At 69.4% G+C, this 55,807-nt stretch carries 60 protein-coding genes (1 of these 60 cut by a window edge); 9 read left to right on the forward strand and 51 right to left on the reverse strand.

The window, feature by feature from the left end; all coding sequences use genetic code 11:
• The 22 genes from secY to rpsJ form a co-directional block, all read right to left on the reverse strand.
• A protein-coding gene (gene secY, locus AC3DE3_RS14570; RefSeq protein WP_260488436.1) for a preprotein translocase subunit SecY crosses the window boundary here: on the reverse strand, positions 1 to 101 show its 5' portion. It extends 1,222 nt beyond the left edge of the window; only the first 101 of its 1,323 coding nucleotides appear in the window; it begins with the start codon at positions 99 to 101; its stop codon lies beyond the left edge, outside the window.
• Positions 102 to 306: 205 nt separating this feature from the next.
• On the reverse strand, positions 307 to 756 hold the full coding sequence (rplO, locus tag AC3DE3_RS14575; protein ID WP_260488437.1) for a 50S ribosomal protein L15: 450 nt from the start codon (positions 754 to 756) through the stop codon (positions 307 to 309).
• A gap of 2 nt (positions 757 to 758) precedes the next feature.
• On the reverse strand, positions 759 to 941 hold the full coding sequence (rpmD, locus tag AC3DE3_RS14580; RefSeq protein WP_182631354.1) for a 50S ribosomal protein L30: 183 nt from the start codon (positions 939 to 941) through the stop codon (positions 759 to 761).
• Between the two features lie 3 nt (positions 942 to 944).
• A complete protein-coding gene (gene rpsE, locus AC3DE3_RS14585) occupies positions 945 to 1,601 on the reverse strand; it encodes a 30S ribosomal protein S5 (RefSeq protein ID WP_067716652.1) in 657 nt (218 codons plus the stop codon).
• Between the two features lie 43 nt (positions 1,602 to 1,644).
• On the reverse strand, positions 1,645 to 2,040 hold the full coding sequence (rplR, locus tag AC3DE3_RS14590) for a 50S ribosomal protein L18 (RefSeq protein ID WP_260488438.1): 396 nt from the start codon (positions 2,038 to 2,040) through the stop codon (positions 1,645 to 1,647).
• 2 nt (positions 2,041 to 2,042) lie between these two features.
• On the reverse strand, positions 2,043 to 2,579 hold the full coding sequence (gene rplF / locus AC3DE3_RS14595) for a 50S ribosomal protein L6 (RefSeq protein ID WP_260488439.1): 537 nt from the start codon (positions 2,577 to 2,579) through the stop codon (positions 2,043 to 2,045).
• 12 nt (positions 2,580 to 2,591) lie between these two features.
• Positions 2,592 to 2,990 (reverse strand): 30S ribosomal protein S8, encoded by a 399-nt coding sequence (rpsH, locus tag AC3DE3_RS14600; RefSeq protein ID WP_260488440.1) that lies wholly within the window; start codon positions 2,988 to 2,990, stop codon positions 2,592 to 2,594.
• Between the two features lie 273 nt (positions 2,991 to 3,263).
• Entirely contained in the window at positions 3,264 to 3,836 is a 573-nt protein-coding gene (gene rplE / locus AC3DE3_RS14605; RefSeq protein ID WP_260488441.1) for a 50S ribosomal protein L5, read from the reverse strand.
• Positions 3,837 to 3,838: 2 nt separating this feature from the next.
• Positions 3,839 to 4,153 (reverse strand): 50S ribosomal protein L24, encoded by a 315-nt coding sequence (rplX, locus tag AC3DE3_RS14610; protein WP_007628110.1) that lies wholly within the window; start codon positions 4,151 to 4,153, stop codon positions 3,839 to 3,841.
• A 1-nt stretch (position 4,154) separates the two neighbouring features.
• Positions 4,155 to 4,523, reverse strand: coding sequence for a 50S ribosomal protein L14 (gene rplN, locus AC3DE3_RS14615; protein ID WP_007628112.1), 369 nt, complete (start codon positions 4,521 to 4,523; stop codon positions 4,155 to 4,157).
• Positions 4,524 to 4,666: 143 nt separating this feature from the next.
• Positions 4,667 to 5,905: an alpha/beta hydrolase gene (locus AC3DE3_RS14620; RefSeq protein WP_488370458.1), complete on the reverse strand. Its 1,239-nt coding sequence runs from the start codon at positions 5,903 to 5,905 to the stop codon at positions 4,667 to 4,669.
• Positions 5,906 to 6,309: 404 nt separating this feature from the next.
• Positions 6,310 to 6,585, reverse strand: a complete 276-nt coding sequence (gene rpsQ, locus AC3DE3_RS14625; RefSeq protein ID WP_396119478.1) for a 30S ribosomal protein S17 — start codon at positions 6,583 to 6,585, stop codon at positions 6,310 to 6,312.
• A 17-nt stretch (positions 6,586 to 6,602) separates the two neighbouring features.
• Positions 6,603 to 6,833, reverse strand: coding sequence for a 50S ribosomal protein L29 (rpmC, locus tag AC3DE3_RS14630; RefSeq protein ID WP_488370459.1), 231 nt, complete (start codon positions 6,831 to 6,833; stop codon positions 6,603 to 6,605).
• Complete coding sequence (gene rplP, locus AC3DE3_RS14635; protein WP_010541175.1) at positions 6,833 to 7,249, reverse strand: 50S ribosomal protein L16; 417 nt, start codon at positions 7,247 to 7,249, stop codon at positions 6,833 to 6,835. Before rplP ends, rpmC begins: the two co-directional genes overlap by 1 nt.
• Positions 7,250 to 7,251: 2 nt before the next feature.
• Positions 7,252 to 8,085 (reverse strand): 30S ribosomal protein S3, encoded by an 834-nt coding sequence (gene rpsC / locus AC3DE3_RS14640; RefSeq protein ID WP_488370460.1) that lies wholly within the window; start codon positions 8,083 to 8,085, stop codon positions 7,252 to 7,254.
• Positions 8,086 to 8,523 carry a 50S ribosomal protein L22 gene (gene rplV, locus AC3DE3_RS14645; RefSeq protein WP_260488445.1) on the reverse strand — a complete coding sequence of 146 codons (438 nt, stop codon included), beginning with the start codon at positions 8,521 to 8,523 and terminating at the stop codon, positions 8,086 to 8,088.
• A complete protein-coding gene (gene rpsS / locus AC3DE3_RS14650; RefSeq protein ID WP_007628126.1) occupies positions 8,520 to 8,801 on the reverse strand; it encodes a 30S ribosomal protein S19 in 282 nt (93 codons plus the stop codon). The genes rplV and rpsS overlap by 4 nt, the downstream gene beginning before the upstream one ends.
• Positions 8,802 to 8,815: 14 nt before the next feature.
• Positions 8,816 to 9,652 carry a 50S ribosomal protein L2 gene (gene rplB, locus AC3DE3_RS14655; protein WP_067716676.1) on the reverse strand — a complete coding sequence of 279 codons (837 nt, stop codon included), beginning with the start codon at positions 9,650 to 9,652 and terminating at the stop codon, positions 8,816 to 8,818.
• Positions 9,653 to 9,683: 31 nt separating this feature from the next.
• Positions 9,684 to 9,986, reverse strand: coding sequence for a 50S ribosomal protein L23 (gene rplW / locus AC3DE3_RS14660; protein WP_260488446.1), 303 nt, complete (start codon positions 9,984 to 9,986; stop codon positions 9,684 to 9,686).
• Positions 9,983 to 10,672 carry a 50S ribosomal protein L4 gene (gene rplD / locus AC3DE3_RS14665; protein WP_260488447.1) on the reverse strand — a complete coding sequence of 230 codons (690 nt, stop codon included), beginning with the start codon at positions 10,670 to 10,672 and terminating at the stop codon, positions 9,983 to 9,985. The genes rplW and rplD overlap by 4 nt, the downstream gene beginning before the upstream one ends.
• Positions 10,669 to 11,334: a 50S ribosomal protein L3 gene (gene rplC / locus AC3DE3_RS14670; RefSeq protein WP_260488448.1), complete on the reverse strand. Its 666-nt coding sequence runs from the start codon at positions 11,332 to 11,334 to the stop codon at positions 10,669 to 10,671. Before rplC ends, rplD begins: the two co-directional genes overlap by 4 nt.
• A gap of 52 nt (positions 11,335 to 11,386) precedes the next feature.
• Positions 11,387 to 11,692, reverse strand: a complete 306-nt coding sequence (rpsJ, locus tag AC3DE3_RS14675; protein ID WP_003938093.1) for a 30S ribosomal protein S10 — start codon at positions 11,690 to 11,692, stop codon at positions 11,387 to 11,389.
• A 555-nt stretch (positions 11,693 to 12,247) separates the two neighbouring features.
• On the opposite strand from rpsJ, the gene AC3DE3_RS14680 reads away from it, so the two are divergent.
• Positions 12,248 to 12,517 (forward strand): phosphoheptose isomerase family protein, encoded by a 270-nt coding sequence (locus AC3DE3_RS14680; protein WP_260488449.1) that lies wholly within the window; start codon positions 12,248 to 12,250, stop codon positions 12,515 to 12,517.
• Between the two features lie 123 nt (positions 12,518 to 12,640).
• Here the strand turns inward: AC3DE3_RS14680 and tuf are convergent, their stop codons facing one another.
• The 13 genes from tuf to AC3DE3_RS14745 all read right to left on the reverse strand — a co-directional run bounded on the left by tuf (position 12,641) and on the right by AC3DE3_RS14745 (position 28,662).
• Positions 12,641 to 13,831, reverse strand: a complete 1,191-nt coding sequence (tuf, locus tag AC3DE3_RS14685) for an elongation factor Tu (protein ID WP_260488450.1) — start codon at positions 13,829 to 13,831, stop codon at positions 12,641 to 12,643.
• A gap of 175 nt (positions 13,832 to 14,006) precedes the next feature.
• Entirely contained in the window at positions 14,007 to 16,118 is a 2,112-nt protein-coding gene (fusA, locus tag AC3DE3_RS14690) for an elongation factor G (RefSeq protein ID WP_260488451.1), read from the reverse strand.
• Between the two features lie 195 nt (positions 16,119 to 16,313).
• Positions 16,314 to 16,784: a 30S ribosomal protein S7 gene (gene rpsG / locus AC3DE3_RS14695; protein WP_067716696.1), complete on the reverse strand. Its 471-nt coding sequence runs from the start codon at positions 16,782 to 16,784 to the stop codon at positions 16,314 to 16,316.
• Positions 16,784 to 17,155 carry a 30S ribosomal protein S12 gene (gene rpsL / locus AC3DE3_RS14700; RefSeq protein ID WP_010541164.1) on the reverse strand — a complete coding sequence of 124 codons (372 nt, stop codon included), beginning with the start codon at positions 17,153 to 17,155 and terminating at the stop codon, positions 16,784 to 16,786. Before rpsL ends, rpsG begins: the two co-directional genes overlap by 1 nt.
• Before the next feature lie 200 nt (positions 17,156 to 17,355).
• A complete protein-coding gene (locus tag AC3DE3_RS14705; protein ID WP_488370461.1) occupies positions 17,356 to 18,006 on the reverse strand; it encodes a TetR family transcriptional regulator in 651 nt (216 codons plus the stop codon).
• Positions 18,007 to 18,017: 11 nt separating this feature from the next.
• A complete protein-coding gene (locus AC3DE3_RS14710; protein WP_260488453.1) occupies positions 18,018 to 19,151 on the reverse strand; it encodes an NDMA-dependent alcohol dehydrogenase in 1,134 nt (377 codons plus the stop codon).
• Positions 19,152 to 19,216: 65 nt separating this feature from the next.
• Complete coding sequence (locus AC3DE3_RS14715) at positions 19,217 to 20,005, reverse strand: enoyl-CoA hydratase family protein (RefSeq protein ID WP_488370462.1); 789 nt, start codon at positions 20,003 to 20,005, stop codon at positions 19,217 to 19,219.
• A gap of 10 nt (positions 20,006 to 20,015) precedes the next feature.
• Positions 20,016 to 21,197, reverse strand: a complete 1,182-nt coding sequence (locus AC3DE3_RS14720) for an acyl-CoA dehydrogenase family protein (protein ID WP_260488455.1) — start codon at positions 21,195 to 21,197, stop codon at positions 20,016 to 20,018.
• Positions 21,198 to 21,202: 5 nt separating this feature from the next.
• Positions 21,203 to 23,260 carry an ATP-binding protein gene (locus AC3DE3_RS14725; protein WP_488370463.1) on the reverse strand — a complete coding sequence of 686 codons (2,058 nt, stop codon included), beginning with the start codon at positions 23,258 to 23,260 and terminating at the stop codon, positions 21,203 to 21,205.
• Positions 23,261 to 23,271: 11 nt separating this feature from the next.
• A complete protein-coding gene (locus AC3DE3_RS14730; protein ID WP_260488457.1) occupies positions 23,272 to 24,870 on the reverse strand; it encodes an acyl-CoA carboxylase subunit beta in 1,599 nt (532 codons plus the stop codon).
• The gene (locus tag AC3DE3_RS14735; protein ID WP_260488458.1) at positions 24,867 to 26,045 is read right to left on the reverse strand and encodes an acyl-CoA dehydrogenase family protein; all 1,179 of its coding nucleotides are present in this window, start codon (positions 26,043 to 26,045) and stop codon (positions 24,867 to 24,869) included. The genes AC3DE3_RS14730 and AC3DE3_RS14735 overlap by 4 nt, the downstream gene beginning before the upstream one ends.
• Entirely contained in the window at positions 26,042 to 27,847 is a 1,806-nt protein-coding gene (locus tag AC3DE3_RS14740) for an acyclic terpene utilization AtuA family protein (RefSeq protein WP_488370464.1), read from the reverse strand. Before AC3DE3_RS14740 ends, AC3DE3_RS14735 begins: the two co-directional genes overlap by 4 nt.
• Positions 27,844 to 28,662 (reverse strand): TIGR03084 family metal-binding protein, encoded by an 819-nt coding sequence (locus AC3DE3_RS14745; RefSeq protein ID WP_488370465.1) that lies wholly within the window; start codon positions 28,660 to 28,662, stop codon positions 27,844 to 27,846. The genes AC3DE3_RS14740 and AC3DE3_RS14745 overlap by 4 nt, the downstream gene beginning before the upstream one ends.
• A 135-nt stretch (positions 28,663 to 28,797) precedes the next feature.
• Here AC3DE3_RS14745 and AC3DE3_RS14750 point away from each other — a divergent pair, with 135 nt between their 5' ends.
• Entirely contained in the window at positions 28,798 to 30,405 is a 1,608-nt protein-coding gene (locus tag AC3DE3_RS14750; RefSeq protein ID WP_488370466.1) for a class I adenylate-forming enzyme family protein, read from the forward strand.
• A gap of 66 nt (positions 30,406 to 30,471) precedes the next feature.
• On the opposite strand, the gene AC3DE3_RS14755 is transcribed toward AC3DE3_RS14750, so the two are convergent.
• On the reverse strand, positions 30,472 to 31,881 hold the full coding sequence (locus AC3DE3_RS14755) for a DUF1446 domain-containing protein (protein ID WP_260488462.1): 1,410 nt from the start codon (positions 31,879 to 31,881) through the stop codon (positions 30,472 to 30,474).
• 36 nt (positions 31,882 to 31,917) lie between these two features.
• Positions 31,918 to 33,468, reverse strand: a complete 1,551-nt coding sequence (scpC, locus tag AC3DE3_RS14760) for a succinyl-CoA:acetate CoA-transferase ScpC (protein ID WP_163375604.1) — start codon at positions 33,466 to 33,468, stop codon at positions 31,918 to 31,920.
• A gap of 158 nt (positions 33,469 to 33,626) precedes the next feature.
• Between scpC and AC3DE3_RS14765 the strand changes: the two genes are divergently transcribed.
• Positions 33,627 to 34,133, forward strand: a complete 507-nt coding sequence (locus AC3DE3_RS14765; protein ID WP_163375603.1) for a MarR family winged helix-turn-helix transcriptional regulator — start codon at positions 33,627 to 33,629, stop codon at positions 34,131 to 34,133.
• Between the two features lie 148 nt (positions 34,134 to 34,281).
• Here the strand turns inward: AC3DE3_RS14765 and AC3DE3_RS14770 are convergent, their stop codons facing one another.
• The 5 genes from AC3DE3_RS14770 to AC3DE3_RS14790 all read right to left on the reverse strand — a co-directional run bounded on the left by AC3DE3_RS14770 (position 34,282) and on the right by AC3DE3_RS14790 (position 40,523).
• Entirely contained in the window at positions 34,282 to 35,715 is a 1,434-nt protein-coding gene (locus AC3DE3_RS14770; protein ID WP_488370467.1) for an MFS transporter, read from the reverse strand.
• Between the two features lie 302 nt (positions 35,716 to 36,017).
• A complete protein-coding gene (locus AC3DE3_RS14775) occupies positions 36,018 to 36,881 on the reverse strand; it encodes a LuxR C-terminal-related transcriptional regulator (RefSeq protein ID WP_488370468.1) in 864 nt (287 codons plus the stop codon).
• Between the two features lie 25 nt (positions 36,882 to 36,906).
• Positions 36,907 to 37,803 (reverse strand): 3-hydroxyisobutyrate dehydrogenase, encoded by an 897-nt coding sequence (gene mmsB, locus AC3DE3_RS14780; protein WP_260488465.1) that lies wholly within the window; start codon positions 37,801 to 37,803, stop codon positions 36,907 to 36,909.
• Positions 37,804 to 37,805: 2 nt separating this feature from the next.
• On the reverse strand, positions 37,806 to 38,969 hold the full coding sequence (locus AC3DE3_RS14785; protein ID WP_260488466.1) for an acyl-CoA dehydrogenase family protein: 1,164 nt from the start codon (positions 38,967 to 38,969) through the stop codon (positions 37,806 to 37,808).
• A gap of 27 nt (positions 38,970 to 38,996) precedes the next feature.
• Entirely contained in the window at positions 38,997 to 40,523 is a 1,527-nt protein-coding gene (locus tag AC3DE3_RS14790; RefSeq protein ID WP_260488467.1) for a CoA-acylating methylmalonate-semialdehyde dehydrogenase, read from the reverse strand.
• Positions 40,524 to 40,731: 208 nt separating this feature from the next.
• On the opposite strand from AC3DE3_RS14790, the gene AC3DE3_RS14795 reads away from it, so the two are divergent.
• Positions 40,732 to 42,468: an AMP-binding protein gene (locus AC3DE3_RS14795; protein WP_260488468.1), complete on the forward strand. Its 1,737-nt coding sequence runs from the start codon at positions 40,732 to 40,734 to the stop codon at positions 42,466 to 42,468.
• Between the two features lie 111 nt (positions 42,469 to 42,579).
• Here the strand turns inward: AC3DE3_RS14795 and AC3DE3_RS14800 are convergent, their stop codons facing one another.
• The 9 genes from AC3DE3_RS14800 to AC3DE3_RS14840 form a co-directional block, all read right to left on the reverse strand.
• Complete coding sequence (locus AC3DE3_RS14800; RefSeq protein ID WP_260488469.1) at positions 42,580 to 43,455, reverse strand: SDR family NAD(P)-dependent oxidoreductase; 876 nt, start codon at positions 43,453 to 43,455, stop codon at positions 42,580 to 42,582.
• On the reverse strand, positions 43,452 to 45,092 hold the full coding sequence (locus AC3DE3_RS14805) for an AMP-binding protein (RefSeq protein ID WP_488370469.1): 1,641 nt from the start codon (positions 45,090 to 45,092) through the stop codon (positions 43,452 to 43,454). Before AC3DE3_RS14805 ends, AC3DE3_RS14800 begins: the two co-directional genes overlap by 4 nt.
• 75 nt (positions 45,093 to 45,167) lie before the next feature.
• Positions 45,168 to 46,442: a hypothetical protein gene (locus AC3DE3_RS14810; protein WP_488370470.1), complete on the reverse strand. Its 1,275-nt coding sequence runs from the start codon at positions 46,440 to 46,442 to the stop codon at positions 45,168 to 45,170.
• A gap of 5 nt (positions 46,443 to 46,447) precedes the next feature.
• A complete protein-coding gene (locus AC3DE3_RS14815; protein ID WP_488370471.1) occupies positions 46,448 to 47,023 on the reverse strand; it encodes a nuclear transport factor 2 family protein in 576 nt (191 codons plus the stop codon).
• 1 nt (position 47,024) lies between these two features.
• The gene (locus tag AC3DE3_RS14820) at positions 47,025 to 47,276 is read right to left on the reverse strand and encodes a ferredoxin (protein ID WP_488370472.1); all 252 of its coding nucleotides are present in this window, start codon (positions 47,274 to 47,276) and stop codon (positions 47,025 to 47,027) included.
• Positions 47,276 to 48,574, reverse strand: a complete 1,299-nt coding sequence (locus AC3DE3_RS14825; RefSeq protein WP_260489169.1) for a cytochrome P450 — start codon at positions 48,572 to 48,574, stop codon at positions 47,276 to 47,278. Before AC3DE3_RS14825 ends, AC3DE3_RS14820 begins: the two co-directional genes overlap by 1 nt.
• A gap of 92 nt (positions 48,575 to 48,666) precedes the next feature.
• Positions 48,667 to 49,461, reverse strand: coding sequence for an SDR family oxidoreductase (locus AC3DE3_RS14830; protein ID WP_488370473.1), 795 nt, complete (start codon positions 49,459 to 49,461; stop codon positions 48,667 to 48,669).
• Positions 49,458 to 50,675 (reverse strand): cytochrome P450, encoded by a 1,218-nt coding sequence (locus tag AC3DE3_RS14835; protein ID WP_488370474.1) that lies wholly within the window; start codon positions 50,673 to 50,675, stop codon positions 49,458 to 49,460. The genes AC3DE3_RS14830 and AC3DE3_RS14835 overlap by 4 nt, the downstream gene beginning before the upstream one ends.
• Before the next feature lie 8 nt (positions 50,676 to 50,683).
• Positions 50,684 to 51,256, reverse strand: a complete 573-nt coding sequence (locus tag AC3DE3_RS14840) for a TetR/AcrR family transcriptional regulator (RefSeq protein ID WP_260488475.1) — start codon at positions 51,254 to 51,256, stop codon at positions 50,684 to 50,686.
• 88 nt (positions 51,257 to 51,344) lie between these two features.
• Between AC3DE3_RS14840 and AC3DE3_RS14845 the strand changes: the two genes are divergently transcribed.
• The 5 genes from AC3DE3_RS14845 to AC3DE3_RS14865 all read left to right on the forward strand — a co-directional run bounded on the left by AC3DE3_RS14845 (position 51,345) and on the right by AC3DE3_RS14865 (position 55,750).
• The gene (locus AC3DE3_RS14845; RefSeq protein ID WP_260488476.1) at positions 51,345 to 52,820 is read left to right on the forward strand and encodes an aldehyde dehydrogenase; all 1,476 of its coding nucleotides are present in this window, start codon (positions 51,345 to 51,347) and stop codon (positions 52,818 to 52,820) included.
• A gap of 109 nt (positions 52,821 to 52,929) precedes the next feature.
• Positions 52,930 to 53,682, forward strand: a complete 753-nt coding sequence (locus tag AC3DE3_RS14850) for an SDR family oxidoreductase (RefSeq protein ID WP_260488477.1) — start codon at positions 52,930 to 52,932, stop codon at positions 53,680 to 53,682.
• A 29-nt stretch (positions 53,683 to 53,711) separates the two neighbouring features.
• Positions 53,712 to 54,671 carry an NAD(P)-dependent oxidoreductase gene (locus tag AC3DE3_RS14855; RefSeq protein ID WP_488370559.1) on the forward strand — a complete coding sequence of 320 codons (960 nt, stop codon included), beginning with the start codon at positions 53,712 to 53,714 and terminating at the stop codon, positions 54,669 to 54,671.
• On the forward strand, positions 54,668 to 55,066 hold the full coding sequence (locus AC3DE3_RS14860) for a carboxymuconolactone decarboxylase family protein (RefSeq protein ID WP_396119495.1): 399 nt from the start codon (positions 54,668 to 54,670) through the stop codon (positions 55,064 to 55,066). Before AC3DE3_RS14855 ends, AC3DE3_RS14860 begins: the two co-directional genes overlap by 4 nt.
• 24 nt (positions 55,067 to 55,090) lie before the next feature.
• The gene (locus AC3DE3_RS14865; RefSeq protein ID WP_488370475.1) at positions 55,091 to 55,750 is read left to right on the forward strand and encodes a class I SAM-dependent methyltransferase; all 660 of its coding nucleotides are present in this window, start codon (positions 55,091 to 55,093) and stop codon (positions 55,748 to 55,750) included.
• The last annotated feature ends 57 nt before the right edge of the window (positions 55,751 to 55,807 follow it).

The following is a 55,807-nucleotide window of genomic DNA, read 5'->3' on the forward strand; positions in this document are numbered from 1 at the left end:
ATCTGCGCGCCGATCCGGTAGAGGATGATGATCCCGAGGGTGAAGAAGATCTTCTTCCTCAGATCGCGGTCCTTGATCGCGGACGCGAGTGCGGAGAGCACATGTCCTCCTGGTCATGGTCGGCCACTGGCCGCCGGTCGTCGAAAGCAGATGCGCCGGGGGACGTCGGGCCAGCCTTCCGGCAGACACCGATCCCGATACGCACAACGGGAAAACTCTATCAAGACGAGTGCAGGGGCCGGGTCCGAGACTCTCGGACCCGACCCCTGCACCCTTCATCGGTCCGCGGACGGACCGAGCGGGGAATCAGGCCCCGGCCTCCGACACGCTTCCGCCGGCAGCCTCGATCTTGCTCTTGGCCGAGGCGGAAACCTTGTCGACGGTCAGGGTGACGGCAACGGAGATGTCCCCGTCGCCCAGAACCTTGACCGGCTGGTTCTTACGGACGGCTCCCGCGGCCACGAGCTCGGCCACGCCGACCTCCCCGCCGTTCGGGAACAGCCGCTGGATGTCGGCCACGTTGACGACCTGGAAGACGACCTTGTTGCGGTTCTTGAAGCCCTTGAGCTTCGGGAGCCGCATGTGGATCGGCATCTGGCCGCCCTCGAACGCCGCGGGGACGTTCTTACGCGCCTTCGTACCCTTGGTGCCGCGGCCGGCGGTCTTGCCCCGCTTGCCGCCTTCGCCGCGACCCACACGGATCTTCTCGGCGTGCGACCCGGGAGCCGGGCGCAGGTGATGCAACTTGATGGTCATGCTCACTCCGTCTCTTCGACCACGACGAGGTGGTTCACGACGTTGATGAGACCCCGGGTCTGCGCGTTGTCCTCACGCACGACCGTCTTCCGGATGCCCTTGAGGCCGAGCGTACGCAGGGAGTCCCGCTGGTTCTTCTTGGTCCCCACGGTCCCACGGACCTGGGTGATCTTGAGGTTAGCCATGATCTAGGCCCCCTGTCCGGCACGCGCACGGAGCATGCCCGCGGGCGCGACGTCCTCGATCGGCAGGCCACGACGAGCCGCGACCTCCTCGGGACGGTGCAGACCCTTGAGCGCCGCCACGGTCGCGTGGACCACGTTGATGGCGTTGTCCGACCCCAGCGACTTGCACAGGATGTCGTTCACGCCCGCGCACTCGAGCACGGCGCGAGCGGCACCTCCGGCGATCACACCGGTACCCGGAGAGGCGGGACGGAGCATGACGACACCGGCCGCGGCCTCACCCTGGATCGGGTGGGGAATGGTCGAGGCGATGAGCGGAACGCGGAAGAAGTTCTTGCGAGCCTCCTCCGATCCCTTCTGGATCGCCGCCGGCACCTCCTTGGCCTTGCCGTAGCCGACGCCGACCATGCCGTTGCCGTCACCGAGGATCACGAGAGCGGTGAAGCTGAAACGCCGACCACCCTTGACGACCTTGGAGACGCGGTTGATGGTGACGACGCGCTCGATGTACTGCGACTTCTCCTCGTCGCGTCCGCGACGATCGTCGCGGCCCCGACCACGACCGCGGTCTCCGCCGCGGCCCTGGGCGTTGTCGGTGGTGGTCTTGTTGTCTGCGGCGGGGCCGTTGCTTCCGCCGTCACGACGCTGACGTCCCGGCATCAGACGGTCCTTCCGTTAGCGAACAGTGCAGTGGTGTTGGTCATCAGAACTCCAGCCCACCCTCGCGGGCGGCGTCGGCGAGCGACGCGATCCGGCCGTGGTACTTGTTGCCACCACGGTCGAACACGACGGCGTCGATGCCGGCGGCCTTGGCGCGCTCGGCCAGGAGCTGGCCGACCTTGGCGCTGCGGGCCTTCTTGTCGCCCTCGAGGGAGCGCACATCCGCCTCGATGGTGGAGGCCGCGGCCAGCGTGTGGCCGGCCAGATCGTCGACGATCTGGGCGTGGATGTGGCGGGAGGACCTGTTGACGACCAACCGCGGACGCTCCGGCGTGCCGGAGACCTTCTTGCGGAGGCGGTAGTGGCGCCGGGCGCGACCCTCTCGACGTGCGGTCGAGGCATCGGTTCCCAGCGGGGAACGCTTCTTGGTGCTGCTCATGATCACTTACCCGTCTTTCCGACCTTGCGACGGACCTGCTCGCCGGCGTAGCGGATGCCCTTGCCCTTGTACGGGTCGTGCTTCCGCAGTCGCTTGATGTTGGCGGCGATCTGGCCCACCTGCTGCTTGTCGATTCCGGAGATCGAGAACTTCGTCGCGCCGTCGACGGCGAAGGTGATGCCGTCGGGGGCGGTGACCGGAACCGGATGCGAGTAGCCCAGTGCGAACTCGAGATCCCGGCCCTTGGCCACGACGCGGTAACCGACGCCGAAGATCTCCATGTCCTGCTTGTACCCCTCGGTGACGCCCACGACCATGTTGTTGACCAGCGAGCGGGAGAGGCCGTGCAGGGAGCGGTTGTCCCGGTGATCGTCGGGACGGTTCACCGTGATGGTGCCCTCCTCGATCGAGACCGAGATGTCACCGGGCAGGACCTGGGTGAGTTCACCCTTGGGGCCCTTGACGGTGATGGTCTGGCCGTCGACCTTGATGTCGACACCGGACGGGACGGTGATCGGAGCCTTGCCGATACGTGACATTTCTCGCCCCCCTTACCAGACGTGGGCGAGGACTTCCCCGCCCACCTTCTTGTTGTTCGCCTGGCGGTCCGTGAGCAGACCCTGGGACGTCGAGATGATCGCGACGCCCAGGCCTCCGAGGACCTTGGGCAGTTCGGTGGACTTGGCGTACACGCGCAGGCCCGGCTTCGAGATGCGCTTGATGCCCTGGATGCTGCGCTGGCGCGAGGGTCCGTACTTGAGGTCGATGGTGAGCTTCTTGCCCACCTCGGCGTCCTCGACGGTGTAGCCCGCGATGTAACCCTCCTGCTGGAGGATCGCAGCGATGTTGCCCTTGAGCTTCGAATGCGGCATCGACACGGTGTCGTGGAACGCCGAATTGGCGTTACGCACACGCGTCAGCATGTCCGCGATGGGATCGGTCATCGACATGGATGGACCATGTTCCTTTCTCGTAACGGTTCCCATGCAACACGTCCCGTGCGGCGACCTGTGGGCCGCGCACGTCCGTCGTGGGCCTATCACGAAGAGTGCGAATGTTCTCTTGTATGGGATCCGGAGCCCCTCGGGGCGTTCCGGTGTTCCCGCCGCGTCCGGTGCTCTTCTCACCGGGTCGCGACCAGACGACTGGGCCGTCTGCCCGCCGCCGGGGACCCGCGATGCGGTGCCCCGGCGAGGACGGCCGGTCCGGCCGGGAGGAGAAGGTCAGTTCTCCTTGAAGGGGAACCCGAGCTGCTTGAGCAGCTCGCGGCCCTCTTCGTCGTTCGTCGCCGTGGTGACGACCGTGATGTCCATACCGCGGGGACGGTCGACCTTGTCGACGTCGATCTCGTAGAACATCGTCTGCTCGTTGAGGCCGAACGTGTAGTTGCCGTGGCCGTCGAACTGCTTGCCGGAGAGGCCGCGGAAGTCACGGATACGCGGCAGCGCGACGGTCGTGAGGCGGTCCAGGAACTCCCACATACGGTCACCGCGCAGGGTGACCCGCGCGCCGATCGGCATGCCCTCACGCAGCTTGAACTGCGCGATGGACTTGCGGGCCCGACGGACCTCCGGCTTCTGACCGGTGATCAGGGTGAGATCGTTGAGAGCTCCGTTGATGAGCTTGGCGTCGCGGGCGGCGTCACCGACACCCATGTTGACGACGACCTTCACGACACCCGGGATCTGCATGACGTTCGCGTACTCGAACGTCTCGTTGAGCGCCGGACGGATCTCGCTGCGGTACCTGGCCTTGAGGCGAGGGGTGTAACCGGTGGGAAGAGCGGTCTCGGTCATGGTCACAGGTCCTTCCCGGTCTTGCGCGAGACACGGACGCGCTTGCCGTTCTCGTCGGTGCGGATTCCGACCCGGGTCGGGGTGCCGTCGGCGTCCACGACCATCACGTTGGACACGTGGATCGGGGCCTCCTGCGTGACGATGCCGCCCGAGGAGGCGCCGCGCTCGGCAGCCGAGTTGGAGGTGTGCTTCTTGATGCGGTTGACGCCCTCGACGAGGACCTTCTCCTGCGCCGGGAAGGCCTGGATGACCTTGCCCTTGGCGCCCTTGTCCTTGCCGGAGATGACCAGCACCGTGTCGCCCTTGTGAACCTTCATGTCAGAGCACCTCCGGAGCCAGCGAGACGATCCGCATGAACTTCTTGTCGCGCAGTTCGCGGCCGACCGGCCCGAAGATGCGCGTTCCACGCGGGTCGTTGTCGTTCTTGATGATGACGGCGGCGTTCTCGTCGAACTTGATGTACGAGCCGTCCGGGCGACGGCGCTCCTTGGCGGTGCGCACGATGACGGCCTTGACGACCTCACCCTTCTTGACGTTGCCACCGGGGATGGCGTCCTTGACGGTGGCGACGATGATGTCGCCCACGCCTGCGTAGCGGCGCTTCGAACCGCCGAGAACGCGGATGCAGAGAATCTCCTTGGCACCCGTGTTGTCGGCGACCTTCAGCCGCGACTCCTGCTGGATCATGGTTCTCCTGACCAGGTCTGTTCAATGTGTGCCGGATACCGACCCGACACACGCGGTCATGCCACCCGCCGCCGCGTGACAACGCGACAGGTCGGGCAACTGCTCCAGTGTAGGGGTCGGGCGGACTCTGACCCAAATCCCGGTCAGCTGCCGCTCGACCCGGCCGACCCTGATCCCCCGAGCGATCCAGTGGATCCGGTCGAGCCGGATGACCCCGCCGAGCCCGGCGCGTCGCCCCCCACTCCCCTGGCCGCGCTGAGCCCGTTGGGTACGGCCTCCGGCAGACCGGAGAGCACGTGGTCCATCCCCGGCAGCATCTCGGTGACGAACACCGGCCAATTGTGGATCCCGGTCGGCATGTAGTTCATCCGCAGGTCGACACCGGGGACCAAGGCGAGCGCCGCCTCCAGATCCCGGGTGCTCTCGTACGAGCCCTTCTCCAGGATGTGTCCGTCGATGAGGACGACCTCGTTGCTGCCGAAGCGACCGAGCTCGCTGGATCCCACGAGGCCGGTGGCCGCGCTGAGGTAGACCGCCTTGTCCGCCAGCCCGGAGGGATCGGCGACCGTGTCGTGTTCCACCCACGCCTGCGAACCGCGGGGTCCCCACATGTTGGTGACGTCACCGTTTCGCGCGGCCACCGTGAGCCGCGCATACTGGTAACCCAGTTCGTCCTGGGTCGAATACGCGCCGCTCACGCCTGCCACCGCGTCGAACATCTCGTTCCGGTTGGCCAGATGTAGCGCCGCCGACGCACCCATCGACAGTCCCATGACTCCCCAGCCCCCGTTGTGGGCCAGCGGCTCCGCGGTACCCGGCAGCCCTGCCTCGAGCAGGGGTGGCAACTCCTCGGTGAGGAACGTCTCCCAGTTGTTGGGCCCCAGGACGGGGTCGTCGTGAAGCCAGTCCGACCACATCGACGCGGGACCTCCCGTAGGGACGATCACGTTCACGGCCCGGTCGCGCAGAGCCGGGTCCCCCCAACCCATCCCCGTACTCCACCCCGAGGGCACCTCGCTGCCGACGCCGTCGAGGAAGTACACGTTGGGGGCGTCGAGCCCTGCCGGGGCGCGGTACACCTCGAGACGGATCGGACGCTGCATGGACTCCGACGTCACGGTCCACACCTCGGCCCTGCGGTCGACCTCGCTCGTCGATCCCGGGAAGAGAGGCTCGACCCGCAGGACGGCCGACGACGTGATGGACGAGTCGCGAGTCGCTCGCGGGCCGGCCGGGGGCTGCGAACTACCGGGGCGTGGGAAGTCGCTGGAGCCGATCGCACCGACGGAGCCGAGGACGGACGTCAGCGGGATCGGAGCGCCGAGCTGTGTCAGCGCGGCGACACTGAGCGACGGCACACCGAACAGACTCCCCGGCGTCACGCTGGGAACCAGCGAACCCGGGTCCACGGAGCCCGGGCCGACAGAGCCTTGGCCGACGGAGCCGGGACCGGCGGAGCCCGGCCCCGGACTCTGGGCTCCCGCCGGAGGCACTCCCGCGGCCGCCATCGCTACCACCGCCGTGCCGACGGCCAGTCTGCGCAGGTCGACACGCCGCCCACCGGGCCCACTCCCCTGTCGACCTGTACGCGGTCCGATTCCCATGTGGCGATCCTGTCTCTCCGGCAGCGTCCGAATGTTGACACACTACATTGGTGTCGTTACACAACGGTGATCCGTTACCGGCACCGTCCGGGTACACAGGTGGCGACGAACGCAGAACGGCCCGGCCCCGGGAATCCGGGGCCGGGCCGTTCTCGTGATGCTGTGTGATGCTGGGAGGGGACTTACTTGGCCCGCTCCAGCACCTCGACCAGGCGGTACCGCTTGGACGCGGACAGCGGGCGGGTCTCCATGATCCGCACGCGGTCCCCGACACCGGCGGTGTTGGTCTCGTCGTGGGCCTTGACGCGCTCGGTACGACGCATGATCTTGCCGTACAGCGGGTGCTTCACGCGATCCTCGAGCTCGACGACGATGGTCTTCTCCATCTTGTCGGACACGACGTACCCGATGCGCACCTTGCGGCTGTTGCGCTCGGCGTTCTCGTTGGACTCAGTCACAACTGTTTCCTTGTCACTCACTTGGCATCACCCGGCGCCGCCGACAGACCGAGCTCGCGCTCGCGAATGACGGTGTAGATGCGAGCGATGTCGTGGCGAACGACACGCAGGCGACGGTTGTTGGTCAGCTGCCCGGTGGCCATCTGGAAGCGCAGGTTGAACAGCTCCTCCTTGGCCTCGCGCAGGCGCGCGGTCAGCGCGTCCGCATCGAGCTCACGCAGCTCGGGGGCGGTGGTTCCATTAGCCATCAGAACTGCTCCTCCCGGGTCACGATGCGGGTCTTGCACGGGAGCTTGTGCTGCGCGCGGCGCAGGGCCTCGCGAGCGGTCTCCTCGTTCGGGTACGACATCTCGAACAGGATGCGGCCCGGCTTGACGTTGGCCACCCACCACTCGACGGAACCCTTACCGGAACCCATCCGAACCTCGGCGGGCTTCTTGGTCAGGGGGCGGTCCGGGTAGATGTTGATCCACACCTTGCCGCCACGCTTGATGTGGCGGTTGATGGCGATACGAGCGGACTCGATCTGACGGTTGGTGACGTAGGCCGGCTCGAGGGCCTGGATGCCGTAGTCACCGAAGGTCACCTTGGTGCCACCCTTTGCCCCGCCCTTACGGCCGGGGTGGTGCTGCTTGCGGTGCTTGACGCGCTTGGGGATAAGCACTGTCACGCCTCCCTGGTCTGGTTCTGCGGTGCCTCGGCAGGAGCCTCGGCGGCCGAGCCGGAACCGGCGCGGCCGGTCTCGGTGCTGGTCGCAGTGGTGCCCTGGGCCCCGGAGCGACGCGGGCGGCCTGCGCCACGCTCGCGGCGGGGACCGCGGTCGGCACCGCCACGGTTGTTGGACTGGGCGTACTGATCGGACTCGCGACGACCGCCGACCACGTCACCCTTGTAGATCCACACCTTGACGCCGATACGACCGAAGGTCGTCTTGGCCTCGTAGGTGCCGTAGTCGATCTCGGCACGCAGGGTGTGCAGGGGGACCCGGCCCTCGTGGTACCGCTCCGAACGGGACATCTCGGCGCCGCCGAGACGGCCCGAGCAGACCACCTTGATGCCCTTGACCTGGGGCTGGCGCATGGCCGACTGGATGCCCTTGCGCATCGCACGGCGGAACGCCACGCGATTCGAGAGCTGCTCGGCGATGCCCTGGGCGACGAGCTGGGCGTCGGCCTCGGTGTTCTTGATCTCGAGGATGTTGAGGTGGACCTGCTTGGCGGTGAGCTTCTCGAGCTCCCCGCGCAGGCGGTCCGCCTCGGCGCCACGACGACCGATCACAATGCCCGGGCGGGCCGTGTGGATGTCCACGTGGACCCGGTCACGGGTACGGGAGATGTCGACTCCCGAGATGCCGGCCCGCTCCATGCCCTTGGAGAGCAGTTCGCGGATCTTGATGTCCTCGGCGACGTAGTCGGCGTACTGCTTGTCGGCGAACCACTTGGACGTCCAGTCCGAGGTGATGCCGAGACGGAAGCCGTGCGGCTGGATCTTCTGTCCCATTTAGCGGGCACCTCCCTGGTTGCGACGTGCCCGGCCGGAGCCGGCCTTCTCGGGCACGCTGGTCACCTCGATGGTGATGTGGCTCGTGCGCTTACGCACGCGGAACGCACGACCCTGGGCACGCGGACGGAAACGCTTGAGGGTCGGCCCCTCATCGGCGTAGGCGGCCGAGACCACGAGGGTCCGGGGGTCCAGGTCGAGGTTGTTCTCGGCATTGGCCATCGCGGACGCGAGGACCTTGGCGACCGGCTCGCTGGCAGCCTGCGGGGCGAACCGCAGGGTGTTCAGCGCGTCGGCGGCGTCCTTGCCGCGGATCAGATCGATCACACGACGCGCCTTCATGGGCGTGACGCGGACGAACTTGGCGGTGGCACGAGCGGAGAGCTGCTGCTCGGCCGTCGCCGTGCCGTCGGCGGTCTTCTTCGTATCAGTGCTCATCGACGCTTACTCTTCCGATCGTCCTTGATGTGCCCCTTGAACGTGCGCGTCGGCGCGAACTCGCCGAGCTTGTGACCCACCATCGAGTCGGACACGAACACGGGCACATGCTTACGGCCGTCATGGACGGCGAACGTGTGGCCGATGAAATCGGGCAGGATCGTCGAGCGACGCGACCAGGTCTTGATGACCTGATGAGTGCCCTTGTCGTTCTGCACGTCCACCTTCGCGAGGAGGTGTTCGTCGACGAACGGACCCTTCTTGAGACTACGAGGCATCCTAGTTTCCCTCCTTAACGCTTCTTACCGGTGCGACGGCGACGGACGATCATGCTGTCACTCGCCTTATTGGGCTTGCGGGTCCGGCCCTCGGGCTGGCCCCACGGGCTGACGGGGTGACGTCCACCGGACGTCTTACCCTCGCCACCACCGTGCGGGTGGTCGACGGGGTTCATGACCACACCACGGACGGTCGGGCGAACGCCCTTCCACCGCATGCGGCCGGCCTTACCCCAGTTGATGTTGGCCTGCTCGGCGTTACCGACCTCGCCGATCGTGGCGCGGCAGCGCACGTCGACCCGGCGGATCTCACCCGAGGGCATGCGGAGGGACGCGTAGGTGCCCTCCTTGCCGAGCAGCTGGATACCGGCACCGGCCGCGCGGGCCATCTTGGCGCCGCCACCCGGCCGGAGCTCCACGGCGTGCACCACGGTGCCGGCGGGGATGTTCCGGAGCGGGAGGTTGTTGCCGGTCTTGATGTCGGCGCCTGCGCCCGACTCGACCTTCATGCCCTGCTTGAGGTTGCGCGGGGCCAGGATGTACCGCTTCTCGCCGTCCGCGTAGTGCAGGAGGGCGATGTTGGCGGTGCGGTTCGGGTCGTACTCGATGTGCGCGACGGTGGCGAGCACGCCGTCCTTGTCATTACGACGGAAGTCGATGACACGGTACTGGCGCTTGTGGCCACCGCCCTTGTGGCGGCTGGTGATACGGCCGTGGCCGTTGCGGCCGCCGGTCTTGCTCAGCGGGCGCAGCAGCGACTTCTCGGGCGTCGAGCGGGTGATCTCGGCGAAGTCCGAGACGCTCGAGCCCCGACGACCGGGGGTCGTGGGCTTGTACTTGCGGATAGCCATGAGGTTCTCTCGTCCTTAACTCTTCCCGCCGTCAGGCGGTCAGACCCGGGATCTCGATGGGCTTGCTGTCAGCCGCGAGGGTCACGATGGCGCGCTTGGTGCTCTTGCGCTGTCCGAACCCGGTGCGGGTGCGCTTGCGCTTGCCCTGACGGTTGGCGGTGTTCACTGACGCAACGGTGACGCCGAAGATCTCCTGGATGGCGATCTTGATCTGCGTCTTGTTGGCGCCCGGGGCCACCTGGAACGTGTACACGCCCTGCTCGAGCAGGCCGTAGGCCTTCTCGGAGACGACCGGGGCGAGAATCACGTCCCGGGGATCGGCGACGGTGCTCACTTGTCGGCCTCCTTCGCTGCCTTGCCGGCGAGTGCACGACTCGCCTGCGTGACGAACGCGTCCAGAGCCTCGACCGAGAACACGACGTCGTCAGCGTGCAGGACGTCGTAGGTGTTGAGCTGATCCGGAGCGATCGGATGGACGTGATCGAGGTTGGCCACGGAACGCCAGGCGGCGACGTCCTCACGACCCACGACGATCAGGATCTTCTTGCGGTCCGACAGGCTGCCCAGGAAGTCGCGGACACCGGCCGTGGACGGCTTCTGTCCCTCGACGAACTCGGTGACCACGTGGAGGCGGTCAGCGGAGACGCGGTCGGAGAGGGCACCGCGGAGCGCGGCGGCCTTCATCTTCTTGGGGGTGCGCTGCGAGTAGTCGCGCGGCTTCGGACCGTGGACCGTGCCGCCGCCGGTGTAGGCGGGGGCGCGGGTCGAGCCCTGACGGGCGCGGCCGGTGCCCTTCTGGCGGAACGGCTTGCGACCGCCGCCCCGGACCTCGCCGCGGGTCTTGGTCGAGTGGGTGCCCTGACGTGCCGCGGCGAGCTGCGCCACGACGACCTGGTGCATCAGGGGCAGGTTGGGCTCGACACCGAAGATCTCGGCGGGGAGCTCGACCGAACCGTCGGTCTTACCCGCCGGGGTACGGACATCCAGCTTGAGGTTCACGGTGTTCTCCGTGGTGGTCATGCGCGCGCACCGCCCTTCACTGCGGAACGGACCATCACGAGGCCGCCGTTACGACCCGGGATGGCTCCCTTGATGAGGAGGACGCCGGCCTCGGCGTCCACCTTGTGGACCTTGAGGTTCATGGTGGTCACGCGATCGTTGCCCATGCGGCCGGACATCTTCTTGCCGCGGAAGACGCGGCCCGGGGTCGAGGCCCCGCCGATGGAACCCGGCTTGCGGTGCACGGCCTGGGTACCGTGCGAGGCGCCCTGACCGGAGAAGCCGTGACGCTTCATGGTGCCGGCGAAGCCCTTGCCCTTCGAGGTGCCCGTGACGTCGACGAATGCGCCGTCCTCGAACACGTCGGCGCCGATCTCCTGGCCGATCTCGAACCCGGCGGCCTGCTCGGCGTTGTCGAGTCGGATCTCGGCGAGGTGACGGCGGGGGGTGACCCCGGCCTTGTCGAACTGACCCGCGAGAGGCTTGGTGACCTTGCGGGGGTCGATCGCGCCGAACGCGATCTGGACGGCGTTGTAGCCGTCGGTCTCTTGGGTACGGATCCCGGTCACGACGCACGGCCCGGCCTTGACGACGGTAACCGGAACCACCCGGTTGTTCTCGTCGAAGACCTGGGTCATGCCGAGCTTGGCGCCCAGGATTCCCTTGATCTCGGTGTTAGTCATCTGTTCACTGTCTCCGCTGCACGTTGCTTGCTGACCGCTACGCGGTCGGAGGTCACTGGATGTTGACGTCGACGCTGGCAGGCAGGTCGATGCGCATGAGCGCGTCCACGGTCTTCGGCGTGGGGTCGAGGATGTCGATCAACCGCTTGTGGGTACGCATCTCGAAGTGCTCACGCGAATCCTTGTACTTGTGCGGCGAGCGGATGACGCAGTACACGTTCTTCTCGGTGGGCAGCGGCACGGGACCGACGACACGAGCACCCGTCCGGGTAACCGTCTCGACGATCTTGCGGGCCGAGGCGTCGATAGCTTCGTGGTCGTAGGCCTTGAGCCGGATGCGGATCTTTTGTCCCGCCACTTCGTCCTCTTCTCTTCCCGCCCGTGAGGGCGGCTGTCGTGAGCGCCCTCGTCATGCGGGGACACTGTGTGTTCGCTTGTCATATGTGACACCGTCTGACCGTCGATCACCCGGTCCCGTGCATCGGTGCTCCATCGTGGAGGCCCCCGCCGCGCGCCCACGGGCGTGACACGACTACGAGACCTCCAGAGGACGGGGTGCCGCATCGATCGCCCGAGGCGAGGATGACGGCGGACCGATCCGCTGCCGCTGTTGACGTGTCACGACGCGTCCACGCGGTCGGGCGTGTCGCCCTCCCACTTTTCCGGCGGGTGATTGCTCACCCGCCCCGGTCGTGCTCGCCCGACCAACCCGGCCATCCCCGGGGGCCATCAGGCCCACACGAGATCGCCGCCTTGTCCGGGCAACTCGACCAGTATGCAGTACATCGGCCTCAAGGGCAAAATCCCCCGGATCGCGCCACCGCGGTTCCCGGGCTCCGACCCCGGCACGCCACCCGCCTGCTTGGGTAGCGTCGGGAGGATCACCGCCCATACCGCCGGAGGAGAACACATCGTGAACAGCAGACGTGAGCCGCGGGACCCCGCCGCCTACAAGCGGGACAGACGCCAGGCAGTGCTCCGGCACCACCCGGATGCCGGCGGCGACCCCGAGGAACTCCTACGCGCTCTCGAGGAGGTGGACCGTCGACACGGGGTGATCGGAGCCGGGCCGGGAGAGCACGGGGCGAGCGCCGAACAGGTCGCCGCCGTCGCCGCCGCGCTCGCTGGGGTGGCCGCGGTGGGGCTGTCGGTCGCGATGAGCTTCCTCGGTCGCCGGAGGTAGACCGGCGACCGCTCCCCCACGGGCCATGAACCGGCCCGATACGCAAGAAGGGCGCCCCACCTCTCGGTGGGGCGCCCTTCATGGCTCGGACCGGGACGACACCCGGACCAGTCGATCAGTGGATCACTTGATGATCTTGGTGACCTGACCGGCGCCGACGGTGCGGCCGCCCTCGCGGATCGCGAACCGCAGGCCCTCGTCCATGGCGACCGGCTGGATGAGCTCGACGCTCATCTCGGTGTTGTCGCCCGGCATGACCATCTCGGTGCCCTCGGGGAGGGTCACGACGCCGGTCACGTCCGTGGTGCGGAAGTAGAACTGCGGACGGTAGTTGTTGAAGAACGGCGTGTGGCGGCCGCCCTCGTCCTTGGACAGGATGTACGCCTGACCCTCGAACGTGGTGTGGGGGGTGTAGGCGCCCGGCTTGATGACGACCTGGCCACGCTCGACGTCCTCGCGCTTGAGGCCACGGACGAGCAGACCGACGTTGTCGCCGGCCTCGCCGTAGTCGAGCAGCTTACGGAACATCTCGATGCCCGTGATGGTGGTCTTGGTGGCCTTCTCCTTGATGCCGATGAGCTCGACATCCTCGTTCACGTTGATCTGGCCACGCTCGATACGACCCGTGACGACGGTGCCGCGACCGGTGATCGTGAAGACGTCTTCGACGGGCATGAGGAACGGCTTGTCGGTCTCACGCTCGGGGTCCGGGACGGAGTCGTCGCAGGCCTGCATGAGGTCGCGGATCGCCTGGACCCACTTCTCGTCACCCTCGAGCGCCTTGAGCGCCGAGATGTGGACGACCGGGGCGTCCTCATCGAACTCCTGCGAGGCCAGCAGCTCGCGGACCTCCATCTCGACGAGCTCGAGGATCTCCTCGTCGTCGACCATGTCGCACTTGTTCAGGGCGACGAGGATGTAGGGCACACCCACCTGGCGGGCGAGCAGCACGTGCTCACGCGTCTGCGGCATGGGGCCGTCGGTGGCCGCCACGACGAGGATCGCGCCGTCCATCTGGGCGGCACCGGTGATCATGTTCTTGATGTAGTCGGCGTGACCGGGGGCGTCGACGTGCGCGTAGTGGCGCTTCTCGGTCTGGTACTCGACGTGGGAGATGTTGATCGTGATACCACGAGCCTTCTCCTCCGGCGCCTTGTCGATCTCGTCGAACGCGAAGGCGTCGTTGAGGTCGGGGTAGGTGTCCGCCAGGACCTTGGTGATGGCCGCGGTGGTGGTGGTCTTGCCGTGGTCGACGTGACCGATGGTGCCGATGTTTACGTGCGGTTTGGTCCGCTCGAACTTCGCCTTCGCCACTTGGTGTCCTCCTGGACTGGTCTGTCCCCACCGGTAGGTGGGCACTGCTTTGTGTGGGATCTGATCTTACTCATCGTGCCGTGTTGAGCACGAACCGGCGGCCACCCGGAGGTTCGACCGTGCGCCGCCGGCATCGGCCCCACCCCGCCTGACGGCGGGGCGGGACCAGCACCGGTTACTCGCCGGTCGCCTTGGCGATGATCTCCTTGGCCACGCCCGCCGGAACCTCGGCGTAGTGGGAGAAGACCATCGAGTAGTTGGCCCGGCCCTGCGTCTTCGACCGGAGGTCGCCGACGTAGCCGAACATCTCGGAAAGAGGCACATTGGCCTTCACGACGCGGGCGCCGGAGCGCTCCTCCATCGCCTGGATCTGGCCGCGGCGGGAGTTGATGTCGCCGATGACGTCACCCATGTAGTCCTCGGGCGTGACGACCTCCACGGCCATCAGCGGCTCCAGGATCACGGGCTGGCACTTACGGGCGGCCTCCTTGAAGGCCATGGAGCCCGCGACCTTGAACGCCATCTCGGACGAGTCGACCTCGTGGTACGCACCGTCGACCAGCGTCGCCTTGACGTTGACCATCGGGTAGCCGGCGAGGATGCCGTACTGCATGGCGTCCTTGATGCCGGCGTCCACGGAGGGGATGTACTCCTTGGGAACGCGGCCACCGGTGACCTTGTCGCTGAACTCGTAGGTCTCGCCGGACTCGACGGCCTCCTGGTCCAGCGGCGCGAGCGCGATCTGCACCTTCGCGAACTGACCGGAACCACCGGTCTGCTTCTTGTGGGTGTAGTCGAACTTGTCGATCGAGCCCTTGATGGTCTCGCGGTACGCGACCTGCGGCTTGCCGACGTTGGCCTCGACCTTGAACTCGCGCTTCATGCGGTCCACGAGCACGTCCAGGTGGAGCTCGCCCATGCCGCCGATGACGGTCTGGCCGGTCTCCTCGTCCAGGCGCACCGAGAACGTCGGATCCTCACGGGCCAGCTTCTGGATGGCCGTGCCGAGCTTCTCCTGGTCGGCCTTGGTCTTGGGCTCGATCGAGACGTCGATGACCGGGTCCGGGAACGTCATCGACTCGAGGATGACCTGGTTGTTCAGGTCGCACAGGGTGTCACCCGTGGTGGTGTCCTTGAGCCCGATGAACGCGTAGATGTGGCCGGCGACGGCCTCATCCACGGGCATCTCCTTGTTGGCGTGCATCTGGAAGAGCTTGCCGACGCGCTCCTTCTTGCCCTTGGTCGCGTTCTGCACCTGGGTGCTTGGGTCGATCCGGCCCGAGTAGACGCGCACGAAGGTCAGCTCGCCGAAGAACGGGTGCACCGCGATCTTGAACGCGAGCGCCGCGAACGGCTCGTCCTTGGACGGCTTACGGAGGATCTCCGTCTCCTCGTCCCCGACCTTGTGGCCGTGGACCTCGCCGACGTCCAGCGGGTTGGGGAGGTAGGCGATGACGGCGTCGAGCAGGGGCTGGATGCCCTTGTTCTTGTACGCCGAACCACACAGCACCGGGTAGATCTCGGCGTTGACGGTCATCTTCCGGATCGCGCCCTGGATCTCTTCCTTCGTCAGCTCCTCGCCGCCGAAGTACTTTTCCATGAGCGCCTCATCGCTCTCGGCGACCGTCTCGAGAAGCCTCTCGCGGTACTCCTCGGCCTTCTCCTGCAGGTCGGCCGGGATCTCCTGGATCTGCGCCTCGGTGCCGATCTCGGTCTTGCCGGGCCAGACGAGAGCCTTCATCTCCACGAGGTCGACGACGCCGTCGAAGTCGTCCTCGGCACCGATCGGCAGCTGCAGGACCAGCGGCTTGGCGCCGAGACGGTCGACGATGGTCTGGACCGTGTAGAAGAAGTCCGCGCCCATCTTGTCCATCTTGTTGACGAAGCAGATGCGGGGTACGTCGTACTTCTCGGCCTGCCGCCAGACCTGCTCGGACTGGGGCTCGACGCCCTCCTTGCCGTCGAAGACCGCGACGGCGCCGTCGAGCACGCGCAGCGACCGCTCCACCTCGACCGTGAAGTCGACGTGGCCCGGGGTGTCGATGATGTTGATCTGGTTGTTGGACCAGAAACAGGTGACCGCGGCGGACGTGATCGTGATGCCGCGCTCCTTCTCCTGCTCCATCCAGTCGGTGGTCGACGCACCGTCGTGCGTCTCGCCCGCCTTGCGGTTGACACCCGTGTAGAACAGGATGCGCTCGGTGACGGTGGTCTTACCGGCGTCGATGTGCGCCATGATGCCGATGTTGCGGACCTTGTTGAGGTCGGTCAGCACGTCCTGTGCCACGGATTCTCCCGATTGTGAGTCGTCGGTGGCCCGTGCGGTCGCTGTCGACCGTCCGAACCGGGTCGGTAATGCTGCCGGTACCTGCGCGCGGAGCGAGCGGTAACAGCCTTGTTCAATGATGCCACCCGGTGGGTGACCACGGGACCCTGGCCGGGGGGACGCGGATACCCACGCCCCGGCCCGGGTCCCGACGCGTCACCAGCGGTAGTGCGCGAACGCCCGGTTCGCCTCGGCCATCTTGTGGGTGTCCTCGCGGCGCTTGACCGCGGCACCCAGACCGTTGGAGGCGTCCAGGATCTCGTTGGCCAGACGCTCGACCATCGTGTTCTCACGACGCTGCCGGGAGAACGTCACCAGCCAGCGCATCGCCAGGGTCGTCGAACGACCGGGGCGGACCTCGACGGGCACCTGGTAGGTGGCGCCGCCGACACGACGGGAGCGGACCTCGAGGGCCGGCTTGACGTTGTCAAGTGCCTTCTTGAGGGTGATGACCGGATCGGTACCGGTCTTCTCGCGGCAGATCTCCAGCGCCGAGTAGACGATGCGCTCGGCGGTCGTCTTCTTGCCGTCGAGGAGGATCTTGTTCACGAGCTGGGTGACCAGCGGCGACCCGTAGACCGGATCGTTGATCAGCTGGCGCTTCGGGGCGGGACCCTTACGAGGCATTACTTCTCCTTCTTGGCGCCGTAGCGGGAGCGGGCCTGCTTGCGGTCCTTCACACCCTGGGTGTCGAGCGAGCCGCGGATGATCTTGTACCGCACACCCGGGAGGTCCTTCACACGACCGCCACGCACGAGCACCATGGAGTGCTCCTGGAGGTTGTGACCCTCGCCGGGGATGTAGGCCGAGACCTCGATACCCGTGGTCAGGCGCACACGGGCGACCTTACGGAGTGCGGAGTTCGGCTTCTTGGGGGTCGTGGTGTACACGCGGGTGCACACCCCGCGACGCTGCGGCGAGCCCTTGAGGGCAGCCGTCGACGTCGCCGACTTCTTGTCCTGGCGGCCCTTGCGGACCAGCTGGTTGATGGTTGGCATGAACCGACTTTCTCTAGCTGGCGGCCTCCACTGGGGGCGACCACCGGTCACTGGGACGTTGCTCGTATCCGGACTCTCGCGCGCCTGTCGCCGCGCACAGCCGACCACATCAGCCGCTCTCGCTGGCCTACCGGGCACGATCCTCCAGCTCGCATACTGCGAGCACGATGGTCAAGCCTAACCGCCGAGGGTTGCAGCGGTCAAAATGGACCGTTCGCGGAGTTTTCCGCGGACGTCTCGACGGGCCCATCGAGGACCGAATCGAGCGTGTGGGCCCAGAATCTCACGATCTTGTCGCGCCGTGCGGAGTCGTCGGACAACACGTCCGCGAGCCCCAGACCCCGGGCGAGGTCCAGAGTGGTCTGGAGGGCACGACGGACCGGCATGTCACGGGGGTCGCGCCCGAGCGCGGCGGCCGCGATGGCCAGGACCTCCCGGGACATGTGGGTCTCCAGCGGGAGCACGCGGTCACGGAGCGCAGGGTCGGAGGCCGCCGCGGTCCAGACGTGGAGCGCGGCCTTGAACAGATCCGACGTGTAGTGCTCGACGATGAGCCGGACCACGGCGACCGTCCGCTCGGGCCCGGGGTCCGGCAGATCCAGGCCGACGCTGCGGACGTCCTCGAGTCGCTGCTCGATCATGTGCCCCAGCGCGGCGGTGATGAGGTCCTCGCGCGTCGGGAAGTGGTGTTGGGCGGCGCCCCGTGAGACGCCGGCGGCGGCGGCCACCGCACCCACGGTGGTCGCCGCCCAGCCCTGCGTGGCGAGGAGGTCGATCGAGGCACCGAGCAGGCGTTCCCGTGTGATACGGCTTCTGTCCTGCTTGGGGGCGCGCTGCTCGGATGCCGTCATGTGTCCTCCTGTTACCAGTCCTGCTCGTCGTAGATGATCACTCCGCGGATGTTGTTGCCGTCGCGCATGTCCTGGTACCCCTGGTTGATCTCCTCCAGGCGGTACGTCTTGGTGACGAGCTCGTCGAGCTTGAGGTTCCCGGCGCGGTACTGGTGCAGCAGGTGCGGGATCTGCTTGCGCGGGCCGGTGCCTCCGAAGATGGCCCCCTGGAGGGTCTTCTGCTGCATCGCCAGGTCGAGGATCGAGATTTGGGCGTCGACGGCCATCATGTCGCCGAGGCCCACGACCACGCAGCGTCGGCCCTTGCCGGTCAGGGTGAGGCCGGGAAGAAGGTCGTTGCCGTTGACGGTGCCCATGGTGAGGATGACCAGATCGGCCATCCGTCCCCAGCTGATCTCGCCGACCAGTGCCATCGCCTCGTCCATGGAGCTACACGTGTGGGTCGCCCCGAACTCCATGGCCTTCTCGCGCTTGAACTCGACGGGGTCGACGGCGACGATCGCCCGCGCCCCCGCGGCTGCCGCACCCTGGACCGAGTTGATTCCGATGCCGCCGACGCCCACGACGACGACGATGTCGCCCTCCTTGGCCCCACCGATCTCGGTGGCCGATCCCCAGCCCGTGGCGACGCCACAGCCCAGCAGTGCGGCCTTGTCGAGCGGGATGTCCTTCTCGATCTTGACGACCGAGGACTGGTGGACGGTCACGTACGGCGAGAACGTCCCGAGGACGCACATCGAGGCGACCGGCTCCCCCTCCGCGGTGTGGACACGGTAGGTGTCGTCGCTGATCGCCCGGCCGGTGAGCAGGCCGGCGCCGTTGTCACACAGGTTCTGGAGCCCTTCCGCGCAGGGCGGGCAGGTACCGCAGGCGGGGATGAAGGCCAGGACGACGTGGTCACCCTCCTCGATCCCGGTGACGCCCTCGCCGACCTTGGTGACGACGCCGGCACCCTCGTGCCCGCCGATGATGGGGTAGGTCTCGAACTGCAGGTCGCCCGTGAGCAGGTGCTCGTCCGAGTGGCAGAGGCCCGACGCGGCCAGCTTGACCTGGACCTCACCGACCCGGGGATCGCCCAGATCGACCTCGACGACCTCCCAGCCGTCCTGCTTGGGCTCCCTGATGATGGCGGCCTTGGTGCGCATGCGTGTACTCCTCGTGCGAAAGGGGTGATGTGGCACTGGTCACGTGACCAGTGCCACATCACACGCTACTCCGGGACGGTCGCCCAGGAGGGCTGTCTGCGTTCCAGGAACGCGGTCATCCCCTCGGCGACCTCGGGGGTGGTGAACAGTCGGGCGGTGACGCCCGCCAGGTCCTCCCCGCGGGCGTCCAACTCGGACAACAACGGCCCTGCCAGCAGCGCCTTGTTCTCCCTGAGTCCCTGCGGTGAGCAGGGGCGGAACGCGGCGACCAGCTCGTCGACGGCGGCCTCGACGTCGTCGACCGCCTCGGAGAGCAGTCCGATCCGCTGCGCGTGCGTGGAGTCGAACTTCTCCCCCGTCAGCAGAGCCCGGGCGAGGTCCCGAGCGTTCACCCGTGCCGCCAGCGGAACCGAGATCATCGCCGCCGCGAGACCGAGGCGGACCTCGGTCAGCGCGAAGGACGATGCCGGTCCGGCGATCGCGAAGTCGCACGCCGAGACCAGCCCCATCCCACCCGCGCGCACGTGGCCGTCGACGGCCGCGATCACCGGCTTGGGGTGCGCGATGATGGCGCGGAGCAGTCCCAGGAAGATGCGGGTGCGCTCGGCGGCCTGCTCCTCGGGACTGGCGGAGCCGGCGCTCGCCTCGGACAGGTCGGCCCCGGCACAGAACGTGCCCCCGGCGTGTCCGAGGACGACGACGCGGGCGGCGTTGTCCCCGGCGGCCCGGTCGAGGGCCCGGTGGAGCTGCTCGACCAGGGCGGTCGAGATGGCGTTGCGGTTGTGCTGCGAGTCCAGGGTGAGGCGCGCGGCACCTCCGCGGACCTCGTAGTGCACCAGGGTCTGGTCGGTCACGTCAGCCACCTCAGTAGCTCTTCGGCAGCCCGAGCGAGTGCTGGGCCACGTAGTTGAGGATCATCTCCCGGCTGACCGGGGCGATGCGGGGCAGACGCGACGCGGCGAGCATGCCGGCCAGTCCGTACTCGACCGACAGCCCGTTGCCACCGAGGGTTTGGATGGCCTGGTCCACGGTGCGGGCCGAGACCTCACCGGAGGCGTACTTCGCCATGTTGGCGGCCTCGCCGGCGAGGTCGTCACGGCCGGCGTCCACCAGGGCCGCGGCCTTGCGCATCATCAGTCGCGCCAGCTCGAGCTCGATCTTGCACTGCGCCAGCGGGTGCGACACGCCCTGGTGCGCGCCGATGGGGGTCTTCCACACGGTGCGCTCGTTGGCGTACTTGGTGGCCCGGTCCATGGCGAAGCGGGCGGTGCCCACGGCCATGCCCGAGGCCATGATGCGCTCCGGGTTGAGGCCGGCGAAGAGCATGAGCAGCGCCGTGTCACCGTCGCCGATGAGCGCCTCGGAGGGTAGCCGGACGTCGTCGAAGTACAGCTGGAACTGCCGCTCGGGGGTCCGCACCTCGGTGGGGATGTGGGTTTTCTCCAGTCCCGGGGCATCGGTCGGCACCATGAACAGTGCCGGCTGGAGCTTGCCGCTGGTGGCTCCCTCGAGGCGGGCGACGACGAGGATCGCGTCGGCCTGGTCGACACCGGAGATGTACGTCTTCTGCCCACTGAGCAGGAAGTCGGAGCCGTCGCGGCGGGCCGTGGTGGTGATGGCGTGCGAGTTGGATCCGGCGTCGGGCTCGGTGATCGCGAAGGAGGTGATGGTCTCACCGGAGGCGATGCCCGGCAGCCACCGCTTCTTCTGCTCCTCGGTGCCGAAGCGCGAGATGATGGTGCCGTTGATGGCCGGCGAGACGACCATCATGAGCAGTCCGGCGCCCGCGGCGGAGAGCTCCTCCTCCACGATGGCGAGCTCGGTCATCCCGGCTCCACCGCCGCCGTACTCCTCGGGCAGGTTCACGCCGAGCAGGCCGAGCTTGCCGGCCTCGGTCCACAGCTCGTCGGTGGTCTCCCCGGCGTCGGACTTCTCCCGCATGTACTCGATGCCGTAGCGCGAGCCCAGCTCGAAGGCCACCTGGCGGAGCTGCGTCTGCTCCTCCGTGTCGATGACGGGGTTGGGGATCTGTGAGATGTCGGTCATCGTGGTCACTCCTGGACGCTGGTGGTGTCGGTGCTGTCGGTGTCGGTGTCGGAATCGGAGACGACGGCGAGGATCGTCCCCGACTCGACCTGTGTGCCGACCTCCACGGGGAGCTCGGTGACGATGCCGTCGACGGCGGCCGAGATGGTGTGTTCCATCTTCATGGCCTCCATCCACAGCAGCGGCTGTCCGGCGGTGACGGTGTCACCGACGGAGACCGCGACGCGGATGACCGCACCCGGCATGGGCGCGAGCAGCGATCCCGCGGCGACCTCGGCGGCGGGGTCGGTGTAGCGCGGCGGCTCGATGAGCGAGACGGGGCCGAGCGGCGAGTCGACCTCGACGACGGTGTCCGCGCCCGGGGTCTCGTAGCGGGCCACGGTGAAGACGCGGCGCACTCCCCTGACCTCGAAGACGGCGGAGTCGGGGGCCACCTCCTCGACGGTGACGACGTCGGCCAGGTCGCCGTCGGGGCGGGCACCGGAGCGCTCGCGGATGTAGGCCACCTCGAGCTCGTCCTCCCCGTGACGGAACGTCCGCTTCTGCAGGGTGCGTCCGACGTTGCGGAACCCGGCCTGGGCCAGTGCCACCGGTCCGGCGAGGTGGTCGGCGGTGCCGGAGACCACTGCCGCGGCCAGCGCCGAGATCTGCACGGTCTCGTCGTCCGCGAGCGGCGCGGCGAGCGACCCGGCACCGTGGTCGTCGAGGAACGCGGTGGACAGGTTCCCGGCGATGAACTCCGGGTGCCGCAGCACGCGGACGAGCTGGGCCCGATTGGTGGTCAGTCCGTGGACCTGCGCCCGGGCCAGGGCACCGGCGAGGGAGGCGCACGCCTCCGCGCGGGTTCGACCGTAGGAGATGACCTTGGCGAGCATCGGGTCGTAGTGCACGCCGATGAGCGCACCGTCGGGACCCGGTTCGACTCCACTGTCCAAGCGGATGCCCGGGCGGTGGGGTCCCTCGAAGGTCGAGGAGACCCCGGGGACGTCGAGCGCCCAGAGTGTGCCCGATCCCGGGGTGTAGTCGTTGGCCGGGTCCTCGGCGTAGAGGCGGGCCTCCAGCGACCAACCGTGGGCGGCCGGCGGTTCGGCGGACGGCAGGGGCAGTCCGGCGGCCACGTCGAGCTGCAGGGCGACCAGGTCGAGGCCGGTGGTGGCCTCGGTGACCGGGTGCTCCACCTGGAGACGGGTGTTCATCTCGAGGAAGAAGAACTCGCCGTCGTCGGTCGCCAGGAACTCGACCGTTCCGGCCCCGGTGTACCCGATCGCGGCGGCGGCGTCGCGGGCCGCTTTGTACAGCTTCTCCCGCATCCCCGGGGTCCGCTCGACGAGGGGGCTGGGTGCCTCCTCGATGACCTTCTGGTGGCGGCGCTGGATGGAGCACTCGCGCTCCCCCACAGCCCAGACGGTGCCGTGGGAGTCGGCCATGATCTGGACCTCGATGTGGCGGCCCCGCTCGAGGAAGCGCTCGCAGAACACGGCGTCGTCGCCGAAGGCGGACTTGGCCTCGCGCTGAGCGTTCGCGATCTCGTCGTGCAGCGAGTCGAGGGTGCGGACGATCCGCATGCCGCGACCGCCGCCACCGGCGGACGCCTTGACCAGCACCGGGAGCATGTCCTCGGTGACGTCGGCGGGCTCGAGGTCGGTGAGCATCGGCACGCCGGCCTCGCCCATCATCTTCTTGGCCTCGATCTTGGAGCCCATGGCCTCGATGGCGGCGACCGGCGGGCCGACCCAGGTCAGGCCCGCGTCGATCACGTCGCGGGCGAACCCGGCGTTCTCGGACAGGAACCCGTAACCGGGGTGGATCGCGTCGGCGCCGGCCGCCTTGGCCGCGGCGATGACCAGGTCACCACGTAGGTAGGTCTCGGCCGGGGTGTTGCCGGGGAGGCGGACGGCCGCGTCGGCCTCGCGGGTGTGGGGTGCCTCGGCATCGGCGTCCGAGAACACGGCGACCGTGGTCATGCCGAGTGCGCGGGCGGTGTGGTGGACGCGTCGGGCGATCTCGCCGCGGTTGGCCACCAGAACTGAAGTAATTGGAGACGGGGTTGATGAATTCTGCATGGTTTCGTTCCTCACATCCGGAAGACGCCGAAGCGGTCGGTTCCGGCGACTTCTCCGGAGTGGATCGCGGACAGGCTGAGGCCCAGCACCGTCCGGGTGTCGCGGGGGTCGATGACGCCGTCGTCGTAGAGCATCCCCGACAGGAAGGCGGGCAACGACTCCTTCTCGATCTGGTCGGCGATCGCGGTCTTCAGGCCGTCGATGGTCTCCTGGTCCATCTCCTGGCCACGGGCGGCGGAGGCCGCGGCGGCGACGGAGGTGACCACGTCGGCGAGCTGCTGCCCGCCCATGACGGCGGACTTGGCACTGGGCCAGGTGTAGAGGAACCGCGGATCGAACGCGCGGCCGCACATGCCGTAGTGGCCGGCGCCGTAGGAGGCGGCGGTGATGAGCGACAGGTGCGGGACCTCGGAGTTGGAGACCGCGTTGATCATCATCGCGCCGTGCTTGATGATGCCGCCGCGCTCGTACTCGGAGCCCACCATGTAGCCGGTGGTGTTGTGCATGAACAGCAACGGGGTGTCGTAGCGGTTGGCCAACTCGATGAACTGGGTGGCCTTCTGGGCCTCCTCGCTGAACAGCACGCCGCGGGCGTTGGCGATGATGCCCACCGGGTACCCGTGGATCTCCGCCCAGCCGGTGACGAGGCTCGCGCCGTACAGCGGCTTGAACTCGTCGAAGTCGCTGCCGTCGACGATGCGGGCGATGATCTCGCGCGGGTCGAACGGGATCTTGAGGTCCTCGGGGACGATCCCGAGCAGCTCGTCGGTGCCGTACAGCGGCGGGGCGACCTCGGCGCGCGGGACGCGCCCGGCCTTGGTCCAGTTGAGACGGCGGACGATCCCGCGGGTCATGCGGGCGGCGTCGGCCTCGTCGACGGCGAGGTGGTCGGCCAGGCCGGAGACACGGGCGTGCATGTCGGCTCCACCGAGGGTCTCCTCGTCGGCGATCTCACCGGTGGCGGCCTTCACCAGCGGCGGACCGGCGAGGAAGACCTTGGAGCGCTCCTCGATCATGACGACGTGGTCGCTCATACCGGGCACGTACGCGCCGCCGGCGGTGGAGTTGCCGTAGACCACGGCGATGGTGGGGATGCCGGCCTTGGACAGGCGGGTCAGGTCGCGGAAGAGGGCGCCGCCGGGGACGAACACCTCCTTCTGGGTGGGCAGGTCTGCGCCGCCGGACTCGACGAGGCTGATGACCGGGAGCCGGTTCTTCATCGCCACGTCGTTGAGGCGGAGGATCTTGCGCAGCGTCCACGGGTTCGAGGTGCCGCCCTTGACCGTCGGGTCGTTGGCGATGAGCAGGCACTCGACACCCTCGACGACGCCGATCCCGGCGACCACGGAGGCGCCGGTCTGGAAGTCGGAGCCCCACGCGGCGAGCGCGCACAGTTCGAGGAACGGGGACTCCCGGTCGAGGATCATGTCGATCCGCTCGCGGGCCGTGAACTTGCCGCGCTCGCGGTGGCGGGCGACCTTGCGCTCGCCGCCGCCGGCCAGCGCCGGCTCGAGGTCCGCGGCGAGCTGGTCGAGCTTGCCCTCCATGGCCTGCTTCGCGGCGTCGAACTCGGCGCTCGTGGTGTCCAGTGTGGAACGGAGGATTGTCATGCCGTGTACCCCAAACGTCGTCCGGCGAGGGTGGTCAGGATTTCGGTCGTGCCGCCACCGATGCCCAGGAGTCGGACATCGCGGTACTGGCGGCTGACCTCGGACTCGGACATGAAGCCGAGCCCTCCGAAGAGCTGCACCGCCTGGTTGGCGACCCATTCGGCGCACTCGACGGCGGTGTTCTTGGCGAAGCAGACCTCGGCGATCGCGTCGTGTCCCGACACCGCCAGGTTCACGCAGTGGTGGGTGTAGGTGCGGGCGAGGTCGATGCGACGGGCCATCTCGGTGACCGTGTTCTGCACGGCCTGCCGGGACAGCAGGGGGCGCCCGAAGGTCTCCCGCTCGCGGACCCAGTCCAGCGTGAGGTCCAGGCAGCGCTGGGCGTGCGAGTACCCCTGGCAGGCCAGGGCCGCGCGCTCGCCGACGAAGCCGATGGCGATCTGGGCGAACCCGTCGTTCTCGTTGCCGACCAGGTTCTCCACCGGCACCCGGCAGTCGGTGAACGTCAGCTCGGCGGTGTCCGAGGCGCGCCAGCCGAGCTTGTCGAGCGGCGCCGAGATGTGGAATCCCGGGGTGTCGGTGGGGATGACCAGCAGACTCACGCCCGCGGCGCCCTTGAGCTCCTCGCCCCCGGTGCGGACGGCGGTGACGACGAAGTCGGCTCGCGTGGCGGAGGTGATGTAGGTCTTGGCCCCGTTGACGACGTAGTGGTCGCCGTCCCGGCGGGCCGTGGTGGTGAGGTGACCGACGTCCGACCCGCCACCGGGCTCGGTGATGGCCAGGGAGCCGATCATCTCACCGGCGAGGGTGGGCTTGACCCAGCGCTCGATCTGCTCCGGGGTGCCGGACTGGGCCAGGTGGGGGGTCGCGATGCCACAGGTGAACAGCGACGCGAACACGCCGCCGGAGACACCGGCCTCGTGCAGCGCCTCGCACACCACGAGCGAATCGATCGCGTCACCGCCACCGCCACCGACCTCCTCGGGGAACGGGACGCCCAGCAGGCCCAGCTCGCCGGCCTTGCGGTGCAGCTCGCGCGGGATGGCACCCGCGGCCTCCCACTCGTCGAGGTGGGGCAAGATCTGCCGCTCGGCGAAGCGGGTCGTGGTCTCGCGCAGGGCGAGACGCTCTTCTGAGTACCAGGGGTCACCGGGTACGTGCGGTGGGACGGTCACTCGTTCTCCTTCGCGTGGGCCGGTGCGGCGGTCACGGGGGCGTTGATGTGGTCGGGGACGTCGACGACGCGGGAACGGAGCCACTCCGCCAAGCCCTTGGCCTGCGGGTCCCAGCGGTAGCCGTGGGCCACGCCCTTGCCGAGCAGTCCGTCGATGACGAAGTTGACGGCGCCGAGCTTGGGCAGCTCGTAGCGCTCGATCGGCAGGTCGGCGGCCTCGGGCAGCAGGCGGCGCACCTCGTCGACGGTGAGGGTGTCGCGCATCCAGGCGTAGGCCTCGGCGTCGCCGGCCCACAGCCCGATGTTCGCGGTGCCGCCCTTGTCACCGGAGCGGGCCCCGAGGACGTCACCCAGCGGGCGTCGGGTGGACGGGCCCGTCGCGGAGCCGGCCGCGGTGAGCGGGTTACCCTCGGCGTCCAGTCCGTCGGAGGCGTGCCCGTCACCCATCTGCTCCATCACGGCGGGGGGATCGATGTCGACCCGGGTCCCGTCGGGCAGGACGGCGACGTGCGGCACCTCGTTCTGGTCGAGGTAGGCGGGGATGTACACGCCGTACGGTCCCCCGCGTCCGGGAGGGGCGCTCGGGGTGGCGCCCGGGTAGCTGGAGAGGGTCATGGCGACAGCGGCGTCCGAGAACGCGCGGCCCACCACGTCCTTGTCCGGGTCCCAGGCGACGATGGTCATCATCGCCGTCGCGGCGGCCTGGGTGTCGGCGTCGGGGTGGTCGGTGCGCTGGAGACGGAAGTCCATCTGCGCCGGCTCGCGCTCGAGCCCGGCCCGGAACTGACGCTCGACCAGAGCGGCCTTGTCCTCGATGTCCAGTCCCGTGAGCAGGAACGTGATCTCGTTGCGGAAACCACCGAGGCAGGTGACAGACACCTTTGTGGTGAGCGGGGCCGGCTCGCCCACGACGCCGGAGATCCGGACGCGGTCGGGCCCCTCCTGCTCCACGACGGCGGTGTCGAGGCGGGTGACGACGTCGGGGCCGCCGTAGCGCGCACCGGTCACCTCGTACAGCAGCTGCGAGGTCACGGTGCCGACGGTGACGGCTCCCCCGGTCCCCGCGTGCTTGGTGATGACGGAGGTGCCGTCGGCCGCGATCTCGGCGATCGGGAAACCGGGCTTCACCGGATCGGCGATCTCGCCTCGGTTGAAGAAGGAGTAGTTTCCGCCGGTGGCCTGCGTGCCGCACTCGATGACGTGCCCCGCCGCGGTGGCGCCGGCCAGCGCGTCGAGATCGTCGCGGCCCCAGCCGAAGTGGCTGATGGCCGGCCCGACGATCACCGAGGCGTCGGTGACCCGGCCGGTGACCACGACGTCGGCCCCCGCGTCGAGGCAGCGTGCGATGCCGAAGGCACCCAGGTAGGCGTTGGCCGTGACCGGGAACCCAGCGTCGGCGGGGACGTCGAGCTCGCCGATCCGGCCGATGAGGTCGTCGCCCTCGACGTGGGCGACCTTCGCAGGCAGCCCCTGCCGGGCCGCGAGCTCGCGGATGGCGTCCGCCAGCGCGGCCGGGTTGACGCCGCCCGCGTTGGCGACGATCTTGACCTTCTTCTCCAGGGCCAGCGCGAGGCAGTCCTCGAGCTGGCGGAGGAAGGTCTTGGCGTAACCGAGCTCGGCGCTCTTCATCCGGTCGCGGCCGAGGATGAGCATGGTCAGCTCGGCGAGGTAGTCGCCGGTGAGGACGTCGAGTTCGCCGCCCTCGAGCATCTCGCGCATCGCGGAGATGCGGTCGCCGTAGAAACCGGACATGTTGCCGACGCGGAGCGCAGGGACGGTCGGCGTGGAGGTGGAGGAGGTCATGCTCGTGCTCCCTTCTCACGGCCGCCGCCGGGGAGTCCGGCGAAGGCCTGGGCGATGCGCAGCCACCCCAGCGCGTCGTCGCCGACCGCCTCGAGCGCGGTGTCGTCGAGGTGCACGCGCTGGGTGACCAGCAGGCAGAAGTCGAGGATCGGACCCGTGACGCGCTGGTCGGCGTCGGCGGGGCCGAACTCGAGGGCGCTGCCGTCAGCCAGCTCGAGGGCGACGTGGACCTCGGAGCCGGGAGCCTCGAGTCCGTTCATCATGTAGGCGAAGGCACGGGTCTTGAAGCCCAGGCGGGCGACGTGCGGGAGGGCGCCGACGAAGGCGGGGTCGGTGTCGACGGACACGCCGAGCGCGTCGGCGACGTCCACGCCGTGCGCCCAGGTCTCCATGATCCGGGCGGTGGTCATGGACTTGGACCGCATGGGCGGACCGAACCAGGGGATCTGGTCCCCCGGGTCCGCGGCCTTGAGGGCGTCCGCGAGTTCACCCCGGGCCAGGCGCCACCGTGCGAGGACCTCGTCCCGACCGGTGGCGGCGATCTCGGCCGCGCCGACGTCGACGAAACCCGTGGGGTCGGCCATGGCCTTGTCGACGACGGTCTGGAAGGCGTCCGCGTCGCGGATGGCGGTGACGGAGACCTCGTCGGTCCAGGCCAGGTGCGCGATCTGCATGGCGACGTCCCAGCCCTCGGCCGGGGTGTCGGTGTTCCAGCGATCGGCCCCGGCGGTCTCGACGAGCTCGTCCACGCGGGCGTTGAGTGCGGCGAGGGCCGCGTGCGGATCCTCCGTCTCGGAGGGCTGGGGGTTGGTCATGGCGTGAACGATCCCACCTATGCCGAAATAAAGCAAGCGCGCTTGCTTGCTTTTGTCCGCAGGCTTTGGGAGTCTGGGAACCGTGATCCCCGTCACTCCCGATGCGGGACGCCCCGACCCCCTTACGGAGACACCGTGCGCCTAGATCTCACCGGGATCGACCCCCTCGACCACGCCCTGGCCCGCCGCTGCTCGGTGGGTGACCTCCCCACCCGCGCGGCGGCCACCTTCGCGGACCGCACCGCCCTCACGGACGACGCGGGATCGTGGACGTATCTCGAGCTCGAGGCGATCTCCAACCGGTTCGCCCACGGGCTGGTCGCGCACGGGATCGAGGCGGAGGAGCCGGTCGCGATCCTGTCGACGAACTGCCGGGAGTTCGTGGCCACCTACTTCGGGACGGCCAAGGCGGGTATGGTCTCTCTGCCCATCAACCTCCTGTCCGGGCTGGACAACATCGCGCATGCCCTGACCGACTCCGGGACCCGCATCCTCGTCGTCCACGGCTCACTCGCGGAACTGGTGATGGGAGCGGTCGCCGCCATTCCCGCGATCCGCACCGTCGTCGTCGTCGGAGGCGTCCCGGCCGGCCTGGAGGCGCCCGCCGACGGTCCCGCCCTGATCGGGTGGGACGACCTGCTGTCCGACGACGACACCAACCCCGACACGGTGATCGGCGACCGCCAGGTCGTGCAGTGCCTCTACTCCTCCGGGACGACCTCCCGCCCGAAGGGCGTCCTCACCTCGCACCTCGCCGTGACCATGGCCGCGCTCGGCAACGGGGCCATCTTCGGTCTGAACTGGGGCGCCGAGGCCTCCGTGACCGTGTGCCCGCTCCCCCTCTTCCACACCGCCGGCCTCAACGGGGTCCTGCTGTCCGCCGTCACCATGGGGGCGACGGTCCACCTGCTGCCGGGGTTCGACCCGACCGGGTACGCCGAGACCGTGGCCCGGGTCCGCGCCACCCACCTGGTGGGCCTTCCCCTCATGCTGGAGGCGCTGGCCGACGGCACGGACCGCGGCCTCGATCTCTCCTCGATCCAGTTCCTCCTCTACGCCATGGCCCCCATGTCCGCGGACATGCGCACGCGCCTGGAGGCTGCGCTCCCCGACGCGAAGATGGTCCTGGCCTCGGGGATGAGTGAGTGCACCCCGGCCACCGTCATGCAGTGGCCCGAACTCAACCCCGACAAGTCCGACTCCTGGGGGTACCCCACCCCGATCGCGGAGAACCGGATCAGCGAACCCGGCGGCGCCGAGCTCATGCCCACCGGCGAGGACGGGGAGATCGTCTACCGCGGCCCCACCGTCATGGAGGGCTACTGGAACAACCCGCAGGCCAACGCCGAGGCGTTCGTGGGCGGTCGCCTGCACTCGGGCGACCTGGGCCGGATCGACGACGAGGGGGTCGTGTGGTTCGCCGACCGCGTCAAGGACATCGTCAAGTCCGGCGGCGAGAACGTCTCCTCGCTGCACGTGGAGCGGGTCCTCATGGACCACCCGCACGTCGCGGAGGTCGCCTGCGTCGGCCGCCCGGACCCGAAGTGGGGCGAGCTCGTGATCGCCGTGGTGGTGCCCGCCGAGGACGCCCCGGCCGAGGACGACCTCAAGACCTCGGTGATGGAGTTCGGCGCCGAGCGACTCTCCTCCTCACACCGGCCCCGCGACATCGTCCTGGTCGACTCCATCCCCCGCACGGCGACCGGAAAGATCCGGAAGGTGGAACTACGCACCGCGCGCTGACAGGACCGGGTCGGCCCCTCATCGCCCCGGTCCGGGGCCGACCCCGGGTCAGGGGCCGACCCCGGGTCAGGGGCCGACCTCGAGCAGCTCTCCGGGGATCTCCAGGCGGACCGCGGCGAGGTCCGCGCCGAGCCCGGGCCGCAGGACCTCACCCCGCGGCGGACGGGCGACGAGGTTGACCGCCCGGAGGTTGGGTAGGAGGTAACGCCGGGTGTCCATGCCCTCCAGTCCCGGGATGAGCTCCCGGAACCGCTCGTCGGTGAGTTCGGCGGCCAGCCAGGCGAACGCCGAGTCGTCCCACGTCCACACCGCGATGTTGACCCCGCGGCCGACCACCCCACGCCGCACGCTCGCCACCGAACCCAGGACCGCCGTGACGGGTTCCCCGCCCGGGACGGTGCCCGGCGTCCACGGGGTCGGCAACTCCCCCGGGCCGATGGGCGCGGTCTCCGGGGGGACCGGGACCACGACGCGCGTGCCGTCGGGCATGACGACGGAGTGCCCCGACTCCCCCTGTGCCAGCGGGCGCGCCACCCGCGCGGGGCGCCGGTCGTCCCCGGAACCCCGGGTCATGGCGACCACCGCGACGACCGGCGGGGCCGGTTCACCACGGGCACCGCTGATCCGGACCCGGTCGGTGCCCTCCTGCGCAAGCCTGAGGGAGTCGAGCCGCAGCACCACGTCGGGCGCCGCGTACCGCGCCCCGGCGACGCCGTCGAGGAGCTGATCGGTGACGGTCCCGACGGTGACCGACCCGAAGGCCGAGGGATGGCGCGTGACGACCGCGCACCCGTCGTCGGCGATCTCCGCGATGGGGTAACCCCCGGTGACCGGATCGGTGGTGCGGGTGACATCGGTCGTGGAGTCGACGACCCCCGTCGCGCCGGGGCCACCGGAGAGCACGTGCCCCACCGCGACCGATCCGGCGAGGGAGTCCAGGGCGGACGGCGTCCAGCCGTGGTGGGCCGCCGCGGCGCCGGCGACGAGGGCCTCGCGACTGACGCGCCCGGTGACGACGACGACGGCGCCGGCCGCCAACGCCCGGGAGATGCCGAACGCCCCGTGACGCACCGTCGCGACATCGGCCCCACCGAGACCGAGTTCGGTCGTCCGGTCCGTCACGTCACCGGCATCGACGCAGGCCACTGCCAGGTCCAGACCCGCGTCCCGGGCGACGGACCGCAATTCGGCGGCGAGGCCCTCGGGGTCCAGTGCGCCCGCGTTGGTGACGATCCGCACGCCCCCGGCGCCGAGCTGCCCGAGACACTCGCCGATCTGGACCAGCGCCGCCCGTTCGTAACCCGGTCCGCCCGCGGACCGCTGCTCGGCCAGATCGAGCATCGCCTCGTCGGAGAGCATGTCGAGCGCGAGCACGTCCAGCGCCGCGGCCGCGAGGAACTCGGCCGTCGCCGTGGCACGGTCTGCCCGCGACGCCGAGACGTTACCTATGCGCAGGGGGCTCTGGGTGCTCGTCATCGATCCTCGGACTCCTAGTCGATCTGGGGCGGACGCCTACCCCAGCATGCTCCCCGTGGCAGCGAGGCGCGTGTGGAACGAGAAGGCGTCCTCGAGGATATGCGGCGTGTTGCCGGCACCCGGACGGGCCTCGGCCCGATCGAGGTAGTCGTGCAGAAGTGGTCGGAAGACGGGGTCCGCGCACCGGTCCACGATGAGACGCGACCTCTTGCGTGGGCTCAATGCGCGCAGGTCGGCGAGGCCGTGCTCGGTGACGATCACCTGGACGTCGTGCTCGGTGTGGTCGACGTGCGGGACCATCGGCACGATCGCCGAGACCGCCCCGTCCTTGGCCGTTGACGGGCTGAGGAACATCGACACGTATCCGTTACGCGTGAAGTCACCGGACCCGCCGATGCCGTTCATGATGCGGGTCCCGCCCACGTGGGTGGAGTTGACGTTGCCGTAGACGTCCGCCTCGAGCATGCCGTTCATGCCGACGATCCCCAGCCGCCGGACGATCTCCGGGTGGTTGCTGATCTCCTGCGGGCGCAACGTGATGTGGTCGCGGTAGAGGTCGAAGTTGTCCACCAGTTCCGTCAGTCCGTCCGCGGACAACGCCAGCGCGGTGGCCGAGGCGTGGGCGACCGTGCCCTCCCGGATGAGCTGGAGCATCGAGTCCTGGATGACCTCGGAGTAGCAGCTCAGGTCCGAGAACGACCCCGCCGCCAGTCCGGCCAGGACGGCGTTGGCCACATTGCCGATCCCGGCCTGCAACGGGAGGAGGCTCCCCGCGGGCATCCGACCGGACGCGACCTCGTGGTGGAAGAACTCCAGCACGTGGCCCGCGATCGCGTTGCTCACCTCGTCGGGCTTGGTCAGAGCGCTGGCGGAGTCCCGCTGATCGGTGGGTACCACCGCGATGACCTTGGCCGGGTCCACCTCGAGCAGGGGCTGACCGATCCGGTCGTCGGCCCGCGAGAGCAGGATCGGCCTGCGATGCGGCGGGAGCGCCGTGCCGTAGTAGACGTCGTGGATGCCCTCGACGCCCTCCGGGATCCAGGAGTTCACCTCGAGGATCACCTTGTCGGCCACGTCGAGCCACGTCTTGCTGTTACCCACCGACATCGCCGGGACGAGTCCGCCGTCCTCCGTGATGGCCGCGACCTCCACCACCGCGACGTCCACGTCGCCGTAATGGCCCTGCCACACCTGCTGGGCCACGTGAGAGAGGTGGACGTCCACGTAGTCCATCTCGCCCGAGTTGATCTTGCCGCGGGCGGTGGGCTCGCTCTGGTACGGCATCCGCAGCGCGATGCCGTCGACCTCGGCGAGCATCGCCTCGGCCTCGTTCGCCACCGACGCGCCGGTGAGCAGGTTGACACTGAAGTCACCACCGGCCGCCCGGACGGCGCGGATCCGGTCCGCGAGCGCAGGGGCGAACGCTTTCGGGGTGCCCGCGCTGGCGAACCCGCTGATCGCCACCGTGTCGCCGTCGGCGATCCGCTCCACCGCGGAGGCTGCGTCGGTGACCAGTCCCCGGAAATGGGGATGGCGGATGCGTGAGGGGTCGCAGGCGGTGCCCCGCATATGGACGGAGGTGCTCATACGCGGAGCCTATCGCCGGTGTCGGAAATTCCATTTTCGACGAAGACGTGATCACCCCCACTCGGTGCCGCTCCGATCTCCGCAGGTCTCCGGTCGGACGGGGTCCGGGCGGATAGACTCGGCCGTTCAACCCCGCCGCGTCCGCCAGGAGTGAACCCTTGTCCCCCAGGACCGCACCGATCCCCGACCGCATCGACCAGGCGCGCGCCAACTGGGAGCGCGAGGGGTGGGCGGACGCTGCCCAGGGGATGACGGTCGTGACCTCGGTGATGCGGGCCCACCAGATCCTGTTGGCCCGGGTCGAGGAGACCCTGCGACCGTGGAACCTGTCGTTCCCCCGCTACGAGCTCCTCCGACTGCTCGCCTTCTCCCGTTCGGGAGCGCTGCCCATCACCAAGGCCTCCGAGCGTCTCCAGGTCCACGTCACCAGCGTCACCAGCGCGATGAAGCGTCTTCTCGACGCCGGGCTGGTGGAGCGACGGCCGCACCCCACGGACGGGCGGACGACCCTGGTGGAGATCACCGACGACGGCAGGCGCGTAGTGGCCGAGGCCACCGCCGCACTCAACGCCGGGGTGTTCGCCGACCCGGGGATGGAGCAGGAGGAACAGGTGGCGCTCATCGAGGCCATCGCGTCCCTGCGCCGGTCCGCCGGCGACTTCTGACCGCTCCCCTACAGGGCGGGTCCACACACGACAGGCAGGTCCACACACGACACCGCGCCCGGCCCCCTCTCGGGTGGGGCCGGGCGCGGCTGCTCAGGGGAGGGAGTGTCCCGGGGCCGTGAGCGCCTGGGCATCCGTCAGGTGTGGATCAGGGCACCTCGGTGGCGAGGGTGCGGTCCTCGGTCATCTCGGCATCCGCGTTCATCACGTTCTTGCTCGACTCCGTCATGGCCACCACGCACAGCATGGACATGGCGGACAGCAACGAGAGCATGATCCCGACGCCGAGGGTGTTGCCCGCGGCGACCATCGCGGCGGCGGCCAGTGGCGGCAGTGCGCCACCGAGGATGCCGGCGAGGTTGTAGCCGAGGCCGGCGCCGGTGTAGCGGTACCGGGCCTGGAACAACTCCGGCAGGAGTGCGCCGGCCGGGCCGTAGGCGATGCCGAAGATGATGAGCGTGACGAAGAGGACGATGGCGAACGCGATCGGCGACCCGGTGTCGAGGATCGGGAACACGAACAGCGCCCAGACCACGGCCAGCGCCACCGAGGTGCCGATGACCTTCTTGCGGCCGATCCGGTCGGAGTACATGGCCGAGATCGCGATCGCGGCGCCGAAGATCAGGGCGGCGATCATGCCCATACCCAGGACGAACGGGCGGGAGTGTTCGAGGTTCTTGGTGGCGTAGTTCGTGAGGAACGAGGTGCCCATGTAGAACAGGGAGAACAGCGAGGTGAGCGCGCCACCGGCGATGAGGATCTCCTTCCACTGGTAGCGGAGCGCATCAGCGAACGGCAGGGTCTTGGGTGCCGCGTCCTCGGAGGCCAGGGCCCGGTCCTGCTTGAAGACCGGGGTCTCCTCGATGGAGACTCGGATCCACAGGCCGATGAGCACCAGCACGGCGGACAGCAGGAACGGGATACGCCAGCCGTACTGCATGAACGGGCTGTTGACGTCAGAACTGTCGCCGGCGACCAGCGAGAAGATGAGGAACGTGCCCGAGGAGAGGAAGAACGCGAAGGCGACGCCCAGCTGCGGCCACATCCCCATCATCCCGCGCTTACCCTCCGGCGCGTACTCGGCCGTGAGCAGGGTCGCCCCGGCCCACTCGCCGCCGACCGCGAAGCCCTGGAAGAAGCGGCAGACCACGAGGAGCGTCGGGGCCCAGATGCCGATGCCACCCTCGAACATTCCGAAGGCCCCGGTGCCGTACCCGGGGAGCAGGCCGATGAACACGGTGGCGATGCCCATGATGAACAGCGTCCACACCAGGGTGCGCTTACGACCGATGCGGTCACCGAAGTGACCGAAGAGGGCGGCACCGACCGGGCGGGCGAAGAACGCCACCGCGAACGTCGCGAAGGACGAGAGCGTGGCGGCCGCGGCGTCCTGGCCCGGGAAGAACAGAGTGGGGAACACGAGCGCGGCGGCGGTGCCGTAGATGAAGAAGTCGTACCACTCGATCGTCGTTCCGATCGAGGAAGCCGCCGCCACCTTCGCGAGCGAGGTCTTCTTGGGCTCCGGTGTCAGGGGTGACGACGGAGGCGTCGCATTCCCTGCGGGGAGGTTCGTGGCAGTCAAGTCAGGCTCCAGTCCTGTGGGGCCGGGTGGGGCCCGGCGCGGTGCGTGATCCCCGACGGATGAACGTCGATTAAGGGAAAGATATGTGACTGGCACCACACCCGGTACACCCGAAAGTGGATGGGGGGTGATCCGGGCCACAGGCGGGCGTCCACGGGAGCCCCGTCCGGGCCCGACGACCGCTGCTCGGGTACGACGAGAAGAGCGTCCCGCACACCTGCCCCCCGGGGGCAGGTGTGCGGGACGCTCTCGTCGACGGCGGCCTCGGGTCGGCCGGTGCGATGGAGGGACCGCGTGGGGAATCAGGGCAGGACGCCGAGGAGCCGGGCGCGTGCCACGGATTCCATCCGGGACCGGGTGCCGAGCTTCGTACCGATGTTGCGCAGGTACGCCTTGATGGTCTCCGGGGACAGCGACAACCGCGCCCCCACCTCCGCATTCGAGCAGCCGAGCGCCACCTGGGCCAGCACGTCGATCTCGCGAGGCGAGAGCACGGACTTGGCGGGCACCGGGATGTCCCCGGCGTCGGGCGTCCGTCCCACGCCCGCGAGGGCGGAGCCGGCTGCCAGGAGCCGGTCGCGCAGTGCGGGGTCACCCAACTCCGCGGCGATCGCCCGCAGCTCGCCGTGCAGGATCCGCAGCTGTTCGCGGTCCGTGGTCTCCAGGCCGACCGAGTGCTCGGCGGCGGCGAGATCGGCCATCCGCAGCCGGCGGTCGACCTCGTCCCTGACCTGGAACTCCGAGGCCAGCTCGGAGGCGACCGAGTTGAACGTCCTGGCGACCTGATCGCCGAGTTGCGTGGCCACCCGCGCCGACCCGTACAGGATCGTCCGGGCGACACCGGAGACCATCACCGGCACCGAGATGATGGCCCGCAGGCCCTCCTGCTCCACTGCATCGGCGTAGTCGCGGGTGATGCTGGAGCAGTCCTCGTAGTCGCGGACCGTCGCGGGTCGTCCGGACGCCATGACGTGCCCCCCGAGCCCCCGGCCCTTGGCAACGGCCAGACCCTGCATGGAGTTCGTGCGAACCCCGATGAAGCGGGTGAGCTTCGCGGTCTCGCCGTCGGCCTGCCCGGCGAACACGATCGGCAGACCGGACTCCTGCCGCGCGCGGCGCAGGGCGCCGAGCACGGCGTCCGAATCACTGGGTCGAAGGGTGGTCATGGTCAGCTCCCGAGAGTGGAGGCGGTCAGCTCCGCGCGGAATCGCGGATGCTGGTGATGATGGCACTGAAGTCCTTGCCACCGTTGTCCTGTGCGAACTCGTCGTACAGGGCCGCGGCCGCCGCACCGAGCGGCGCGACCGTACCGGTGCTCTCCAACGCCGCCAGGGCCAGTCCCAGGTCCTTGTTCATCAGGGCCGTGGCGAAGCCGGGCGCGAAGTCGTTGTTGGCCGGCGACGTGGGCACCGGGCCGGGCACGGGGCAGTTGGTGTGCAGCGCCCAGCTGTTGCCGGTCGCCCCCGTGACGACGTCGTACAAGGCCTGGTGCTCGAGCCCCAGCCGCTCGGCGAGCACGAACGCCTCGCCGATCGCGATCTGGTGCACGGCCAGCACCATGTTGTTGCAGACCTTGGCGGCCTGACCGGCCCCCGCCGCGCCGCAGTGGATGACCTTGCCCGCCATGGGCTCGAGCACCGGCTGTGCGGCGGCGAACGCCTCGTCCTCGCCGCCCACCATGAACGCCAGCGTCCCCGCGGTCGCGCCCTTGACACCGCCGGAGACCGGGGCGTCCACCTGGAGCATCCCCGCCTCGACGGCCTTGGCGTGCACCGCCCGGGCGTCGTCGACCGAGATGGTGGACGAGTCGATGAACAGGGTTCCCCGCTCCGCCTCCCCCAGGACGTCCTCGTAGGTGGAGGTGACCAGCGCGCCGTTGGGGAGCATCGTGATGACGACCCCGGCCCCGCGGACCGCCTCGGCCGGCGTCTCGCAGACGGTCACACCGGCCGATCGCGCGGCCTCCTGCGCGGCGGGGACCGGGTCGAAACCGCGGACCTCGTGGCCGGCACCGACCAGATTGGCCGCCATGGGACCGCCCATGTTGCCCAGCCCGAGGAAAGCGACGGTCGGCAGTTCGTTGGTCATTCCTACGCTCCCAGTCCGCGCGCGGCGACGGCCCTGCCGACGACGACGCGCATGATCTCGTTCGTGCCCTCAAGGATGCGGTGCACCCGCAGATCCCGCACGATCTTCTCGATTCCGTATTCGGATAGATACCCGTAGCCGCCGAACAACTGCAGCGACCGGTCGGCGATGTCGAAGCACCGGTCGGTGACGAACAGCTTCGCCATAGCACACAGCTCGACGTGGTCGGGTTCCTTGGCGTCCAGCGCCGCGGCGGCGCGCCACAGCATGAGCCGACTCGCCTCCAGCTCGGTGGCCATCTCGGCGAGGGTGAACCGGATGGTCGGCTCGTCGATGAGCGCACCGCCGAACGCCTCGCGGTCCCGCACGTGTGCCACGGCCCGCGAGTACGCCTCCTGGGCCCCACCCAGCGAGCAGGCGGCGATGTTGATGCGCCCGCCGTTGAGTCCACGCATCGCGATGGTGAAGCCGAGCCCCTCCCCGCCGGTGTCCGCGCCGCCGATGAGGTTGGCGGCCGGGACCCGGACGCCCTCCATGATCACCTGCGCGGTCGGCTGGGCGTTCCAGCCCATCTTCCGCTCGTCGGGGCCGAAGCTCAGCCCGTCCGAGTCGGCCGGGACCAGGAACGCCGAGATGCCCTTGGGGCCGGCCTCCCCGGTCCGGGCCATCACCAGGTAGACGTCCGACTGGCCGCCCCCGGAGATGAACTGCTTGGTGCCGCTGAGCACGTAGTGGTCACCGTCGCGGACCGCCTTGGTGCGCAGCGCCGCCGCGTCCGACCCGGCGCCCGGCTCGGTGAGGCAGTAGCTGGCGAACTTCTCGAGCGAGGCCAGCTGGGGGATCCACTGCCGGCGCTGCTCGTCGGTGCCGAACTCGTCGACCATCCACACGCACATGTTGTGGATGGACAGGTACGCCGCCACCGACGGGCACCCGCGCGCGAGCTGCTCGAAGATCCGCACGCCGTCCAGTCGACGCATCCCGCTGCCGCCGACCTCCTCGGAGACATAGATCGCGCCCATGCCCATCCCGGCGGCCTCGCGGAGGACGTCCTTGGGGAAGTGGTGGGTCTCGTCCCACTCCTGCGCCTTGGGACCGATCCGCTTGTCCGAGAAGTCGCGTGCGGCGTCGACGATGACCTTGTCGTCGTCATCAAGGGTGAACATGGGTGTTCCTCTCCTGGGGCGAGCCGGTCAGTCCATCGTGGGGATGTTGAAGTCGGCCCCGTCCTTGATGCCCGACGGCCAGCGCTGCGTGACGGTCTTGACCTTGGAGTAGAACTTGATCGACTCGGGGCCGTGCTGGTTGAGGTCGCCGAATCCGGACTTCTTCCAGCCACCGAAGGTGTGGTACGCGATCGGGACCGGGATCGGCACGTTGACGCCGACCATGCCGACCTGGACGCGGGAGACGAACTCGCGGGCGGCGTCGCCGTCGCGGGTGAAGATGGCCACGCCGTTGCCGTACTCGTGGTCGTTGGGCAGGCTCAGGGCCTCCTCGAAGTCCTTGGCGTGGACCACCACGAGGACGGGCCCGAAGATCTCGTCGGTGTAGACGCTCATGTCCGGGGTGACCTTGTCCATCAGCGTGGGGCCGACGAAGTATCCCCCGGAGATGTCCTCACCGTTGAAGCTGTCCGTGTACGCGCCCACTCCACGCCCGTCGACGAGGAGCTCCGCGCCGGCCTTCTCGCCCTGCTCGATGTAGTCGAGCACCCGGGCCTTGGACTCGGGGGTCACCAGCGGGCCGTAGTCGGACTGCGGGTCGTGGCTGTGGCCGACCTTGAGCTCCTTGACCTTGGGCAGCAGCTTGGCGATCAGCGCCTCGGCCGTGCCCTCGCCGACCGGCACGGCCACCGAGATGGCCATGCAACGCTCGCCGGCGGAACCGAAACCGGCGCCGAGCAGGGCGTCAGCGACCTGGTCCATGTCGGCGTCCGGCATGATGATCGCGTGGTTCTTGGCGCCGCCGAAGCACTGGGCGCGCTTGCCGGTGCGGGCGGCGTTCTCGTAGATGTACTGCGCGATCGGGGTGGACCCGACGAAGCCGACGGCCTGGATCGTGTCGTTGTTCAGGATCGCGTCCACGGCCTCCTTGTCGCCGTGCACGACCTGGAAGATACCGTCCGGCAGGCCCGCCTCGGTGAACAGCTCGGCCAGGCGCACCGGCACGGAGGGGTCCCGCTCGGAAGGCTTGAGGACGAAGGCGTTACCGCACGCGATGGCCGGGCCGGCCTTCCACAGCGGAATCATGGCCGGGAAGTTGAAGGGGGTGATCCCGGCGACCACGCCGAGCGGCTGACGCATGGAGTAGACGTCGACGCCGGTGCCCGCGTTCTCGGTGAACTCGCCCTTGAGCAGGTGCGGGATGCCGATCGCGAACTCCACGACCTCGAGGCCGCGCTGGATGTCACCCTTCGCGTCCGGGGTGGTCTTGCCGTGCTCGATCGCGAGCAGCTCGGCCAGCTCGTCCATGTTCTGGTTGACCAGGTCCACGAACCGCATGAGCACGCGGGCACGCTTCTGCGGGTTTTGCGCCGCCCACGCCTTCTGGGCGGCCGCGGCCTTGGCGATGACCTCGTCGACCTCGGCCGTCGTGGCCAGCGGCACGACTGCCTGGGCCTTGCCCGTGCTCGGGTTGAGCACCTCCTGGGTACGACCACTCGTCGCGGCGACCCTCTTACCGTTGATGTAGTGCTCGACCTGCCTGAGATCCGACATGGACGTCCCTTCCTCAGTGGGGCGGCGCGCTGTTCTCGCCCGCTCACCCCTGTCCCGTGATGCCCATCACCATATACTTGCAACTCCTAGTAATCCATAGCCGGGGCCCTATCGGCCCCGGACCCTCCCCTTTCGGGTGTACCGCCACCCCCTGGCGCGGACCTACTGTGAGCTGACTCACTCACACGTTCCGTCGACAGGAGCATCCATGCCCCCGCTGCCCACCGAGGCCACCGTCCGGTTCCGCGCCGCCCGCGACTTCCTCCAGGCGCACGCGCAGGACTACGACGCCGCGCGGGACGGTTTCGCCTGGCCCGAACTCGACGAGTGGAACTGGGCGCTGAACTGGTTCGACGTGCAGGCCGAGGGGAACGACGACCCGGCACTGTGGATCGTCGAGGAGCACGACGGCGGCGGGGCCCCCACGGAGGCCAAGTACTCGTTCGACGAGATGCGGATCCGGTCCGACCGCACGGCCAACTGGCTACGCGACAGCGGCGTCGGGCCCGGCGACCGCATCCTGCTCATGCTCGCCAACCAGGTCGAGCTGTGGGACGTCATGCTGGCCGTGATCAAGCTCGGCGCCGTGGTCATCCCCGCCACCACCCTGCTCGCCGAGGGCGACCTGCGGGACCGCATCGCGCGCGGCGGGATCAAACACGTGATCGCGCGCGCCGAGTTGGCCGGGCGCTTCGCCGACATCTCCGGCGACTACCAGCGGATCTCGGTCGGCGGGGACGAGCGGGGTGGCGCGCCGGAGGGCTGGACCGATCTGGCCGCCGCGATGGACGCCTCGCCCGACTTCGAGCCCAGCCACACCACCCACGCCGACGACACACTGCTGCTGTACTTCACCTCAGGAACCACCAGCAAGCCCAAGCTCGTCGAGCACACGCACGCCTCCTACCCCGCGGGCCACCTGTCGACCATGTACTGGATCGGCCTGCAGCCCGGCGACGTCCACCTCAACGTCTCCTCCCCCGGCTGGGCAAAGCACGCCTGGTCCAACGTCTTCACCCCGTGGATCGCCGGGTCGTGCGTGTTCATCTACAACTATTCGCGGTTCGACGCGACGGCGATGATGCGCGAGATGGACCGCTGCGGGGTGACCAGCCTGTGCTGCCCCCCGACCGTGTGGCGGATGCTCATCCAGGCCGACCTGACCCAGCTGCAGGTCCCGCCCCGCCTGGCGGTGGGCGCCGGCGAGCCGCTCAACCCCGAGGTCATCGGCCGGGTCCGGGACGCGTGGGGGGTGACGATCCGCGACGGGTTCGGCCAGACCGAGACCACCGTGCAGATCGCCAACACCCCGGGCCAGCCCATCAAGGACGGCTCGATGGGCCGCCCGTGCCCCGGCTTCGACGTGGTGCTGGTCGACCCGGCCACCGGCCAGGAGGTCGCCGGCGACGGCGCGGAGGGCGAGATCTGCCTGCGCCTCGATCCCCGCCCGCTGGGTCTGATGGTCGGTTACCACGGTGATGCCGAGCGCACCGACGCCGCCTACGCGGACGGCTTCTACCACACCGGTGACGTGGGATCGCGGGACACGGAGGGCTACATCACCTACGTCGGGCGCACCGACGACGTGTTCAAGTCCTCCGACTACCGGATCTCGCCGTTCGAGCTGGAATCGGTGCTGCTCGAGCACCCGGCCGTCGCCGAGGCCGCCGTCGTCCCCTCCCCCGACCCGGTGCGGCTGAGCGTGCCCAAGGCCTTCGTCGTCCTGGCCGGCGGGTGGGAGCCCACCGAGGACACGGCGCGCGAGATCTTCGAGTACTCGCGCACCCATCTGGCCGGGTACAAGCGGGTCCGGCGCCTGCAGTTCACCGACCTGCCCAAGACCATCTCCGGCAAGATCAGGCGGGTGGAGCTGCGCCGGGGCGAGGTCGACAACGGCCCGTCGGTGGACTTCCCCGGTGAGTTCCGCGAGGACGCACTGCGCTGACGGTGGACGCCGTCCGGGGCGTGCGAGGACGGGCGACGACGACGAGGTGGTCGTCCCCGTCCGGTGCGCGGTCCGCGGGCGGGATCCGCCCGGGGCAGGTCCCGACGCGGCTCAACTCCGGAGGAGGCCGTCGATCTCCTCGGGCGTCCAGGGCGGATGCGAGTGGAAATCGCGGTACGCCAGGATCTGCGCCTCCGGCGTGGGGAATCGTCCGATGAAGCCGCCCGAGCCGGCGAAGACGCCGCCGGTGATCCCCGCGGAGAGGTCGGAGACGAGATAGGTGTAGAGGGGTGCGACGTACTCCGGCCCCGCCGGGTCCAGTGCCCCGGCCACGCTCAGTTCGTCGAGCATTCCCCGCCGGCCCAGGTCCCGGATCTGCTCCTCGTAGGCCTCACCGCTGGACAGGCGGGTGCGCGCGCCGGGGCACACGACGTTCGCCCGGACCCCGTGCTCGGCCAGTTCCGCCGCGATCGCCATGGTCAGCGACGTCACGGCGCCCTTCCCGGCCGGGTAGCCGGTTCCGCCGTAGTCGCCCTTCCAGGCGAACGACGACGTGGTGACGATCGCGCCCGAGCCCGCCTCCACCAGGTGAGGCGCGAAGACGCGACACGGGGCGAACACCGTGCCCAGGTGGGCGTCGATGAGGTCGGCGAAGTCGGCGTGGGACACCGTGAGGATCGACGACCCCGCCGGTTCGGGCACCCCGGCGCACGTGATGAGCCCGCCCACGACCGAGTCCCCCTCCCTCGCCCGGGCGAGAAGTTCCTCGGCCACGGCGGGCTCGTGCGCAGACCCGGCGACGCCGCGGATCCGGCCGGTCGACCGTGCCGCGAGGTCGTCGACCTGCTCGGCCAGCGCCCGTGGATCCCGGCCGTTGAGCACGACGTCCGCACCCCGGGCCGCCAGTTCCTCGGCCACCGCGGCCCCGATCCCGCGCGAGGATCCGGTGACGGCGTAGGCCCGCCCGGCCAGGTGGAGCGCGGTCACTGCCGGCGGTCGTGGTCGGGCCCGCGGTCGGCGAGGACCCGCTTGGCCCACCCGTAGTCCGTCTTGCTGCTGGGGTGCCGCTCCACCTTGTCGACGACCCAGAACGCGACCGGGATCTTGAACCCCGCCAGGGTCGCGCGCAGCGCCTCCTCCAGGGCCGCGAAGTCACCGGTGTGGCCGTCATCCCACTGGAGCACCGCCCCGACCCGGTGGCCGAACCTCTCGTCCGGCACGCCCAGCGCCACGGCGTCCTGCACGCCCTCGGCGGCCTTGAGCGCCGACTCGACCTCCTCGGCGAAGATCTTCTCGCCACCGGAGTTGATCACCTGGCTGCCCCGGCCGAGCATGATGATCGTGTCCGGGCCGTCGTACCTGCCGCGGTCGCCGGTGAAGACCCGCTGGGTCCCGGCGATCTCGCGGAACGTCTCGGCCGACTTGGCGGCGTCCTTGTAGTAGCCACTGGGCTGGTAGCCGGCCTTGACGATCCAGCCGATCTCGGTGGAGTCGTCGGGCAGCGGCTCGTCGAAGTCGTCCACCAGTTGCAGGCCGCTGCCCCGGGGGATGCGGGGGCCGTGGTCGGTGAACAGGGACCCGTCGTCGACGTTCGCCTTCGTCACGACTCCCAGGCCGCCGAAGCCGCTCTCGGAGGATCCGAACGCGTCCATGATCATGAGATCGGGGCGCAGCTCGAAGAGTTCGGCCTTGACCGACGGCGAGAACAGGGCCGCGCCGGAGCTGACCATGAACACGCTCGAGGTGTCGGCACCGGTGCCGCGCATCCGTTCCAGCATCGGCCGCACCATGGCGTCGCCGGCGAGGACGACGATCTGGATCTTCTCGCTCTCGATCTCCTCCAGCACGTCGTCCGCCCGGAAGTGCGGCAGGTAGTGGCACGTGCCCCCGGAGAACAGCGCGGTGAACGAGGGCATGAGCCCGGAGGTGTGGATGAGCGGGAGCAGCACGAGGTAGCGCGCGGGGTCCCCGCCCAGGCCGGCACGGGACTGGTGGTATTCGTCGGGTACCGGCTCCCCGGTGTAGTAGTCGCTGCCCCCGCCGAGGCTGCGCCACAGGTCCTCCTGGCGCCACATCACGCCCTTCGGCTTGCCGGTGGTACCGCCCGTGAAGACGAGGAAGAGGTCGTCCGCGCTGCGTTCCACCGGCGCCCGGTCCGGCGAGGCCGCGGCGAGGAGCTCCCGGGCGTCGAGCGTGCCGGACGGCAGCTCCCCCGCCCCGGACCCGTCCTCGACCACGATGAGGTGACGCAGCCGCTCCGCGTCCCCGACCGCACCCGCCACCGCCGGGGTGAACTCGCGATGGAAGACCAGGGCGCAGGAGTCGGAGTAGTCGTACAGGTACCCCAGCTCGGTTCCCGCGTAGCGGTAGTTGATGCTGACGGGCACGGCGCGGAGTTTGAGGACGCCGAGGAACAGCGCGATGCAGTCCACCCCGTTGCGCAGGTGGATCGCCACGTGATCGCCGGGGCCCACCCCCCGGGAGGCCAGCCCGTCCGCCCACCGGTTGGCCTCGGCCTCCAGGTCCGCGTAGGTGAGCCGGCGGTCGCCCTCCACCACCGCGAGTCGGTCGCGTCCGTACGCGTCGACCGCGTGCTCGAAGAGATCTGCCAGGGTGTGTGCCATTACGGGGTCCTCCGGGGCGGGTTACTCGGGTGGAGCGGACTCGTCGGGTGGGGTCGGCTCTTCGGGTGGGTCGGCTCAGACGGGCGTGATGGGGAGCGGGGTGCGGGTGGGCCCGAAGGTGAACGCCGCGCCGGTGCTGATGCGGGTGACGGCGACCTCCTCGCCCTCCGTCGCCGGTTCGTCGCCCAACCGCAGGACCGCCTCCACATGCGAGCCGTCCGTCGGGACTCGCTCCACGGTCCAGTGCGGGTCGACCGCGTGCGCGGCCGCGGCGAGCGGACGGAGCCCGTCCCGGGCGAGCAGCGGGAGCCAGGTGTCGTCGGCGAACCCGTCGGCGGCGGTGTCCCAGCGGACCGTGACCTCGGCACCGTCCGCGGACACCTCCGACGAGAAACCGGTATAGGCGGTCGGCCCGGCCATCGGATGCAGATCGAGCACCGTGGCGAGGCCGAGCGCGTCGGAGCCCACGCCCAGGACCTCGCGGATCCGTCCCGCTGCGACCCCGGCGATGCCGGTGGCCTGATAGGCCAGGAGCCGGTCGGCGGTCTCGGTATCCGACCGACGTCGCACCGACTGGTGGAATCCCACGGCGAGCAGGTGCATCTGCAGATAGACCTCGCGGATGATCCTGATGAGCGCCGCCGAGGTGAACTCGGAGAAGACCAGGTCCGTCAGCAGCGGTCCCGCATAGTCGTCGCGCGCGCCCTCGCCGGCGGTGTCCCGCGGCGCCGGGGGGTCGAACCGGAAGTCGATGATCCGGCTCGACGCGGACTCGAGCGCGGGTCCGGGCACCGGGAACGGCTCCGTCTCCGGGTCGATCCGCACCCGCCAGTGGCAGTGCGGGGTACGGCCCTCCGGGGCACGCGGAGGGCGGTGGATGGGCTCGACGATCGCGTGGGGATTGGTGGCGAGGGCGGTGGCGGGGAACGTGGGGTCCTCGATGTCGTGGCACATCGTGGTAACCAGTCGGTCGCCCATCGGCTCCACATCCATGAGGGCGCCGCAGTGATCCAGCCAGAACTCACCGTTGTCGTGGTCGGCCACCGAGTACCGGAAGTCCATGAACTCCGGCGGGGCGCCGACGTCCAGCTGGAATCCCTTGAAGATCTCGGCGACGCCGTCCCCGGTGATCGACAACGCGTCTTTCATGCGACGGGCGTAGTGCGGACTGGCGGCCTGCCACTCCTCTATCGCCACGTCCCGCATGCCGTCGACGCCGAACTCGCCGAGCAGCGCCGGCATGCCGGCGCGGTCGATGAGCTGGCCGATGAGCAGCAGGTCGGGAAGGAGCCGCGCCAGGGTGGCGTGGTCGAGGGCTTCGAGGGGATCGCGCGGCGAGGCGGCGCTCACGGGGCTCAGACCTCGTCCGGGGAAGAGACGGGCCACAACGGAGCCGGGCTGTCCTCGATGCGGTACCAGCCCTCCGGTTTGTCGCCGGCCGCCTCGAACCGCTTCTTCATGGAATCGGTGAGCGCGTCGGCCTCGTACATGCGCATGAACAGGTCGACGACGTTGCCGAAGTCGAAGAAGTCGCGGTGCCACGCCCACTGCTGGTTGCCGTTGTAGAGGAACCACGACCCGCCGAGCCCGTGCACCTCGTACGGCGCACCCGTCTTCGGGTCGACGGTGTCCCGCGCGATCTGCTTCCACAGGCACAACACGTCCCCGGTCTCGGGGTCGATGATCGTCCGGATGTACGGGTACTCCCAGCCGTCGAGACCGGCCATCTCCTGCCCGAGCGCGATGTCGCGGATCTCGTCGCGGCCGACCGCCATGAAGTCGTCCTTGGTGCCGTAGTTCCACCCGTAGGTGGCGTCCTCGGCGTAGAAGTCGGCCAGCGGCGTCCAGTCCTTGTTGCGCTCGCACACCGCGTTGGCTTCGATCCAGCGCTGTACGAACTCGGCGATCTCGGCGCGGTCGTATCGGGTCACGTCACTCACTCCTGGGGCTCTCTTGCGTCGGGGCTGGGGTGTCGACCAGGCGCAGCGCCTGCGTCGGGCAGTACTTGACGGCGGCCTTGACGGCCTCGAGTTGATCGTCGGGGATCCCGCCCCGCTTGGCCCGCACCTTGGCCTCGGACCCCTTGGGCACCGTGAACCAGTCGGGTGCCTCGGCCTGACATTCGGCGTGGGCCTGGCACAGGTCGAAGTCGACCTCCACCCGCAGCGACTTCCCCCCGCTCATCAGCGCGCCCTCCTGCGGTAGCGGACGGTGCAGGGCTGGGCCAGCTGGACGACCATCTTGGAGTGGTCGTTGTGGTAGCTCTCCGCCGGCTGGGCGAGCTCGAATTCGAACTCCCGCAGCAGGACCGAGAAGATGGCCTTGATCTGCAGCTGGGCGAACGCCGCACCCACGCAGCGGTGACGGCCGGCGCCGAAGGGGATCCAGGTCCAGCGGTTGACGATGTCCTCCTGCCGCGGCTCGGCGTAGCGGTCCGGGTCGAACGATTCCGCGTCGGGGAAGTCCTCGGGTAGCCGGTTGGACACCGCCGGGGAGGCCGCGACGGTCTGGCCGGCGTGGACGACGTAGTCACCGATCCGCACGTCCTCCTGGGCGACACGCATGAGGATGATGAGCGGCGGGTGCAGCCGCAGCGTCTCCTTGAGGGCGTTCTCCACATTTGGCATCTGCCGGAGTGCGCCGAAACTGTACTCCGCGCCGTCCGCGTAGACCTCGTCGAGCTCCGCCACGACCCGGGCGAGGTACTCGGGGTGCTTGAGCAGCTCGATGAGCATCCACGCGCTCGTCCCGGAGGTGGTGTGGTGCCCGGCGAACATCATCGAGATGAAGATCCCGGTGACCTCGTCAGGGGTGAACCTGTGGGTGCCGTCGGGATCCTTGACCGAGACCAGCACGTCCAGCAGATCCCGGTCCTCCTTGTCGGCGGGCGGGTTGGCGACGCGCTCGTCCATGATCGCCGAGACGAGCTCGACCAGCCCGGCGCGCGCCGCGTCGCGCTTGCGGAACGCGGGGATGTCGGCGTAGGCGTCGATGTAGGCGTGGGGGTCGGTCCCCTGCTCCAGGTCGTGGTACAGGTGCGCGAACCGGGAGTCGAGCTGCTCGCGGAACTTGGGGCCGATGAGGCACGCGGACGAGGTGTAGATGGTCAGCTCGGAGAACCACTCGAGCAGGTCGATCTCGCCCTCGTCGCCCCATTCCGCGACCATGCGCTGGACCTCGTGGGGGATGGTGACGGCGTGCTGACGCATGTGGTCCCCGCGCAGGGCCGTGTTGTGCAGCATCTCCGAGCGGCGCTCGGGGCTGGCGTCGAAGACGACGCCCTCGCCGAACACGGGGGTCATGAACGGGTAGGCGGCCGCCTGGTCCAGCGCCTCGTCGGGCGCCCGGAAGAAGGCCTCGTTCGCCGCGGCGCCGGAGGCCAGGCAGATGTCGCGGTCGGCGATCCGGAACACACCCAGGTCGCCGCACTCCTCCCGGACCCGCCAGAACAGACTGATCGGGTCGGTGCGCAGCTCGTCCATGTGGCCGAGTTCGCCTTCACCGCCGGACACCCGCTGCGGCTCCTCGAGGGTCGAGAAGTCGATGGGCTCGTCGGTGGAACTGTCGATGCTGGTCACGAGTAATCCTCCTCGATGGGGGCCTCCGGCTGGATCTCCAGCTCGGTGATCTGGGCGCCGCGGGGCATGGACACCATGGCGGTGACCCCGCGCGCGAGGTCGGCGGGTTTGCACATCCGGGGATGACGGCCGAATCCGTGCCGGACCCATTCGTTGATGACGGCCTCGGCGGTGTCCCGGTCGAAGTCCGTGCCCATCTCGGTCATCACGGGTCCCGGTCGGACCACGCCGAGCCGCACACCGGTGCCCTCGAGCTCCCTACGGGCCTGCTTGGTCATGGTCTCGAGGCCGGCTTTGGCCGCGACGTACGCGCCGGAGCGGGGGCGGGCCGTGTAGGCGACGTCGGAGCCGATGACCACCACGTCCCCGCGGCGGCGGTCGATCATGCCGGGCAGCACCGCGTGGAGCAGGCGGTGGACGGAGAGCAGATGGATGTCGAGCTGGGCGGCGAAGTCGGCCGGGTCCATCTCCCACACCCGTGCCATCTTCAGGCTCCCCGCACTGGAGACCAGCACCTCGGGAGGACCGTAGGCGTCCGCGGCCGCGGCGACGAAACCGGCGACCGAGTCGGCGTCCGTGACGTCGACGGGACGGGCCGTGGCCTCTCCCCCTGCCTCGCGGATGGCCGTGACGAGGTCATCGAGCCGATCGGCGCGGCGCGCGCCCACGACGACGGGGTGCCCGAGGGCGGCGAGGGCCTCGGCGGTCGCGCGGCCGATGCCGGACGAGGCGCCGGTGACCAGGGCGGGGCGCCCGCAGGCGTCCGGATGGGTGGGGAAACGCAGGCTCATCGACCCGCCACCTCGACCCGCATGGGCAGGTGGGCGAACCCGCGGACATTGGAGGAGTGGACGCGCTCGGCCCCGGGGAGCAACTCGTACCCGGTGATCGTGCGGGCGATCATGTCCAGTGCGATGCGGCCCTCGAGCCGGGCGAGGTGCGCGCCGAGGCAGAAGTGGGGTCCCTGGCCGAAGCTGAGGCTGGCCGTCGTGTCGCGCGCGAGGTCGAACGTGTCCCCGTTGTCGAAGACCTCCTCGTCGCGGTTCGCGGACCCGATGAGCAACAGGACCTTCTGGTCGGCGGGGATCGTGACGCCCCGCACCGTGGCCGCCTCCGTGGTGGTGCGCAGGACCATCTGGCTGGAGGTGTCGAAACGCAGCGTCTCCTCCACCCATGCCGGCGCCAGGGCCGGATCGTCGAGGACGGAGCGTGACTGCCCGGGATGCTCGTGGCCCCAGAACAGCGCGTTGGCCAGCAGCTTGGTGGTGGTCTCATTGCCCGCGACCACCATGAGGAACAGGAACGACAGGATCTCGTCGTCGTCCAGCTTCTCCCCGTCGATCTCGGCGTCGAGCAGCGCGGAGGTGAGGTCGTCGGTCCTTTCCCGGCGCCGGTCGGCGACCATCCCCTGGTAGTAGGTGATGAGGTCGAGGGCCGCCACCATGGAGTCCTGGGGTACGTCCTGCACGCCCTCCTCGCGGTGCATGACGAGGTCGGCCAGGCGGCGCAGTTCCGCCCGGTCCACCTCGGGCACGCCCATCAGGTCGGAGATGACGTCCATGGGCAGCTTGCCGGCGTAGTCGTCGACGAAGTCGAAGGTCTCACCGTCGCGGGACCGCGCCAGGCACTCGTCCCAGTACTGCCGCGAGATCTTCGAGATCCCCTCGGACAGTGCGTCCACCCGCCTGGACGTGAACCCCTTGCTCACCAGTTTGCGCAGGCGGGCGTGCCGGGGATCGTCCATCGCGAGGAACGACATCGTCTTGTAGGCGTGCGGCCCGTACGCGGCCGGGTCCAGCGAGACCCCCATCGCGTTGGAGAAGACGTCCGGGGCGCGGAACGCCTCACGCACGTCGGCGTGCCTGCTCAGTGCCCAGAAGTCCAGTTCCGGGTTGTGATAGACGGGCGCCTCCGCGCGCAGACGTGCGTAGAACGGATACGGGTCCTCGTGCACCGCGTAGTCGTACGGGCTGAACACGAGCGGAGCGGGTGTCGCGGTGGTCATCTCGGGTGTCACCTCAGGATCAGTCGTGCTGCGGATTCGATCGCGTCTGCCATGTCGGAGTAGGAGCCGTAGCCCATCCCCGCCCGGACGAGGGCGCCGGCGTAGACCATCTCCAGCGCACTGACGACCTCGTCGTCGTTCTCCTCCCCCAGCGCCGCCACCAGGCGACGGCGGATGTCGGCGCCGATCCGGACCCGCAGATGGGAGACCTCGGGGTCGTCGCCCAACAGGGCCGCGGTGACCGCGGACGACAGTTCGGGCTCGTCGGCGAGCAGGAGCGCGACGTCGCGCAGCACCGCCACCACCCGGTCCGCCGTGGAGCCGCCGTCGGCCTCCCGGGTCACGTGGTCGTCCAGTCGACGCCAGAACACCTCGGCGATGAGGTGCCCCTTCGAGGAGAAGTAGGTGTAGGCCGTCGCCGGCGCCACGCCCGCCCTGGCGGCCACGGCCCGGACGGCCAGGCCCCCGGGCCCCTTCTCCCGCAGCACCTCGACCGCCGCGCTGGTCAGGCGGTCGACGGTCTCGGCCTGCTGGCCGTTGAGCCTGCGCCGCGTCGATTCGAACCGAAGATCACTGGACATGTGTCTGGACAGTACACCACCGTCCGGACTATCGTCTAGACAGCTGTCCACCCCAGACATACCGCCCCACTGCGACGGAAGGCTCCACGTGACGACGAGCATCACCGACACCGCCCCCCTGCTGATCGGCGGTGAGCTGCGACCCGCGACCGGAGGCGCCTCGTTCGACGTCCTCAACCCCGCCACGGAGGAGATCATCGGCCGCGCCGCCGACGCCGGGCACGAGGACATGGACGCGGCCATCGCCGCCGCGCGCGCCGCGTTCGACACGACCGACTGGTCCACCGACCACGCGTTCCGCGCGCGGTGCCTGCGCCAGCTGCGCGACGCACTGCAGGGCCACATCGAGGAGTTGCGCGCGCTGACCATCGCCGAGGTCGGTGCACCCCACATGTTCACGACCGGGCCCCAGCTGGAGGGACCCGTGGCGGACCTGGGCTGGCTCGCCGACCTGGTGGACTCCTACCAGTGGGTCACCGAGCTCGGCGAATCCGAGATCATGGGCGTGCGCTCCAACCGCTCGACCCGGCGCGAGGCGGTCGGCGTGGTCGGCGCCATCACCCCGTGGAACTTCCCCAACCAGATCAACTTCGCCAAGATCGGCCCCGCGCTGGCCGCCGGCTGCACGGTGGTGCTCAAGCCCGCCCCCGACACTCCGCTCATCGCCGCGGCCGTGGCCCGGATCGCCGCCGAGGAGACGGACATCCCCGCCGGCGTGCTCAACGTGGTGTCGTCGTCCGATCACGGTCTCGGCGAGCAGTTGACCACGGACCCGCGCGTCGATCTGGTCTCCTTCACCGGATCCACCGCGACCGGCAAGAAGATCATGGCCGCCGCCGCCGAGACGCTGAAGAAGGTCTTCCTCGAGCTCGGCGGCAAGTCCGCGGCGGTGGTCCTCGACGACGCCGACCTCGGATCCGCCTGCTTCATGACGGCCCTCAACGCCTGCACGCACGCCGGCCAGGGCTGCGCGCTGACCACGCGCCTCGTCGTGCCCCGGGAGAGGTACGACGAGGCCGTCGAGGCGGCCAAGGGCGCCATGGCGGCATTCGCCCCGAAGGACCCCAACGATCCCGGCGCGTTCTGCGGCCCGGTGATCTCCGCCGTCCAGCGCGAGCGCATCGAGGGCTACATCGCCCTGGCGCGCCAGGAGGGCGGGACCATCGAGATCGGCGGCGGCCGCCCCACCGGTGAGGGCATGGAGCGCGGGTTCTGGGTGGAGCCGACCCTCATCTCCGGCCTGGACAACTCGGCACGCGTGGCACAGGAGGAGATCTTCGGCCCCGTTCTCGTGGTGATTCCGCACGACGGTGACGCCGACGCCATCCGTATCGCCAATGACTCCCCCTACGGGTTGTCCGGCGCGGTGTGGGGCACCGACCCCGAGCGGATCGAGAAGGTCGTCGCAGGCATCCGCACCGGCACCCTCGGCGTCAACGGCGGCCAGTGGTACGGGGCCGACGTGCCGTTCGGCGGTTACAAGCAGTCCGGCATCGGCCGCGAGATGGGTCGCGAGGGGTTCGAGGAGTACCTCGAGATCAAGTCCGTCGCCACCCCGGCCTGAGTCCCCGGACAGCCCGGACAGCTCGGACAGCCCGGGCACCCCGGCACCCGGGCATCCCGGCCCGCACCACCCACCAGCACGACCCCACCGACAGGAAGAGACACACGACATGGGACGTTTCGACGGTAAGACCGCCATCGTGACCGGAGCCGCCGGCGGCATCGGCGAGGAGTACGCCAAGGCGCTGGCCGCCGAGGGCGCGAACGTGGTGGTCGCCGACGTGTCGACCGAGAACGGGGAGCGCGTCGCCGCGGACATCGTCGCCGCGGGCGGCCAGGCGGTCTTCCAGCACACGGACGTCTCCGACCCGGAGTCGGCGAACGCCTGCGCCGAGGCCGCGGTCGAGAAGTTCGGCCGGCTGGACATCCTGGTCAACAACGCCGCGATCTTCGGCGGCATGAAGCTCGACTTCCTCATCACCGTGCCGTGGGACTACTACGAGAAGTTCATGTCGGTGAACCTGAACGGTCAGCTGCTCATGGTCCGCGCCTGCTGGGAGAAGATGGCCGCCGCCGGCGGTGGCGCGATCGTCAACCAGTCCTCCACCGCCGCGTGGCTGTACTCGGGCTTCTACGGCCTGGCCAAGGTCGGCGTCAACGGCCTCACCCAGCAGCTCGCCACCGAGCTGGGCGGATCGAACATCCGGATCAACGCCATCGCTCCCGGGCCGATCGACACCGAGGCCAACCGCTCGTCGACCCCGCAGTCGATCGTCAAGGAGATGGTCGACAAGCTGCCCATCAAGCGCATGGGCCAGCCGGAGGACCTGGTCGGGATGCTGCTGTTCCTGCTGTCGGACGAGGCGTCCTGGATCACCGGACAGATCTTCAACGTCGACGGCGGACAGGTCATCAGGTCGTGAGCGGACACCAGGACACGGACGCCGCGCGCATCGGCCCCGGCACGCCCGGGGACTCCCCCGCCCCGGTCGGGTTCATCGGGCTGGGCAACATGGGCGCACCCATCGCGAAGCGGCTACTGACCTGGCCGGGCGGGCTCGTGGTGTGCGACGTGCGCCCCGAGGCGACCGAGCCGTTCGTCGCAGAGGGGGCCTCCGCAGCCGCGACCGGCGCCGAGGTGGCCCGCACGGCGCGGCTGGTGTCTGTGACGGTGCTCGACGACGCCCAGGTGCGTGACGTCGTCGACGGCCCCGAGGGGATCCTGCGCACCGCCGCACCGGGGACCGTGATCGCGGTCCACTCCACCATCGCCGACTCGACGGCCGTAGAGCTGGCCGAGGTGTGTGCGACCGCCGGCGTCCACCTGGTGGACGCGCCGGTGTCCGGCGGAGCGCAGGGTGCGGAATCCGGTCAGCTCGCGGTGATGGTCGGCGCGCCGCGCGAGGTCTACGAGGCGTGCAAGCCGGTGTTCGCGCTGTGGGCGGGCATGCCCGTCCACGCCGGAGAGGTGGGCGCGGGCACGCGGATGAAGCTGGCCCGCAACCTCCTGCACTTCATCTCCTTCACCGCGACCGCGGAGGCCTCCAGGCTGGCCGAGGCCGCGGGCATAGACATCACCAAGCTGGGACGGGTGGTCCGCCACACCGACGCCATCACCGGCGGCGCCGGGGCCGTGATGCTGCGCGACACCACCGCGCCGATCGCGGCCGACGATTTCTGGCACGGCGTGTTCACCCACGTCCGTGGCCTGGGAGAAAAAGACCTCTCCCTGGCCCTGGGCCTGGCCGATCGGCTGGGCGTCGACCTGCCCCTGGGGTCGATCGCACTGCGCGACCTGGGCACCGGGTTCGGTGTGGGTCCGGGCGAGCTCGCCCGCCGCGCGGCCGTCGACGCGTCCGACGGTGCCGCGGGGAACGGACGAGACCACGACGACGACGAGGAGGACCGATGAGCGACACCGCGGACACCGGGATGAGCCCGGAGCGCGAGCACGGATTGGCCATGATGACGGAGGTGTACGGCTTCGAGATGTCCGACGGGCCGGGTGACTACTTCGCCGAGACGGCTGATCACCTGTTCGGCAGGATCTGGTCCCGCCCGGGCCTGAGCCACCGCGATCGCCGACTGCTCCTCCTGGGGGCGCTGACCGCCCAGGGCAACACCGACATCGCGGACATCCAGGTGGGCGCGGCGCTCGGCAACGACGAGCTGACCCCTGAGGAGTTGGAGGAGATCGTGCTCTTCCTCTGCTACTACGCCGGCTGGCCCAACGGGACGAAGCTCGGAAACGTGGTGGGTCCGCACGTGGCGCGCGCCCGCAAAGCCGCCCGCCGCGCCGAGGGCTGAGGGTCGGGCGATAGGTTGACTTCCATGACCGCACCCGAGATCGAGCCCGCGCTGCTCGCCGTAGCGCTCGCCGCCCCCGGCTTCATGCCGCTGGAGGAGGGCACCACCCTGTACGAGATCGCCTGTGAGTTCCTCGGTGACGGCGTGGGTGTGGAGATCGGCACCTACTGTGGCCGCTCCACCGTGTTCCTCGGCGCCGCCGCCCGCGTGACCGGTGGCAGCATCGTCACCGTCGACCACCACCGGGGCTCCGAGGAGCACCAGCCCGGCTGGGAGTACCACGACACCACCCTGGTGGACCCGCACACCAGCCGCCTCGAGACGCTCGGTGCGTTCCGGCACACCATGTGGGACGCCCGACTCGACGACGTGGTGACCGCCGCGGTGGGCACGTCCACCCAGGTGGCGCGCGTCTGGGGCAAGCCCGCGTCGTTCGTGTTCATCGACGGTGGCCACTCCTCCGAGGCGGCGCAGGCCGACTACGAGGGCTGGGCCCCCTGGGTGCAGATCGGCGGTGCGCTGCTCATCCACGACGTGTTCCCGAACCCGGAGGACGGTGGCCGTCCCCCGTACGAGATCTACTGCCGCGCCCTGGAGTCGGGCCAGTTCACCGAGGTCCGCGCCGTGGATTCGCTGCGCGTGCTGCGCCGCGACTCCGGCGAGGTCGGCGCGCCGATGCCCTGACCGAGCGCCCTCGCCGCGCCCTCGACGCGCCCTCGCCGCGCCCTCGTCAGATCCGCT

The sequence above is a fragment of the Dietzia sp. IBK-p2-16D genome (assembly GCF_057773085.1).

Bases quoted from the DNA above. Each gene is read 5' to 3' on its own strand.
- rplO (WP_260488437.1), bottom strand. From the start codon at position 756: ATGACCATCAAGTTGCATCACCTGCGCCCGGCTCCCGGGTCGCACGCC.
- rpmD (WP_182631354.1), bottom strand. From the start codon at position 941: ATGGCTAACCTCAAGATCACCCAGGTCCGTGGGACCGTGGGGACCAAG.
- rpsE (WP_067716652.1), bottom strand. From the start codon at position 1,601: ATGCCGGGACGTCAGCGTCGTGACGGCGGAAGCAACGGCCCCGCCGCA.
- rplR (WP_260488438.1), bottom strand. From the start codon at position 2,040: ATGAGCAGCACCAAGAAGCGTTCCCCGCTGGGAACCGATGCCTCGACC.
- rplF (WP_260488439.1), bottom strand. From the start codon at position 2,579: ATGTCACGTATCGGCAAGGCTCCGATCACCGTCCCGTCCGGTGTCGAC.
- rpsH (WP_260488440.1), bottom strand. From the start codon at position 2,990: ATGTCGATGACCGATCCCATCGCGGACATGCTGACGCGTGTGCGTAAC.
- rplE (WP_260488441.1), bottom strand. From the start codon at position 3,836: ATGACCGAGACCGCTCTTCCCACCGGTTACACCCCTCGCCTCAAGGCC.
- rplX (WP_007628110.1), bottom strand. From the start codon at position 4,153: ATGAAGGTTCACAAGGGCGACACGGTGCTGGTCATCTCCGGCAAGGAC.
- rplN (WP_007628112.1), bottom strand. From the start codon at position 4,523: ATGATCCAGCAGGAGTCGCGGCTGAAGGTCGCCGACAACACGGGTGCC.
- rpmC (WP_488370459.1), bottom strand. From the start codon at position 6,833: ATGGCTAATGGAACCACCGCCCCCGAGCTGCGTGAGCTCGATGCGGAC.
- rpsC (WP_488370460.1), bottom strand. From the start codon at position 8,085: ATGGGACAGAAGATCCAGCCGCACGGCTTCCGTCTCGGCATCACCTCG.
- rplV (WP_260488445.1), bottom strand. From the start codon at position 8,523: ATGAGCACTGATACGAAGAAGACCGCCGACGGCACGGCGACGGCCGAG.
- rpsS (WP_007628126.1), bottom strand. From the start codon at position 8,801: ATGCCTCGTAGTCTCAAGAAGGGTCCGTTCGTCGACGAACACCTCCTC.
- rplB (WP_067716676.1), bottom strand. From the start codon at position 9,652: ATGGCTATCCGCAAGTACAAGCCCACGACCCCCGGTCGTCGGGGCTCG.
- rplD (WP_260488447.1), bottom strand. From the start codon at position 10,672: ATGACCACCACGGAGAACACCGTGAACCTCAAGCTGGATGTCCGTACC.
- rplC (WP_260488448.1), bottom strand. From the start codon at position 11,334: ATGACTAACACCGAGATCAAGGGAATCCTGGGCGCCAAGCTCGGCATG.
- rpsG (WP_067716696.1), bottom strand. From the start codon at position 16,784: ATGCCTCGTAAGGGTCCCGCCCCGAAGCGCCAGCTGATCAACGATCCG.
- rpsL (WP_010541164.1), bottom strand. From the start codon at position 17,155: ATGCCAACCATCAACCAGCTGGTCCGCAAGGGCCGCCAGGACAAGAAG.
- AC3DE3_RS14705 (WP_488370461.1), bottom strand. From the start codon at position 18,006: ATGACGGCATCCGAGCAGCGCGCCCCCAAGCAGGACAGAAGCCGTATC.
- AC3DE3_RS14710 (WP_260488453.1), bottom strand. From the start codon at position 19,151: ATGCGCACCAAGGCCGCCATCATCAGGGAGCCCAAGCAGGACGGCTGG.
- AC3DE3_RS14720 (WP_260488455.1), bottom strand. From the start codon at position 21,197: ATGACCGACATCTCACAGATCCCCAACCCCGTCATCGACACGGAGGAG.
- AC3DE3_RS14725 (WP_488370463.1), bottom strand. From the start codon at position 23,260: ATGCAGAATTCATCAACCCCGTCTCCAATTACTTCAGTTCTGGTGGCC.
- AC3DE3_RS14730 (WP_260488457.1), bottom strand. From the start codon at position 24,870: ATGACAATCCTCCGTTCCACACTGGACACCACGAGCGCCGAGTTCGAC.
- AC3DE3_RS14740 (WP_488370464.1), bottom strand. From the start codon at position 27,847: ATGACCTCCTCCACCTCCACGCCGACCGTCCCTGCGCTCCGCGTCGGC.
- AC3DE3_RS14745 (WP_488370465.1), bottom strand. From the start codon at position 28,662: ATGACCAACCCCCAGCCCTCCGAGACGGAGGATCCGCACGCGGCCCTC.
- AC3DE3_RS14755 (WP_260488462.1), bottom strand. From the start codon at position 31,881: ATGACGAGCACCCAGAGCCCCCTGCGCATAGGTAACGTCTCGGCGTCG.
- scpC (WP_163375604.1), bottom strand. From the start codon at position 33,468: ATGAGCACCTCCGTCCATATGCGGGGCACCGCCTGCGACCCCTCACGC.
- AC3DE3_RS14775 (WP_488370468.1), bottom strand. From the start codon at position 36,881: ATGACCACCCTTCGACCCAGTGATTCGGACGCCGTGCTCGGCGCCCTG.
- mmsB (WP_260488465.1), bottom strand. From the start codon at position 37,803: ATGACCAACGAACTGCCGACCGTCGCTTTCCTCGGGCTGGGCAACATG.
- AC3DE3_RS14785 (WP_260488466.1), bottom strand. From the start codon at position 38,969: ATGTTCACCCTTGATGACGACGACAAGGTCATCGTCGACGCCGCACGC.
- AC3DE3_RS14790 (WP_260488467.1), bottom strand. From the start codon at position 40,523: ATGTCGGATCTCAGGCAGGTCGAGCACTACATCAACGGTAAGAGGGTC.
- AC3DE3_RS14795 (WP_260488468.1), top strand. From the start codon at position 40,732: ATGCCCCCGCTGCCCACCGAGGCCACCGTCCGGTTCCGCGCCGCCCGC.
- AC3DE3_RS14805 (WP_488370469.1), bottom strand. From the start codon at position 45,092: ATGGCACACACCCTGGCAGATCTCTTCGAGCACGCGGTCGACGCGTAC.
- AC3DE3_RS14820 (WP_488370472.1), bottom strand. From the start codon at position 47,276: ATGAGCGGGGGGAAGTCGCTGCGGGTGGAGGTCGACTTCGACCTGTGC.
- AC3DE3_RS14825 (WP_260489169.1), bottom strand. From the start codon at position 48,574: ATGGACGAGCTGCGCACCGACCCGATCAGTCTGTTCTGGCGGGTCCGG.
- AC3DE3_RS14830 (WP_488370473.1), bottom strand. From the start codon at position 49,461: ATGAGCCTGCGTTTCCCCACCCATCCGGACGCCTGCGGGCGCCCCGCC.
- AC3DE3_RS14835 (WP_488370474.1), bottom strand. From the start codon at position 50,675: ATGACCACCGCGACACCCGCTCCGCTCGTGTTCAGCCCGTACGACTAC.
- AC3DE3_RS14840 (WP_260488475.1), bottom strand. From the start codon at position 51,256: ATGTCCAGTGATCTTCGGTTCGAATCGACGCGGCGCAGGCTCAACGGC.
- AC3DE3_RS14850 (WP_260488477.1), top strand. From the start codon at position 52,930: ATGGGACGTTTCGACGGTAAGACCGCCATCGTGACCGGAGCCGCCGGC.
- AC3DE3_RS14860 (WP_396119495.1), top strand. From the start codon at position 54,668: ATGAGCGACACCGCGGACACCGGGATGAGCCCGGAGCGCGAGCACGGA.
- AC3DE3_RS14865 (WP_488370475.1), top strand. From the start codon at position 55,091: ATGACCGCACCCGAGATCGAGCCCGCGCTGCTCGCCGTAGCGCTCGCC.